The sequence below is a fragment of the Kiloniella laminariae DSM 19542 genome, assembly GCF_000374005.1.
Taxonomy (GTDB): Bacteria; Pseudomonadota; Alphaproteobacteria; order Kiloniellales; family Kiloniellaceae; genus Kiloniella; species Kiloniella laminariae.
In genome coordinates, this window is the sequence record NZ_KB893157.1 from 57,359 (window position 1) to 114,359 (window position 57,001).

Annotated in this window: 55 protein-coding genes (2 of these 55 cut by a window edge); 30 read left to right on the top strand and 25 right to left on the bottom strand. The window is 51.8% G+C overall.

Annotation, left to right across the window (positions count from 1 at the left end):
• The 3 genes from B152_RS0113365 to B152_RS0113375 all read right to left on the bottom strand — a co-directional run.
• Positions 1-1,177, bottom strand: the 5' portion of a protein-coding gene (locus B152_RS0113365; protein ID WP_020592932.1) for a metal ABC transporter permease. It extends 38 nt beyond the left edge of the window; only the first 1,177 of its 1,215 coding nucleotides appear in the window; its start codon is at positions 1,175-1,177; its stop codon lies beyond the left edge, outside the window.
• Between the two features lie 79 nt (positions 1,178-1,256).
• Positions 1,257-2,069, bottom strand: coding sequence for a metal ABC transporter ATP-binding protein (locus B152_RS0113370; protein WP_020592933.1), 813 nt, complete (start codon positions 2,067-2,069; stop codon positions 1,257-1,259).
• 16 nt (positions 2,070-2,085) lie between these two features.
• Positions 2,086-3,066 (bottom strand): metal ABC transporter solute-binding protein, Zn/Mn family, encoded by a 981-nt coding sequence (locus B152_RS0113375; RefSeq protein ID WP_020592934.1) that lies wholly within the window; start codon positions 3,064-3,066, stop codon positions 2,086-2,088.
• 307 nt (positions 3,067-3,373) lie between these two features.
• Here B152_RS0113375 and mntR point away from each other — a divergent pair, with 307 nt between their 5' ends.
• The 3 genes from mntR (at position 3,374) to B152_RS25430 (ending at position 6,578) form a co-directional block, all read left to right on the top strand.
• Positions 3,374-3,811, top strand: coding sequence for a manganese-binding transcriptional regulator MntR (gene mntR / locus B152_RS0113380; protein WP_020592935.1), 438 nt, complete (start codon positions 3,374-3,376; stop codon positions 3,809-3,811).
• Positions 3,812-4,029: 218 nt separating this feature from the next.
• The gene (locus B152_RS0113385) at positions 4,030-4,635 is read left to right on the top strand and encodes a superoxide dismutase (RefSeq protein WP_020592936.1); all 606 of its coding nucleotides are present in this window, start codon (positions 4,030-4,032) and stop codon (positions 4,633-4,635) included.
• Positions 4,636-4,856: 221 nt separating this feature from the next.
• Positions 4,857-6,578, top strand: coding sequence for a hypothetical protein (locus tag B152_RS25430; RefSeq protein ID WP_157231085.1), 1,722 nt, complete (start codon positions 4,857-4,859; stop codon positions 6,576-6,578).
• 70 nt (positions 6,579-6,648) lie between these two features.
• Here the strand turns inward: B152_RS25430 and B152_RS0113395 are convergent, their stop codons facing one another.
• Together B152_RS0113395 and B152_RS0113400 are read right to left on the bottom strand one after the other, a co-directional pair.
• Entirely contained in the window at positions 6,649-7,014 is a 366-nt protein-coding gene (locus B152_RS0113395) for a hypothetical protein (protein ID WP_020592937.1), read from the bottom strand.
• Between the two features lie 41 nt (positions 7,015-7,055).
• The gene (locus B152_RS0113400; RefSeq protein WP_020592938.1) at positions 7,056-7,775 is read right to left on the bottom strand and encodes a GntR family transcriptional regulator; all 720 of its coding nucleotides are present in this window, start codon (positions 7,773-7,775) and stop codon (positions 7,056-7,058) included.
• Positions 7,776-8,212: 437 nt separating this feature from the next.
• Between B152_RS0113400 and dctP the strand changes: the two genes are divergently transcribed.
• The 4 genes from dctP (at position 8,213) to B152_RS0113420 (ending at position 13,076) form a co-directional block, all read left to right on the top strand.
• Positions 8,213-9,361: a TRAP transporter substrate-binding protein DctP gene (gene dctP, locus B152_RS0113405; protein WP_020592939.1), complete on the top strand. Its 1,149-nt coding sequence runs from the start codon at positions 8,213-8,215 to the stop codon at positions 9,359-9,361.
• A 120-nt stretch (positions 9,362-9,481) separates the two neighbouring features.
• The gene (locus B152_RS0113410) at positions 9,482-10,174 is read left to right on the top strand and encodes a TRAP transporter small permease subunit (protein WP_026261549.1); all 693 of its coding nucleotides are present in this window, start codon (positions 9,482-9,484) and stop codon (positions 10,172-10,174) included.
• Between the two features lie 4 nt (positions 10,175-10,178).
• Positions 10,179-11,711: a TRAP transporter large permease gene (locus B152_RS0113415; protein WP_020592941.1), complete on the top strand. Its 1,533-nt coding sequence runs from the start codon at positions 10,179-10,181 to the stop codon at positions 11,709-11,711.
• 162 nt (positions 11,712-11,873) lie between these two features.
• The gene (locus B152_RS0113420; protein WP_020592942.1) at positions 11,874-13,076 is read left to right on the top strand and encodes a phosphoglycerate kinase; all 1,203 of its coding nucleotides are present in this window, start codon (positions 11,874-11,876) and stop codon (positions 13,074-13,076) included.
• A gap of 44 nt (positions 13,077-13,120) precedes the next feature.
• Here B152_RS0113420 and B152_RS0113425 read toward each other — a convergent pair whose 3' ends face one another.
• From B152_RS0113425 to B152_RS0113440, 4 genes are all read right to left on the bottom strand, one after another.
• On the bottom strand, positions 13,121-13,483 hold the full coding sequence (locus B152_RS0113425; protein ID WP_020592943.1) for an AzlD domain-containing protein: 363 nt from the start codon (positions 13,481-13,483) through the stop codon (positions 13,121-13,123).
• Positions 13,480-14,232 (bottom strand): AzlC family ABC transporter permease, encoded by a 753-nt coding sequence (locus tag B152_RS0113430; protein WP_020592944.1) that lies wholly within the window; start codon positions 14,230-14,232, stop codon positions 13,480-13,482. The genes B152_RS0113425 and B152_RS0113430 overlap by 4 nt, the downstream gene beginning before the upstream one ends.
• Before the next feature lie 209 nt (positions 14,233-14,441).
• Positions 14,442-15,989, bottom strand: coding sequence for a PAS domain-containing sensor histidine kinase (locus B152_RS25435; protein WP_169337427.1), 1,548 nt, complete (start codon positions 15,987-15,989; stop codon positions 14,442-14,444).
• 29 nt (positions 15,990-16,018) lie between these two features.
• On the bottom strand, positions 16,019-17,185 hold the full coding sequence (locus B152_RS0113440; RefSeq protein WP_157231086.1) for a DUF2336 domain-containing protein: 1,167 nt from the start codon (positions 17,183-17,185) through the stop codon (positions 16,019-16,021).
• Between the two features lie 465 nt (positions 17,186-17,650).
• Between B152_RS0113440 and B152_RS0113445 the strand changes: the two genes are divergently transcribed.
• Positions 17,651-17,920, top strand: a complete 270-nt coding sequence (locus B152_RS0113445) for a hypothetical protein (protein ID WP_020592947.1) — start codon at positions 17,651-17,653, stop codon at positions 17,918-17,920.
• A 150-nt stretch (positions 17,921-18,070) separates the two neighbouring features.
• Here B152_RS0113445 and B152_RS0113450 read toward each other — a convergent pair whose 3' ends face one another.
• The gene (locus B152_RS0113450) at positions 18,071-18,514 is read right to left on the bottom strand and encodes an Lrp/AsnC family transcriptional regulator (protein WP_020592948.1); all 444 of its coding nucleotides are present in this window, start codon (positions 18,512-18,514) and stop codon (positions 18,071-18,073) included.
• A 189-nt stretch (positions 18,515-18,703) separates the two neighbouring features.
• Between B152_RS0113450 and B152_RS0113455 the strand changes: the two genes are divergently transcribed.
• The 3 genes from B152_RS0113455 (at position 18,704) to B152_RS26300 (ending at position 23,365) form a co-directional block, all read left to right on the top strand.
• A complete protein-coding gene (locus B152_RS0113455) occupies positions 18,704-19,819 on the top strand; it encodes an ornithine cyclodeaminase (RefSeq protein ID WP_033406453.1) in 1,116 nt (371 codons plus the stop codon).
• Between the two features lie 215 nt (positions 19,820-20,034).
• Positions 20,035-20,961: a citrulline utilization hydrolase CtlX gene (ctlX, locus tag B152_RS0113460; RefSeq protein ID WP_020592950.1), complete on the top strand. Its 927-nt coding sequence runs from the start codon at positions 20,035-20,037 to the stop codon at positions 20,959-20,961.
• A gap of 295 nt (positions 20,962-21,256) precedes the next feature.
• Positions 21,257-23,365: a methyl-accepting chemotaxis protein gene (locus tag B152_RS26300; protein WP_020592951.1), complete on the top strand. Its 2,109-nt coding sequence runs from the start codon at positions 21,257-21,259 to the stop codon at positions 23,363-23,365.
• Positions 23,366-23,392: 27 nt separating this feature from the next.
• On the opposite strand, the gene B152_RS0113470 is transcribed toward B152_RS26300, so the two are convergent.
• Positions 23,393-24,295 carry a LysR family transcriptional regulator gene (locus tag B152_RS0113470; protein WP_020592952.1) on the bottom strand — a complete coding sequence of 301 codons (903 nt, stop codon included), beginning with the start codon at positions 24,293-24,295 and terminating at the stop codon, positions 23,393-23,395.
• 131 nt (positions 24,296-24,426) lie between these two features.
• Here B152_RS0113470 and speB point away from each other — a divergent pair, with 131 nt between their 5' ends.
• Complete coding sequence (speB, locus tag B152_RS0113475) at positions 24,427-25,392, top strand: agmatinase (RefSeq protein ID WP_020592953.1); 966 nt, start codon at positions 24,427-24,429, stop codon at positions 25,390-25,392.
• Between the two features lie 31 nt (positions 25,393-25,423).
• Here speB and B152_RS0113480 read toward each other — a convergent pair whose 3' ends face one another.
• The 6 genes from B152_RS0113480 to B152_RS0113505 form a co-directional block, all read right to left on the bottom strand.
• A complete protein-coding gene (locus B152_RS0113480; protein WP_020592954.1) occupies positions 25,424-26,173 on the bottom strand; it encodes a hypothetical protein in 750 nt (249 codons plus the stop codon).
• Between the two features lie 19 nt (positions 26,174-26,192).
• Positions 26,193-27,134 carry a signal recognition particle-docking protein FtsY gene (ftsY, locus tag B152_RS0113485; RefSeq protein WP_020592955.1) on the bottom strand — a complete coding sequence of 314 codons (942 nt, stop codon included), beginning with the start codon at positions 27,132-27,134 and terminating at the stop codon, positions 26,193-26,195.
• Positions 27,135-27,172: 38 nt separating this feature from the next.
• Positions 27,173-28,480, bottom strand: coding sequence for a tRNA (N(6)-L-threonylcarbamoyladenosine(37)-C(2))-methylthiotransferase MtaB (mtaB, locus tag B152_RS0113490; RefSeq protein ID WP_051083057.1), 1,308 nt, complete (start codon positions 28,478-28,480; stop codon positions 27,173-27,175).
• 106 nt (positions 28,481-28,586) lie between these two features.
• The gene (locus B152_RS0113495) at positions 28,587-29,447 is read right to left on the bottom strand and encodes an alpha/beta hydrolase (RefSeq protein WP_020592957.1); all 861 of its coding nucleotides are present in this window, start codon (positions 29,445-29,447) and stop codon (positions 28,587-28,589) included.
• Between the two features lie 48 nt (positions 29,448-29,495).
• Complete coding sequence (gene dapF, locus B152_RS0113500) at positions 29,496-30,335, bottom strand: diaminopimelate epimerase (protein ID WP_020592958.1); 840 nt, start codon at positions 30,333-30,335, stop codon at positions 29,496-29,498.
• Between the two features lie 116 nt (positions 30,336-30,451).
• Positions 30,452-30,907, bottom strand: coding sequence for a PAS domain-containing protein (locus tag B152_RS0113505; protein WP_020592959.1), 456 nt, complete (start codon positions 30,905-30,907; stop codon positions 30,452-30,454).
• A 566-nt stretch (positions 30,908-31,473) separates the two neighbouring features.
• Here B152_RS0113505 and ffh point away from each other — a divergent pair.
• The 5 genes from ffh to rplS all read left to right on the top strand — a co-directional run bounded on the left by ffh (position 31,474) and on the right by rplS (position 35,123).
• Entirely contained in the window at positions 31,474-32,847 is a 1,374-nt protein-coding gene (gene ffh, locus B152_RS0113515; protein WP_020592961.1) for a signal recognition particle protein, read from the top strand.
• A gap of 70 nt (positions 32,848-32,917) precedes the next feature.
• Positions 32,918-33,307, top strand: a complete 390-nt coding sequence (rpsP, locus tag B152_RS0113520; RefSeq protein ID WP_020592962.1) for a 30S ribosomal protein S16 — start codon at positions 32,918-32,920, stop codon at positions 33,305-33,307.
• 20 nt (positions 33,308-33,327) lie between these two features.
• On the top strand, positions 33,328-33,852 hold the full coding sequence (gene rimM, locus B152_RS0113525; protein ID WP_020592963.1) for a ribosome maturation factor RimM: 525 nt from the start codon (positions 33,328-33,330) through the stop codon (positions 33,850-33,852).
• A gap of 54 nt (positions 33,853-33,906) precedes the next feature.
• Complete coding sequence (gene trmD, locus B152_RS0113530) at positions 33,907-34,638, top strand: tRNA (guanosine(37)-N1)-methyltransferase TrmD (protein ID WP_020592964.1); 732 nt, start codon at positions 33,907-33,909, stop codon at positions 34,636-34,638.
• Positions 34,639-34,694: 56 nt separating this feature from the next.
• On the top strand, positions 34,695-35,123 hold the full coding sequence (gene rplS, locus B152_RS0113535; protein WP_020592965.1) for a 50S ribosomal protein L19: 429 nt from the start codon (positions 34,695-34,697) through the stop codon (positions 35,121-35,123).
• Positions 35,124-35,221: 98 nt separating this feature from the next.
• Here the strand turns inward: rplS and B152_RS0113540 are convergent, their stop codons facing one another.
• Positions 35,222-36,103 carry a DUF547 domain-containing protein gene (locus B152_RS0113540; protein ID WP_020592966.1) on the bottom strand — a complete coding sequence of 294 codons (882 nt, stop codon included), beginning with the start codon at positions 36,101-36,103 and terminating at the stop codon, positions 35,222-35,224.
• A 486-nt stretch (positions 36,104-36,589) separates the two neighbouring features.
• Here B152_RS0113540 and leuC point away from each other — a divergent pair, with 486 nt between their 5' ends.
• The 6 genes from leuC (at position 36,590) to B152_RS0113570 (ending at position 43,811) form a co-directional block, all read left to right on the top strand.
• Positions 36,590-37,996: a 3-isopropylmalate dehydratase large subunit gene (leuC, locus tag B152_RS0113545; protein WP_020592967.1), complete on the top strand. Its 1,407-nt coding sequence runs from the start codon at positions 36,590-36,592 to the stop codon at positions 37,994-37,996.
• A gap of 27 nt (positions 37,997-38,023) precedes the next feature.
• A complete protein-coding gene (leuD, locus tag B152_RS0113550; protein WP_020592968.1) occupies positions 38,024-38,626 on the top strand; it encodes a 3-isopropylmalate dehydratase small subunit in 603 nt (200 codons plus the stop codon).
• 172 nt (positions 38,627-38,798) lie between these two features.
• Complete coding sequence (gene leuB, locus B152_RS0113555) at positions 38,799-39,911, top strand: 3-isopropylmalate dehydrogenase (protein WP_020592969.1); 1,113 nt, start codon at positions 38,799-38,801, stop codon at positions 39,909-39,911.
• A 218-nt stretch (positions 39,912-40,129) separates the two neighbouring features.
• Positions 40,130-42,328, top strand: a complete 2,199-nt coding sequence (locus tag B152_RS25440; RefSeq protein ID WP_020592970.1) for an inverse autotransporter beta domain-containing protein — start codon at positions 40,130-40,132, stop codon at positions 42,326-42,328.
• 145 nt (positions 42,329-42,473) lie between these two features.
• Positions 42,474-42,641, top strand: a complete 168-nt coding sequence (locus B152_RS26040; RefSeq protein WP_157231087.1) for a hypothetical protein — start codon at positions 42,474-42,476, stop codon at positions 42,639-42,641.
• A 153-nt stretch (positions 42,642-42,794) separates the two neighbouring features.
• The gene (locus B152_RS0113570; RefSeq protein WP_020592972.1) at positions 42,795-43,811 is read left to right on the top strand and encodes an aspartate-semialdehyde dehydrogenase; all 1,017 of its coding nucleotides are present in this window, start codon (positions 42,795-42,797) and stop codon (positions 43,809-43,811) included.
• A gap of 162 nt (positions 43,812-43,973) precedes the next feature.
• Here B152_RS0113570 and B152_RS0113575 read toward each other — a convergent pair whose 3' ends face one another.
• On the bottom strand, positions 43,974-44,945 hold the full coding sequence (locus tag B152_RS0113575) for a GlxA family transcriptional regulator (protein ID WP_020592973.1): 972 nt from the start codon (positions 44,943-44,945) through the stop codon (positions 43,974-43,976).
• Positions 44,946-45,067: 122 nt separating this feature from the next.
• Between B152_RS0113575 and B152_RS0113580 the strand changes: the two genes are divergently transcribed.
• Positions 45,068-46,273 (top strand): MFS transporter, encoded by a 1,206-nt coding sequence (locus B152_RS0113580; RefSeq protein WP_020592974.1) that lies wholly within the window; start codon positions 45,068-45,070, stop codon positions 46,271-46,273.
• Between the two features lie 3 nt (positions 46,274-46,276).
• Here the strand turns inward: B152_RS0113580 and B152_RS0113585 are convergent, their stop codons facing one another.
• Positions 46,277-47,044, bottom strand: a complete 768-nt coding sequence (locus B152_RS0113585; protein ID WP_020592975.1) for a hypothetical protein — start codon at positions 47,042-47,044, stop codon at positions 46,277-46,279.
• A 90-nt stretch (positions 47,045-47,134) separates the two neighbouring features.
• Here B152_RS0113585 and B152_RS23750 point away from each other — a divergent pair, with 90 nt between their 5' ends.
• Entirely contained in the window at positions 47,135-47,623 is a 489-nt protein-coding gene (locus B152_RS23750; RefSeq protein ID WP_020592976.1) for a MaoC family dehydratase, read from the top strand.
• A gap of 18 nt (positions 47,624-47,641) precedes the next feature.
• Here the strand turns inward: B152_RS23750 and maiA are convergent, their stop codons facing one another.
• The 5 genes from maiA to B152_RS0113615 all read right to left on the bottom strand — a co-directional run bounded on the left by maiA (position 47,642) and on the right by B152_RS0113615 (position 51,839).
• Entirely contained in the window at positions 47,642-48,298 is a 657-nt protein-coding gene (gene maiA / locus B152_RS0113595; protein ID WP_020592977.1) for a maleylacetoacetate isomerase, read from the bottom strand.
• A 19-nt stretch (positions 48,299-48,317) separates the two neighbouring features.
• Positions 48,318-48,803: a MarR family winged helix-turn-helix transcriptional regulator gene (locus B152_RS23755; RefSeq protein ID WP_020592978.1), complete on the bottom strand. Its 486-nt coding sequence runs from the start codon at positions 48,801-48,803 to the stop codon at positions 48,318-48,320.
• A 69-nt stretch (positions 48,804-48,872) separates the two neighbouring features.
• Positions 48,873-50,177: a TRAP transporter large permease gene (locus B152_RS0113605; RefSeq protein ID WP_020592979.1), complete on the bottom strand. Its 1,305-nt coding sequence runs from the start codon at positions 50,175-50,177 to the stop codon at positions 48,873-48,875.
• A 12-nt stretch (positions 50,178-50,189) separates the two neighbouring features.
• On the bottom strand, positions 50,190-50,708 hold the full coding sequence (locus B152_RS0113610; RefSeq protein WP_020592980.1) for a TRAP transporter small permease: 519 nt from the start codon (positions 50,706-50,708) through the stop codon (positions 50,190-50,192).
• 93 nt (positions 50,709-50,801) lie between these two features.
• A complete protein-coding gene (locus B152_RS0113615; RefSeq protein WP_020592981.1) occupies positions 50,802-51,839 on the bottom strand; it encodes a TRAP transporter substrate-binding protein in 1,038 nt (345 codons plus the stop codon).
• 450 nt (positions 51,840-52,289) lie between these two features.
• On the opposite strand from B152_RS0113615, the gene B152_RS0113620 reads away from it, so the two are divergent.
• From B152_RS0113620 to sdhC, 5 genes are all read left to right on the top strand, one after another.
• Positions 52,290-52,826 (top strand): VOC family protein, encoded by a 537-nt coding sequence (locus B152_RS0113620; protein ID WP_020592982.1) that lies wholly within the window; start codon positions 52,290-52,292, stop codon positions 52,824-52,826.
• A 16-nt stretch (positions 52,827-52,842) separates the two neighbouring features.
• The gene (locus B152_RS0113625) at positions 52,843-53,868 is read left to right on the top strand and encodes a fumarylacetoacetate hydrolase family protein (RefSeq protein WP_020592983.1); all 1,026 of its coding nucleotides are present in this window, start codon (positions 52,843-52,845) and stop codon (positions 53,866-53,868) included.
• Positions 53,869-54,132: 264 nt separating this feature from the next.
• On the top strand, positions 54,133-55,020 hold the full coding sequence (locus tag B152_RS0113630; RefSeq protein WP_026261552.1) for an HpcH/HpaI aldolase/citrate lyase family protein: 888 nt from the start codon (positions 54,133-54,135) through the stop codon (positions 55,018-55,020).
• A 106-nt stretch (positions 55,021-55,126) separates the two neighbouring features.
• Entirely contained in the window at positions 55,127-56,248 is a 1,122-nt protein-coding gene (locus B152_RS0113635; RefSeq protein ID WP_020592985.1) for a MaoC family dehydratase, read from the top strand.
• A 414-nt stretch (positions 56,249-56,662) separates the two neighbouring features.
• Positions 56,663-57,001, top strand: partial view of a succinate dehydrogenase, cytochrome b556 subunit gene (sdhC, locus tag B152_RS0113640; protein ID WP_033406473.1) — the 5' portion only. Its footprint extends 54 nt past the window's final position; the window shows 339 of its 393 coding nt (coding positions 1-339); the start codon lies at positions 56,663-56,665; its stop codon lies off the right edge, out of view.

Below are 57,001 nucleotides of genomic sequence, written 5' to 3' on the forward strand. Positions count from 1 at the left end.
CCAGCTCGTGAATAAGGTCTGGAGGGAGTACATCAGTGATCATGGAAAGGGACCAGTTTTTCTGGGCAAAAGCTTCTTCAGGGTAGTCGCTGAGATACTGGTTCCAGAGATCCTGATCCCGGGACATCTGTCTTATTTTCTGCTGGCCCAGCTTTGTAACCTGCCCGTTTTTATCAAGAGTGCCTTCATGCTTTAGCAGTAAAATAAACAGGGAGGAAAGCACGGGTTGTCCCTGACCCAAACTGAGCAGAGCGCGTCGGCGGCTAATACGATAACGAAAGAAAATCTGGCGGAGTCCGGTGGCAAGAACACCCCGTCGGGGAGCGAGAAATAAAGACAGCAGGAAAAGTGTTGTTGCTGTCAGGACAATGGTGGCGCCAGAAGGAAAATCGGGAGTCAAGGCAGAGAGCCCGGCCCCAAGAAAGCAGCTGATTCCACCTGAGAAGGCTGAAATGCCAACCATCAACCCAAGGCGGTCCGTCCAGAAGCGGGCTGTGACGGGGGGGATAATGACCAGGGCAATGATCAGAATAAGGCCAACAGTCTTCAGGCCGATCACGACGACGGCCAGAAGCAGGGCCATCATCAGGAGGTCGATTTTGCTGACAGACCAGCCTCTGGACGCGGCATAGTCAGGATCAAAGCAGATCAGGCCAAATTCCTTGAGGAAGATGGCGGCGGTCAGAGTGATGAGCAGCGCGAAAACGGCGATCATTTCTGCCTCGCTTTGCAGCATGCTGGCGGTTGAACCTAACAGATAGCTTTCCAGTCCGGCCTGACTTCCGTCTCTCAGTGTCTGGATGTAACTCATCAGTACGACGCCAAGCCCAAAGAACGAACTGAGAACCGTGCCGATCGCAGAGTCTTCCGGCAAGCGGGTATTGTCCTTGATCCACTGAACAAGCAAAACCCCGAGGATGCCGCTGATGGTCGCCCCGGTCATGAGGAAAGGCAGGCTTTTCCCGGTACCTGTCAGGGCAAGAGCAACGAGAAAGCCAAGGGTGATTCCAGGCAGGGTGGCGTGGCTGATGGCGTCACTTATCAGAGCTCTTTTGCGCAACAGGGAAAAGACACCGATAACACCGCCAGCCATGCCAAGAAGTGCCGAGCCAAGCAAAACGACGCTGGTGTTGTATCCGCCCTGAAAACTCAGGATATCAAGAAGCTCTGTTAACAAGGGGTCGCCTTTATGTCCGTTTTGATGGTGATGTCAGAGAAGTTTAATCCGAGAGTAACTGTGTCCAATCCCTGCCGGTTTATTGCCCGGCGAGGGGGATAAGTCCTGAAAGTTCTGAGGGAGCCAGGCGTCCACCATAGGCGTGCTGAAGGTTCTCGGCGGTAAAAGCCTCTGCCATGGGGCCACTTGCAACAGGCCGGATATTCAAAATCAGGGCATGGTCGAAATAATCTGGTGCAGATTGAAGGTCATGATGAACACAGATGACTGTTTTTCCCTGATCTTTCAGGTCTTTCAGCACGTTGACAATCGCGCGCTCGGTCGCAGCATCGACGCCGACAAAGGGTTCGTCCATAAAATAGAGGGCCGCATCCTGTGCCAGGGCGCGGGCAAGAAAGACCCGCTGTTGCTGGCCCCCGGAAAGCTGTCCGATTTGACGATCGGCAAAGTCTGCCATGCCGACCTGTTCCAGATACCCCAGGGCAGCTGCGCGGTGAGCCTTGCGTACAGGGCGCAGCCATCCAATCTTGCCGTAGAGACCCATTGTGACAACATCCAGCGCTGAGGCAGGGAAGTCCCAGTCAACGCTGCCGCGCTGAGGGACGTAGCCGATAAGATGGCGCTGGCTGGCAACCGATTTCCCGTAGACGGTTATTTCGCCGGAAAGTTTCGGGATTAAACCTAATGCAGCCTTGATAAAAGTTGACTTTCCCGCCCCATTGGGACCGACGACCGCAACAAGTCCCTGCGCAGGTGCGATGAAGGAGAGGTCCCAAACCACGGGCTTGTGATGGTAGGCAACCGAAAGTCCCTGGATTGCAAGGGGGGCGGATTTTGCCGCTTCGCTTGTCAGGGGCTGGTGAGGTTGAAGCCGGAGGAGTTTGGCAATCATTAATAAATCTTCCCGGCTAGTTGGGGGTATTTTGGCTGAGGGTCAGCAATTGTTGCATGCCGCTGGTCGTGGCATCTCCTCCGAGTGCTCGACTGATAACCGTGGCGTTGTGGTCCAGCATGCCGATATAGGTGCCTTCGTAACTGCCAAATGGCCCCATGGCATCAGAGAAGAGCGTGCCACCGATCTGGACGGTGTGTCCTCTGGCTGCGGCCCCTTCGATCAGAGCGCGAACGTTTCTGTCAGCAACCGAGCTTTCAACAAAGACGGCCTTGATTTTCCGCTCGACAATAAGCGCGACCAGCTCTTCAATTTTTTTCAATCCGGCCTCGCTGGCAGTGCTCAACCCCTGAATGCCAATAACCTCAAAATCGTAAGCCTGCCCAAAATAATTAAAGGCATCATGGGCCGAGATTACCACGCGCTCGTTCTCGGGCACTGATGCCAGGACACGGGACACATAGCCGTTGAGCCGTTCGAGCTGTTCAAGGTAGCTTGTGGCATTTTCTGTATAGAATGTCTGATTGTCAGGATCAAAAGCGATGATGACTTCAAGCGCCTTACGGGTAACCGCCATCCATTTTTGCACATCCATCCAGACGTGGGGGTCATGTTTGTTTTCGTAACTCTGGCTGGAAAGCAACAGGGTTTGATCAATGGCTTCGGCAAGAGGGACGACAGGTTTGTTCAGGGCCATGCGCTCCAGCGCGTCTTCCATCTGGGCTTCGAGATAGAGGCCGTTGTAGAGAATGATGTCAGCCCGGGTGAGGGCCGCGATGTCCTTGCGGTTCATCCGGTAGGTATGGGGATCAACCCCTTCGCCCATCAGGCTGGAGACTTCCATTTTATCCCCTGTGATATGGCTGACAACATCAGCTATCTGGGCAATGGTTGTCACAACAACTGGCTTCTCGGCCCGCGCGGTGGTGCTGAGAGCCAAAAGGAGCAGAACGATGCTTGCAATGGATAGTCGTGCTTTTAGGGTGAAGCCGTTCATACCTTGGTTCCTGATTTAATGTTGTGTTATCTTGGTTATGTGGCCGACGTCTGAATTTGTAGCCGTGGCTACATTTCTTGTCAATGGCAATTAACGCAAGGAAATGAATTATAAAGAGAGTCATTTTTTCGGCCCGGATCAGCCCGATCGGCAACATTATTGCTGCGGGAGAGGGTGTTTTGCGGAAGACGGCGGGAGCCCTGGAAATATCGGTCTGGAGCCGTAAGGCTTGATCTCTTCTTGTACTTGCGGTTTTCTTTCGGGTAGTAAGGGACTTCAAGCTGATTGTGAAAGGTTTCAAGAGTCAATGACATCGAGTTCTGAACTGGAAAATGCAGCGCTGCAAGCAGCCAAGTTCGAACGAGTCCGCGAGGCTCATAAAACCGAAGTTGCCGAGGACTATGTTGAACTGATTGATGATCTGATCAACGTCAATGGCGAAGCCCGGGTTGTTGAACTGGCCGAACGCATGGGGGTCAGCCATGCAACTGTCAACAAGATCGTCGGACGGTTGCAACGGGAGGGGCTGGTGATTTCCCGGCCCTATCGTTCGATCTTTTTGACGGATGAAGGCCGGGAGATGGCAGTCGAAGCCCGCCGCCGCCACGAGATTGTTGTCAAGTTTCTGAAAGCAGCAGGGGTGAGCCCGGAAACAGCAGAGATTGACGCCGAGGGAATCGAACACCATGTCAGTGACGAGACACTTGATTGTCTCTCCGCACTCACGGGCAAGATTGAAATCTGATATCGGATTCAAAAATGCTTTAAAAACCTCTGCAAAAGTGGGCTGTTAGCTCTCAGAAGCAGGGCGGTACAACCTGCGGCTTGCTCCCGGGTTCAGGAGATTGAAAATGAAAATCATCTTATCGGGATTTTCGCTTTTGTACCGGGGGTGAAAAGCGCTAAAGTGCCGCAGAAATTTGAATAAACATTAATTGAATTAGACAAACTGGGGAATGACCAATGGCTCTTGAATTACCAGCTCTTCCATATGCATACGACTCTCTTGGCCCGTATATGTCAGCCGAGACACTCGAGTTCCATCACGACAAACATCACAATGCCTATGTCGTGAACGGGAACAAGCTTTTGGCCGGAACAGATCTGGAAGGAAAGTCGCTTGAAGAAATCGTCAAGGGCTCCTTTGGTGATGCGTCAAAAGCAGGCATTTTCAATAATGCTGCCCAACACTGGAATCACATTGAATTCTGGAACATGATGAAGCCGAATGGCGGCGGTGCCATCCCCGGTGAGCTGGAAAAGAAAATTGTCGAGGATTTCGGCAGTGTTGACCAGTTCAAGGCAGACTTCATCAATGCCGGTGTGACCCAGTTCGGTTCCGGCTGGTGCTGGCTGGTCCTGAACAGCAACGGCAAGCTGGCTGTGACCAAAACGGCCAATGGCGAGAACCCGTTGGTAACCGGCGGCCATGCGCTGCTTGGCTGTGATGTCTGGGAACATTCCTACTACATCGATTATCGCAATGCCCGTCCGGATTATGTTAAGGCGTTTGTCGATAATCTGGTGAACTGGGAATATGTTGCACAGCGTTTCGCTGCGGCATCCTGATTTAAATGGCCTGATGCTGGTTTTTCGTCTGAGGATTCAGGCCTGAGATCAGTGTGAGGATCAGCTAAAGAGAGCGGCCAGGATTTTCCGGCCGCTCTTTGGTTTTTTGACAGAGGGAATGTATCATCGATGTTTCCTTTCCTGAGGCTTCCTGTTATTTTGCCTAGGAATTTTTCAGGCTTCCTGTGAGGAGCTTCTGGTTGGTACGGAGAAAGAAGAGTATGAGAGCATTGCGACGGATCGCAGGGATCGTGGTAGCCTTTGTATCTGGCGTCGGCTCATTGTCTGGGCAAACTCTGGCGCAGCAGGCCATACAGGACCCTGCTGCAAATCAGGTTCTGGCATTTGATGGTGCGGATTACAGCGGTGCCGGAAAGCTTTTTAACCTGCCGGATGGCCAGCTCTACTCGTTTATTCCCTCGCTGGAAGATTTTTCCGGCAAGATCTCCTCGATCAAGCTCGGGGAGCAGGTTGGGGTTATTCTTTTCCGGGAAGAGCTGTTCCAGACAACAGACAATTCCTGTGCCCCGATTATCGGCACGCATGAAGAGCCGCACCTGCTGTGGAAAGGGGCAACAGCAGATCTGTTGCCGCCCCGGCCAAGTTCGAATATCCCGCTTGCCCTGCCTGCACCCCAGGACAATGCCTATGCCTCGATGATTATCTATCGCAGGGACGTAGGGCCGCCCCCTGGAGTTTTGATGCTACAGCGTCTCAACAGCTATAGCAGGGGATGTGGCAATGTGCTCGACCAGCTTAACTATCGCCGGGTGTTTATTCCGGCCTGGGATAATGGGAAAACCGGCTACTGCCAAAACCTTGTCGGCCCTGCCAGCTATGCCGGTGCCAGAGGCACCTTCCGCTTTAATGACAGTGACCAGCTGGTTTTCATGCATCCGGAATCAATGGATCAGGCGTACCAGACGGTAAAACACCGGGTTCGTTCGACCCTTTATGATTTTCCTGATTGCCAGGGGAACCATGTGACTTTCCCCTTCAAGGCGGAAAGTATCCACAAGTTCAACCTTGCTGACTACGGCTATAAAGGACGGGCGCGCTCGATAAAGGTCGAGTATGTCTCCGGCCCTGCTGCGGGCATTTCGTCTCTGGCGGTTGCAGCTGCGCCTGTCGCGACACAAGCTGTTGCGCCATCAGCCCAGCAAGCTGCAGCGCCCTCTGTTTCACCCTCCGCTTCTGCTGCGGTGCAAAATCCTGCCCTGCCTAAAGCCGCCGTACAGCCTCAACCGACGGCTGTTCCTGCTGCCCCTGCGTCAGTTGCTGTGCCACAGCCAGCAGTGAGCAGCCCTGCGCCTGCAGCCGCAGCGCCGACGGCACAAACCACGCTGCCGGTTGCTCAGCCGTCTGTTGCAGCAACACCGGTTGCTCCGTCTCCGGCTACTCCGGCTGCCTATCCGGATGCCAGTGGTGATCTTGCCGCAGCAGGGATTACAGCGGCGAGAGATGACGCACTGGTTCCTGTACCGACAACGGCCCCAGAAGCGGGGGTTCCCCAGCGGCAGACGATTGTGACTGAACCGGAAAACTCTCTCTTCACGCCGTCGTATCAGTTGTTTGAAGGCCAGCCGAACACACCTGTGGCCAGTGAGCCTCTGGGGACTGCCGGAACACCTGCCGGGACTTCAGGTCAGGGGAGCTTGCCAACAGAAGCTGCGGAACAGGTTGCGATCCGTCCTGCAGGAGGAACGCCTTTTGAATTTCCGGTTTTTGATGCCTATCGCCTGAACTATTGTCTGACGCCGGGGACAAACTGTGGGGAAGCCGCTGCAACAGAATGGTGCAGCAAGAAAGGTTTTACCAAAGCCCTGGCCTGGGTTCGTGACAATAACATTGGCTCGCTCTATCCAACCATGAATATGGGCTCGAAAACAATCTGTTCCAATTATAACTGTGATGGTTTCAAGGAGCTGACCTGCGGGAACTGATTGGTCCCTCCATACAGGACGAGCAGAGTAAAACTTTAAACGGCAGGATTGTTGACAGTCCTGCCGTTTTTTATGGGTGTGGCAGTGCTTTTTTATAAGCCTGTGCCACCAGTATCTGGTGGTGTGTTCTTGCGTCTTCTCCTTGATCGCTGCCGTGATAGGATCCCAGCTCTTGCAACAGCAGAAAGAAGCCTACTCTGGGAATGGCAGGCTCTCCCCGGCTGACAGCCAGGGGGGCGAGTGATACCTCTCCCTTTGCGTGGTCCTGCCGGAGAATATTTTCCAGTATTCGGGTCAGGCGATGGATCACCTGGGGCCCCGGGATTTCGGCCTCGAGAGCCAGTTGGCGGTAGCTGATCGTTGTTTGCTGCCTTGCCATTGTTTCAAGGGTATGCCGCACCCGTTGTTCCATTTCGGCAGTGATGTTCTGATTCACAAGAAAGGTCCTGTTGCTGGAAATGGAGGGGCTTAACAAACCTAACTTTGAAAAATAGTCTCATAATTTCTGAAGCTGTAGTCTTTTCTGCGGGATCTGCCCTTGGGCCACTTTTGATTGGCGTGGGTCATTTTTGTTCGGTCGATATGTTTTGCCAGCAGCTTCTCTGCTGCGGCGACGCGTCCAGCTTTTAACAGGGCCAGAATTTCGCCATGGTCGGCATAGGATTTGTTTTTCTCGGCCTGGGTGCGCAAAAAGCGAAACATCAGGGCGGTGACAAGCGGAGCAAGGCTGTCGTAGCTTCTACTGAGAAAATCATTCCCGGCATAGCCAAACAGGCAGCGATGAAAAGCAGCATCTTTTATCTGACATTCTTTCCAGTCGTGGCGTTTGAAAGCATCAACCATCTGTTTGAGCAGGAAAGAAAGATTTTCTATCAATTGTTCGGGATTGTTTTCCATGGCGAGTACAAGCGCGCGTGTCTCGAGAAGGGATCTGAACTCCAGCAGCTGTTCTACACTCTCGTTGCTCGGATTAACGACATAACAGCCTGATTGTGGAATGATTTCGACCAGTCCTTTTATCCTTAATTCTGACAAGGCTGTTCTGATTGGTGCGCGGCTGATTTTCAACGCCTGGGCCAGCCCGTTTTCAGAAATAGGTTCGCCAAAATCCAGCTTGGCATGAATTATTGCCGTCTCGATTTGGGCGTAGGCATAATCAGACAGGTTTCCGGAGGATTTGTTGGTGCTGTTGTTCATTCTTGTTCCGAATGGTTGAAGAGCTTTGCCGCAGATTTAGCTGTGCGAGTACGGGATTGATGCTGATTTTTCAGTATGGTTCAGATTGTTGACCGCAGTTCTCTGTAATGCAATCCCGCCTGGCCCAATTTTATCTGCTCCCGGTATAATACCTGTGTTTTCTACAGGAGAAGATACTGTAAAGATAACGGTTTTTGCGAACGAACTTGTCTACCTAATTTTTTTATTTTGATGGAGAGTGGCCATCTGGATAACTGAGAAAATATCATATTTTGTGCGTTTAATTTCAGATTATGACAATATTGTCCTAATAACTAGTATTTCAGTTTAAGGTATATTAAGCTGGCGCATCAATTGTGCAGTCATCATAAAATGCAAGAATGACAAAATAAGATGGATGACTGTTTGGGAAGCAACTCTATGGGAGGGCTGGCATAATGTCAGATGCTACAAAACGTGATCTGTCGGATAAAAATATCGTAATTTCCTCACGACGTTCTTTTATGAAACTGGCCGGAACATCCGCTGCTCTGGCAGGTGGCGCTGCATTGTCTGCGCCCTTTATTAGCGATGCGAAAGCCGCAGCAGGCAGTAAATGGAAAGTACAGTCTACCTGGGATGCGGGGACAACAGGCTATACACTTTTTGAGGCCTGGTGTAACAGCTTCGAAGAACGTTCCGGAGGTGAGCTGTCAATTCAGCCCTTTGCTGCAAAGTCTGTCGCGGCGGACAACAATGCCCTGTTTGATGCGGTTCGCAACGGCGTATTACAGGGAATGAATCCTTTTACGCTTTATTGGGCAGGGAAAATTCCANCTTCGGTTTTCCTCTCGTCCTATCCTGTAGGTCCCGATCAGCCAGCCCAGTGGGACACCATGTTTTATGGACTGGGCATGTTGGAAAAAGCACGTGAAATATACGCCAAGTTTGGTCTGGTTTATGTCGGTCCGATTCAACACGATGCAAACATTATTCATTCCAAGGTGCCCGTTTCAAGCGTTGATGACTTCAAGGGACTGAAGTTGAGGGTGCCAGGGGGCATGGTTTCAGAAGTTTTCCAGTCGTTTGGGGCCAGTACCGTCAGCCTGCCGGGGTCTGACATTTTCCCCGCGCTTGAAAAGGGAACGATTGATGCGGCTGATTATGTTGGTCCTGCGGTAAACTGGGACCTTGGCTTTGGTCAGGTGACCAAGCACATTCTTTTTGGCCCTCCCGGGTTAATGTCAGTATACCAGCCGGTCGATTTGATGGATCTGACCGTTAACAAACGTGCCTGGGATGGTTTGTCTCCTGCCATGCAGAAATTTGTTGAAGATCAGGTGAAGATCTATTCACTGGATCATTATGTTTCGATTCAAAAGCGCAACGTAGAAGCCCTGCAAAAATTCATTGATAGCGGGAGCACGGTCTCACGTATGGGGCAAAACGATCTGGACAAATTTCGTCAGGCAGCTATTCCGATCTGGTATAACTGGGCTAAAAAAGATGCTGATGCGTCAGCTGTCTTCAAGATCCAGCTCGACTATATGATGAACGGCATCATGGGCTATGTCAGCGCCTCTGATATCAAGGGGCAAAGCCTTTAACATCCAGCGTTATTTTCTCTAAACTTGATGACTTCCGGGGCGAGACGATTTTTTGCACAAGCAATTGATAATTGTCTCGCCCTGTTCTGTGGTGTTTCAAAAGAGTTTGTGGAGTTTCTGATGACGGATGGGCCCGATTTTGGATTTGTGTTGCCCCATTGGCTGTACTGGACGTGGCTGGTTGTGATGCCTCTTGTTCTGATCTACTGGGCAAATCATCAAAAGAATCAAAAAGAGCAAGCAGGAAACCATGCTGACAGTGCCGCGCTGCTGCAGGGTGATGAGGCAGGTACGGCGCTGGTTTATAAAGAGAATACCTTTACGCGTCTGATCGACAAAATCAGTGTTGCATCCGGTTATTTATGCGCTTTCTGGACTGTAAATGCGGTGGGCGCTTACTTTTATGAAGTGATCATGCGCTATCTGTTCAATATGCCAACAATCTGGGTTCATGAAGCCAGTTTTCTTCTATTCGGAATGCAGTATCTGATCTCCGGGGCCTTTACCCTGAAGGAGGAAGGGCATGTTCGCGTCGATGTTCTCTACATCAAGCTTCCGCCGCGCGGACGCATCGGGATGGATATTTTTACATCGGTTTTTTTCTTTGTTTTTGTTCTCGCGCTGGTTGGTACAAGCAGCACATTTTTTGAACAGTCCTACCAGATGAATGAAACGACAGTAGAGACCTGGGGCATCCAGTACTGGCCGGTTAAGGCCATGATGGTTCTGGGCGGGATATTAATTTTTTTCGCCGGGATTTCGAAGTTAACCAAAGATATCATGACCTTTCGCGCGATGAAGCAGGGAGCCTAGAGCGATGACAGATATGAATGTTTCATCCTCGCCCAATCCACTTGGACGTCTGGGCACTCTTGTTATGGTAATGGCCAGCTGTGCAGCTTTTTTTGTTCTGGCAGTTGAACTGGTGAACATTGCCTTCTACGACCCCTACGGGGATCAGTATTTTCTTTTCAGGACAGCCGGGGTCCTGCAGGACACAGATATCAGCACGCTTACCTATATTATGTTTGGCAGCCTGTTTCTGCTTCTGATGCTGGGGCTGCCTCTGGCGTTTGTTACCGGGGGCCTCGGGGTGGTCTTTGTTTATCTGGTCGGCGATCAGATAATGCTCAACATTATTCCTTCACGTATTTTCCCGATGATGACCAATTCTGATCTGGCAGCAATCCCGCTGTTTATCTTTATGGCATCAATGCTGGAGCGGGCTGGCCTGATCGAAGAAATGTTTGATGTGGTCTATAAATGGATGGGAGGGCTGAACGGAGGATTGGCTGCTGCGACCATTTTGGCTTCGACCATCCTTGCGGCCATGGTCGGGGTGATCGGTGCGGCCGTGGTCACGATGGGGATTATTGCCCTTCCTGCGATGTTAAAGCGGAAATATGACCCGGAAATTGCTCTGGGTTCGATTATGGCCGGGGGAACACTCGGTATCCTGATCCCGCCCTCTATTCTTGCAATTCTTTATGCTGTGGTTGCCCAGCAATCGGTAGGGGAGCTTTATCTTGGGGCTTTGGCACCGGGGTTGTTGCTGTCGGCGCTTTATATGGGTTACGTGTTGATACGCTCTTATCTCAATCCTGATCTGGGACGTGCAATTCCAGTCGAAGAGCGGTTGAGCTTTGGGGAAAAGTGCAGGTTGTTGGTCAAGCTTATCGCGCCTCTGTCGTTAATCGTGCTTGTGCTGGGTCTGCTCTTTGCTGGAATTGCGACGCCAGTCGAGGCCGCAGGTATTGGCTCTTTCGGGGCGATTATCGTGGCTTTGATGCATGGTCGCTTTGACATTGTCGCCTTGAGAGAAGCCTCAGTGACGACCGTAAAAGCATCGGCGATGGTTCTCTGGATTATCTTTGGGGCCTCGATTTTTGTCGGGTTCTATATTTTACAGGGAGGGCAGGCCTTTATTAATGATGCCATTCTCGGGTCTGGTCTTTCTTCTTACGGCATCCTTTTTGTAATGATGGTGCTGCTGGTTATTCTGGGAATGTTTCTGGACTGGGTAGGGATCCTGCTTCTGGCAGTGCCGATATTTGTCCCCATTATTAAAAACCTGACATTTGATGGGTTACTGGGACTTCCTCCCGTTGATTCGGACAAGGTGGCTCTTTGGTTCGGGGTTCTTTATCTGATCAATATGCAGATGTCGTTCTTAAGCCCTCCTTTTGGATATGCTCTTTTTTATATCAAGGGAGTGGCTCCAAAAGAAATTACAATGGCGATGATTTTCAGGTCGGCTCTTGCGTTTTTGGCACTGCAGGTGCTCGGCTTGGTGCTTTGCATTCTTTTCCCGGCAATAGTGACCTGGTTACCCGAGCTGGTATATGGGTAGCCACAGAAGACAGAATTTTCGATTAGTTTGGGGCAAGCCTGATGCGAGGCGGTTTGTGTAACCATTTCCTTCTTGAACTTGGCGGGGGGACTCTGTACCACTTTGGCTAATTAAAAAGCTGCCTGGACGACAGATTTCGTACAAGAATCACAGGAAGTAATGATGAGCCAGTTTAAAACGATCGACAATTTCGACCTGAACGGTAAACGGGTTTTGGTTCGGGTAGATTTTAACGTCCCCGTCGTGGATGGAAAAATTTCTGACAACAGCCGGATTGTCCGGGTTATTCCAACCCTGAAAGATCTGAAAGCCCGGGGTGCCAAAATTATCCTGATGGCTCACTTCGGGCGCCCCAAAGGCAAAGCCGTTCCCGAGATGAGTCTTTTGCCCGTTGTTGCCGGACTTTCAGAAGCACTGGGAGGTGAGAAAATCTCCTTTGCTTCAGACTGCATTGGTGCCGAGGCTGCCGCAAAGGTCGGCGCTTTGGGCGAAGGCGAGATCCTGTTGCTTGAAAATCTGCGGTTTCACGCCGGGGAAGAGGCCAATGACTCCGTTTTTGCTGCTGAGCTGGCCAAACTGGGAGATGTTTATATCAACGACGCTTTTTCAGCTGCGCACCGTGCCCATGCCTCGACAGAAGCCCTTGCCCGGCTTTTGCCAGCAGCGGCAGGCCGCTTGATGCAGATGGAGCTGGAGCATCTGGAACAGGCACTTGGCCAACCGAAACGTCCAGTGGCGGCACTGGTTGGCGGGGCCAAGGTTTCGACCAAACTCGATCTGCTTGGCAATCTGGTTGGCAAGGTCGATGTGCTGGTGATTGGTGGAGGAATGGCCAATACTTTCCTCAACGCCCAGGGGATTCCTGTCGGACGCTCGCTTTGTGAACACGAAATGGCAGATACGGCACGCACCATTCTCAAGGAAGCAGAGCAGAGGGGCTGCAAGGTCATTCTGCCTTCTGATGTGGTTGTTGCTGCTGGTTTGAGCGCAGGTGTTGCCACTTCTGTGGTGGCGGCAACAGCAGTTCCCGAAAACGAGATGATTCTTGATGCGGGTCCTGCTTCTGCGCAGGAGATTGCGGAAGAACTCAAAAGCTGCAAGACACTGGTCTGGAACGGCCCCTTGGGTTGTTTTGAAACGGAGCCTTTTGATCAGGCCACCAATCAGGTTGCCCGGGCTGCGGCTGCTTTGACCAAATCTGGTTCTTTGCTGACAGTTGCCGGGGGTGGGGATACGGTTTCAGCCTTGATCCACGCGGGTGTAGAGCAAGATTTTTCCTACATCTCGACGGCAGGTGGTGCTTTTCTTGAATGGCTGGAAGGCAAGACTCTGCCAGGTGTTCAGGTGCTGCAGGACGTCGCCTGAGATTAGAGCTGTTCATATATAGTTAAATAAAAACTGGGGCCTTTCTAGAGAGGTCCCAGTTTTGCCATCAGCACCAGAGCAATTGCGCCGGAGGCAACGCCGATAAGCAGGTTCTTGCGGGTGAGGAAAAATACCGCGAGCGAGATCACTGTTGCTCCGGCACGCTGCTCGATCGACAGGTCAGCCAGTGGGCCGATGGGAAGCAGGATCATGCGGGAGATCAATCCGGCAAGCAGGGCATAGGCGACACAGGTCACCCAGCGGAACAGGGCGCTGTCCTTGTCGACCTTTCCGGAAACAGCGACCCCAAGCGCCCGCCAGAAATAGGTGACTGCTGCTGCTGCTGCCAATGCGGCAAGGGGGGCAAGGAATTCTGGTGCCAGAAAATTTGAAGATATTTCGATCATTCCGTTTCGACTTTCCGGATCTTTCCTCTGGTCTGTCGCTCGGCGATATAAAAAGCAATGGTGCCTCCGATCAGGCCAGTAATCAGCAGATTCCAGTCAGGAGTTAAAAGGAAAGTCAGGGGACCCAGAATAGCGCCGAGGATCAGCGCTGTCGGGCGGCCAGGCTGGGTGAAGTCAGCGACAAAGACCAGCATGAAATAGACCGGATTGAGGAAAACCAGTCCCATGGTGATTTCTCCGGGCAGTATTCCTGGCAGGTAATAGCCGATGGCTGTGGACAGCATACAGATGCTCCACAGGGGAATAACAAAGCCGGTAAAATAGGGAAAACGCTGTTCTTCGGGTAACAAAGGACATTGCCGCATGGCGGCAGCCCACCCTGTCACCGCAATAAAATTACACATAAAATAATAAGCAATTTTAGGGGTGGTTTTATTCCTGATATGGGGCATGAGAACGATGGTCATGGGCAGCAAGCGGCAATTGATCAGGGCAACAGCTGCAGCAATGGCAAAAAGCGAGGCGTCGACGGCATAGAGCTCCATCGTAGCGATTTGGCCAGGTATAGCCCAGTTTATGCCAGAGGATAGCAAGGCATGCCAGATTTCGAGCCCGGTTTCACTCACCAGAGCGCCAAAACCCATATAGGTACTGCCGAGGATAATGGCAGGAATTCCAAAGGCATCCTTGCAGCCATTGATATAGGCAAGACGCCGCGAGCCAAAATCCCGGGGAGGGGAGCTTTTCATGTCCGGGAGAGACTCCGGGAATAGTTTCAGGGAGATAAAGGCTATCACAGCATAGAGTGTAGGGGGTATTTTCTTGCTGCTATGCGGCAAAAAATATTGCGATGCAATACCGGCAGGCAGATTTTAATGCGGCTAAGGTTTGAATTTTTGAGGCTGGAATGTCTTGAGGTCTGATTTACTCAGGTCTGATTTACTCAGGTTTGATTTACTCAGGTTTGATTTCCGGCGTCAGTCATAATTCGTGATGCAGGTAACATGCAGGTTACTGTTGTCCCTTTTTCAGGCTGGCTTGTCATGGAGAGGTCGCCCCCATGCAGGCGTACGAGGCCAAGCGCAAGGGGCAAGCCGAGCCCTGTGCCGTCAAATTGTCGACTGAGTGTGCTATCGATCTGTGAAAAAGGCTCGAAAGCTTTGGGAATATCCGCCTCGGCGATACCAATTCCTGAATCAGTGACAATAAATTCAAAATCCCCCTTGTCATTGATGCCGCCCGAGAGTTCGACAACACCTCCAGATGGTGTGAATTTAACCGCGTTGGCAAGAATGTTGATCAGCACCTGCTTCAGCTTGCGTTGATCGGCATAGAGCATGGGCAATTTCGACGGCAATGACAGTTTAAGCTTAAGTCCGGCGTTTTCTGCGCGTTCAATCATCAACCGCTGAACCGAGACGGCAAGCTTCAGGGGATCCATTGTGTCTTCGAGCAGTTCAAGTTTGCCTGCTTCAATCTTTGCCACATCCAGGATGTCGTTGATCACACTGAGAAGGTGGCGGGCCGAGAAGTGGATATCGTGGGAATACTCATGGTACTGCTTGTTGCCCAGAGGGCCGAGCAGTTGGGAAGACATCATTTCGGAAAAACCGATAATGGCATTCAGAGGCGTGCGCAATTCATGGCTCATGTTTGCCAGAAACTCTGACTTGGCCCGGTTGGCAACTTCCGCTGTTTCCTTGGCAACCTGCAGGGCACTTTGCTGATGCTGCTGTTCGGTGATATCCCGTGCACTGCCCCTATATCCTGCGTACTCCCCGCCGTTGCGGGTGTAAAACGGGAGGCCACTAAGCAGAAACAGCCGTTCGTCCTTGTTCCGGGTTGCGATTTTGAGCTGCTCATCGCGGAAAGGGTTATGGATGCCTCTGCCTCTTGGGTCATCAAAGACCCTTGTTGCGGTCAGGGAGAGTTCCTTGATATTTTTGCCCAGGAGTTCACTGGGGTGATAGCCGAGGATTTTTTGAACCTGGGGAGACACATACGTCAGGTTGAGTTTGCTGTCCGTTTCCCAGGTCCAGTCTGAAACCAGACGCGCCATGTCGTTCAAACGGTCGGTAACGGTTGCGAGGGCCTGCTTTATCTGGATGATTTCATCATTTGGCCGGAGCACGACCGCCGTTGCGCCAGCAGTATTGGCGGTATGATCGAGGTGATGGTAGGACGCGAGATAGTGTGCAGGTTTGCCATTCTGCAGGATGATGTATTCGTCAGGATCCTGGCCACCCGCCAGTTTTATAGCTTCGATTTCCCCTGCAGTGTAGGGAGGGGAAAGAGCATTTTCGAGCAGGCTGGTACGGGCAATCTCGTCGGCAATCGCTTCATAAGCAGCATTGGCAAAGATGATCTGGCCATCACTGTTGATCACACAGGTTGGTGGCCCGTTGTGAACGATGTCGTTTTTCAATGCTGAAATAGCTTCAAATGCCCCGCTCAGATTGTGCGGCAGGCCGTTCCCTTTTTTTATTTGGTCACGGTCTTTCGGCATCTTGACAATGCGACCCCTGCTTCCTCGTGTCATGATGTTGCTTGTGCCCCACCTGTAATTTTCTGTACGTCAGGTGGGGAAGACAGCTTGGACACGGCATTCTGATAAGAAGGATCCATGCGCCAGCTATCGGCGATCAGCTTTGCATCATCGACACTAACCTTATCATATATCAGCATGGCACGGGATAGATCTCTTGGATCCGTCGTCTGGCCTTCCGGATGCCCCTTGCGGCTGAGAAGAAAGATTGTAGCAAACATCTGTTTGGGAATACCCATGGCAAGGCAAAGAATAGCAACCCCTTCGCCTTTGGTTTTATAGAGTGCCTTGCGAAGTCCGTCGAGACGAAAGCCACTCATCTCACAGAACATGGCTTCAAACAGCTCAATTTCTCCCTGCCGCAGGGACTGGACCAGAGCGGCGGTGGTCAGCTTCTTGTCCTTGTTGAGTTTCCGGGCCAGAGCCGTTGCGGGCTTTTCCTGCGGGGCTGTCAGGCGGTCCCGATCAATAAGTTTGTGGACACCGGATTGAATCCGGTTGTCGAGGTCCTGGATGTCGACGGGGAAGTTTCTGAGAATATGGGACCGTAGCGCTGCGGAAACCCACCAGTACATTCTCTCTGCCAGATAAAGCGGAAGATCCCGGCGATTGATCAGGGGCTCCTGGAAATCATCGATCCGCCGCGACTGCTCACTAAGATATTCGAGCGTCAGCGTTGTTATCTCTGCAGAATGATTTTCAAGCAATGTCTTGATGACATCCTTGTGCCCTGTATTGATCAACGCGTCTGAAACCTCTGAACTGATATCATTGCGCATCGCGATCGAGAGCTGGTGCTGATGTGTTCTGGTTTTGATAATATCGACCAGATCCTCGTCTTCAATAATCGGGCTGTCCATCAGAATGGGGCGGGCGACTTCAATTTCGTCATTGGCGAGCATCAGGATAAGTTCGTGCGGGACCGTATTGGCCGAGGAGAGTTCATCGCTCAAAGCCTTGCGGACGAGGATCTCGACATCACTGATCAGCTTGCCCAGGATGTCGGTCATAAGGGCTCTTTCCAGTTCAGAAAGGGCTTTTTCTTCGTTTGAAAAGAGGCTGCCGATTGTGCGCGCAAGGGTCTCCCGACCCTTGACCGAACGGTCCAGAGCCATAGCGAGCAGTTTTTGCAGGTTTTGGTCTTGGTTCTCTGGCAAAGGAACCCCCGCTTTCTTTATCTAACCCCGATTGCGCTACTTGCGCGATTTATGCCTCATCTTAAGGCACTATTTTTATCTGTTATCTGAGAGAACAGGCCTAATGGCGCGATCTCGCAGTAAAAAAATAATTACACCGAAATTAATAAAGAGAGTCTTAATTTTTTATGACAGGTCCAAGTATGGCAGAAATGATTTCTTCGACCTACTAAATATAGAGTTGAAGTTGTCTTCTTGTCACTATTTAGATGTCCCTGGTGATCTTGAGAGGCTTTGTTTAGAAGGATTCAAGTCAAATAATTGAAGTGAGAATCGGGCGTAATTTTCCTTTTTTGGTGTGAATACTGATGATTTTCCCTAATTAAGGGTGGACTTTTACTGATCGCGAGTTCTGTTGACTTGGAGGGTGGTTCTGGTAGAGGAGGCGTTAAGCATATTTTTACTCCCGGAAGGCACACTACATCTATGAAAATTTCCAATCGTTCCGATATCAGCACGACACCTGGTGCACCAGTGGTTAATCTCCGGGAGAATGCTGGAAAACTCTCTGGTGTAGATGGCACTGTCCATCAGCCTGCGCGTTTGCGATCCCTAAAGACACTGAAACCTTTTAGCGGGGATCTCCGAGCAGGGGGGATCGGCGAGATTCTACGGGAGCTTTTCGAGGCGGCCCGGATGGCAGCTGAGTCCGGGCGGATTATGCCGCGGGGCTCATTCCTGAACATTGTTGTGTAATTCTAACGTTATTTCCTTTTGATCGAAATAGAACAAAAGAGAAGGAAACGCGACAAGCCAAATAGCTAAAGCACTTTTGCCCTTTCTGATTAAGCAAAAATGTTGTGGCATTTTTTCAAACAATCCTGTGGTTTGAGTTCTGTGTTTTGCCTAGACGGAACTGAGAAGAATGCTTGTTTCGCTGTTCAGGATGCCTTCAATCATTCTGACTTCCCGTAAAATCCGGTCAAAATCATGCAGGTTCTCTGCTCTGATTTCAGCGATGAGATCCCAGCTGCCATTTGTTGTGTGCAGGGTGTGAAGCTCGGGAAGTCCTCTGAGTTTTCGGATAACCTGGGTTGTTGAGCGCCCGGCAACTTCGATGGTCATAATCGCCTTGATCAAACCGGGTTCACTGTCTTCCCGGGCGCGGATTGTGAAACCGAGGAGAGCACCCGTTTCCAGAAGTCTGTCTATCCGGTTTTGTACCGTGCCTCTGGAGACTTTCAGGATCTGTGCGAGTTTTGAAATGGAGGCCCGGCCATCCCTGCGTAGTACCGTGATCAGTTCTCTGTCCAGATCGTCAAACTTGTACAGGGGGTCTTTTGTATGCATGAGGGGTTTCTTGAATTACTGGTCAGGGTGACATAATGATAATATCAACTGTCATTATGTCAAATTTTCTGAATAAATTTGTACTTTTCTGGCATTTTAGGCAGCAGCCTGCCCGAATACTCTGGGTGTCATGATCAGGAAAGGATGCAGCAGGCATCCAGGTTTCACTCAAAAAAGCAGGCACTGAAAATGAAAAAGCGATCCCCGCAGTTCTCCCCGCAGCTCTCCCCGCAGTTCTCTCAGGGGCAACAAAATCAGGTTCCCTTTGTCAGTGTGGAGCATATGACAAAGATTATTCTTGCTCAGGGGATCGAAACATTCTTGTCAGAACTGACCGGCTATATCGAAGACGATTACAAACGCTGGATGCTTTTTGACAAGACGCCCCGGGTTGCCTCTCATTCGCAAGAAGGGGTGGTGGAGTTGATGCCGACCAGCGACGGAGAAATCTATAGCTTCAAGTATGTTAACGGGCATCCCAAGAACAGCAAAAAAGGGCTGCAGACTGTCACGGCCTTTGGCGCGCTTTCGGATGTTGGCAGTGGCTATCCTGTGCTTTTGTCAGAAATGACAATTCTGACAGCTCTGAGAACAGCGGCAACCTCTGCCCTTGCGGCAAAACATCTGGTGCTGGGGGGCGAAGAAAAAACGGGATCCTCACTGACAATGGCGATTATCGGGAATGGCGCACAGTCCGAGTTTCAGGCGCTGGGGTTCAGGGCGGTTCTCGGGATTGAGAAACTGCGGCTTTACGATATTGACGGGACGGCAACAGACAAATGTGCAGACAACCTTGAAAAACTGGGGTTCCAGATTGTCCGTTGTAATTCTGTGGAGGACGTGGTTCTCGGTGCAGATATCATCACAACTGTGACTGCAGACAAACAGAACGCAACAATCCTGACGGATAACATGGTTGGTGCCGGTGTCTATATAAATGCAGTTGGGGGAGACTGCCCGGGCAAGACGGAACTGCATCGGGATATCCTGCTGCGGGCGGATATCTTTGCCGAGTACCTGCCGCAAACCCGTATAGAAGGGGAAATCCAGCAACTGGATGCAGACCATCCGGTCACCGAACTGTGGGAAATTATCCAGGGAAAGTCGGACTGGAAAAAAGGCCGCAAAAATGTGGTTCTCTTTGATAGTGTCGGCTTTGCCATCGAAGATTTTTCAGCCCTGCGTTATGTTAAGGATCTGTTGCTCAAGACGGACCACTTTCAATTGCTGGACATGATTGCCGAGCCAGAAGACCCCAGAAATCTTTATGGTCTGTTGCAGCGTTCTCACCAGTCTGCAGCCTGATTTTCTGACGTTTTATGCTGCCCCTATACCAGTGTCCGGAATCTGAAATTCGCTACATTTCGCAATAGTCTCCGCACGAATTTCGGATCCGGTCAGGACACTGGTAATTATATGATTCCAGTGTGGTTTAGGGATTTGTACTTCGCCAGCGGAGTAGCTGAATACTAGGTAGCGAAGTTCAAATCCACCACACCAGGGATAATCCGAGGTTCAAGATGAAAAGTCACAGTGTGCAGGCTCCTTCAGCCGTGGTGCTGATCCGTCCCCATCATTTTTTCCCAAACCCGCAAACTGCTGCTGATAACAGCTTTCAGGCGGATAACATTGACGGCAGTCCCGATGCGGTTGCCAAAGCGGCCTTCCGGGAGGCAAGTGAAGTGATTGCGACCTTGGAGGGGCGGGGTGTTCGTGTCCATGTTTTTGAAGATGAAACCGACCAGACACCTGATTCTGTCTTCCCCAACAACTGGTTCTCGACTCATCCTGGCGGGCATATGGCAATCTATCCGATGTTTGCTGCAAACCGGCGAAAAGAACGCCGACATGATGTCGTGGATATGCTCAAGCAGAAATACAGGGTCCAGGAAGTTATCGACTATTCTGGGCTTGAACCGGATGGCCTCTTTCTTGAAGGGACAGGGGCAATGGTGCTGGATCATATTGAAAGAATTGCCTATGCAATCCGGTCCAACCGGACTGATCCGGTATTGCTCGAGCGATTCTGTACGCAGTTCAATTATGAACCGATGGTCTTTGAGGCGCGGGATCGCAAGGGTGTTGCCGTTTACCACACCAATGTCCTGATGTGTATCGCGACAGACTTTGCCGCGATTTCACTGTCCATGGTGGCGGAAGCCAAACGCAGAGCCGAAATTGTTCGTCGCCTGGAGGAATCCGGTCGTGAAATTATTGATCTCTCGGAAGAACAGATTGCCCGTTTTGCGGGGAACATGATGGAGGTTAGGGGGAAAGACGGGAGAATCCTGGCTTTATCCCAGACGGCTTATGAGGCGTTGGGCAGAAGTCAGATTGAAACCATCGAAAGCTATATCCCTCTGGTTCCCCTGAACATTCCGACGATTGAAAAAGCCGGGGGCTCTGTGCGTTGCATGTTGGCCGGGATACATCTTTCATCCCGGTGAGGGTCCGGGAAAGGCAACTTCTAAATTCACAGGATTTATAAAGGACCGTACAGCAGGGGACTTTTTCTGATCGGAATAGAGGGCGAAGCGGCAAATTATAGATTGAAGTGATATCTTCTATCGGTTTAGGCGATAATATGTCGGTTTTGTCGCTTATATGTAACATTCACAGCTTGGAATTTTTACTTTTCTCTCTTTTTGTCTGATTTCTGTGGCAAATATTAGTGTAATGTTAAAGGATCGTGCCTAGCGTTCATATTGTCCGGAAGATGATATCCATTCAGGGAGTTACCCGATGCTGTCCAGAGCCCTTACAATTCGTAACAGTCTTTATGCTGTCGCCTTGATTTTGACGGGTCTTGTTATCTATCAGGCCGCAACGTCAGCATTACGGGACTGGCAAGATTATCAGGGGGCTCAGGCAACACTCGAATCAAACCGGGTCGAGGGGCATCTGATAACTGCGGCAAAGTACTGGGCTGAGGAAAGATCGTTGTCCAATGTCGCAATCGCCGACAGTCAGGTGGTTTCCGAAGCGGGAAAAGCAGCACTGGCTGCCGCACGTGAAAAAGCGGATGGAAACTATCTTCTGGCGATAGAATGGCTGGATGCCCAGGGGGACTTTGCCAATAAGAAAGCCGTGCTCGAGGAAACTCAGAGCGCCTTTGCCGCCTTGCAGGAGCTCCGCCCGGGGGTCGATACCTATATTTCGGTGCCAAAATTTCAACGGGATCGTAAAGTCGGCGATGCGGCTGAGCCTACAATTACCACGATGATCATGGCATCAAAAATTTTGCGTGACCGCAGTGCCTTTCGCCCGATCGAGTCAGGGGCAGAGTTCAACAGCATACAGCAGTTGAAGAACAGTGCCTGGGTGATGAGCGAATATGCCAGCCGGGAGAAAGCCGGTATCGCCTATGCTATTTCCAAAAAGGTCAAGTTGAGGGGAACACGCCTCAAGAACTTTTTTACGGACCGCGGTCGTCTGGAAGTCGCCTGGAGCGAATTTGTTGCTTATGGACATCAGCCTGATGCCCTGCCGGCTATTACGGGGGTAATTGTTGAAATGGAGAACTCCTTTTTCAGCGAGAAAGGATTCGAGGGGCTGCGGGAGGATGTTTATAAAAAGGGTATCGACGGGGATGATTACCCCGTTGATGAAGCCACCTGGTCAAAACAGTCAGAAGCTGCGATCAGCCACATCTGGGATCTGGTTGACCTGACCAACGCAAAGTCAGTGGAACTCGCGAATATTGCTGCGGCTGAAAGCTGGAGCCGCCTGGTTATGCGGGCGATTATCCTGTCGATTGGTGTCGCGGCTGGTCTGGTTTCATTCTGGATTGTTGCTGTGCGGGTGATCCTTCCTCTCAAATCGATTACAAAGTCGATGCAGGAACTTGTCGATGGCAATCTGGATGTCGAGATCTCCGGGGCCGAGCGGCAGGATGAAGTGGCAGACATGGCCCGGGCAGTGCTTGTTTTCCGAGACAATGCCCTGGAGGTTAAGCGTCTCGGGCTAGAGCGCGAAGAAACTGAACGGCGCGCTGAAATAGAAAAGCGGCAGGCGATGGTCGAGCTTGCGGATCGTTTTGAAAACGAGGTCAAGGGGATCGTCCAGACCGTTTCCGCTGCAGCAACCGAAATGCGCAGTACAGCCGAGAGTATGCAGGTTACGGCAGGAAACACCTCGCAACAGGCGGTGGCAGTGACTTCAGCATCTGAACATGCCTCGGGTAACGTCCAGACTGTTGCGGCAGCGGCAGAGGAGCTTTCCAGCTCTATCAACGAGATCAGTCGTCAGGTCAGCCAGTCGACAACGATTGCCGGGGATGCGGTCGATCGGGCTGATGATGCAAACCAGCAGGTTACAGGCCTCTTGGCGGCTTCAACCAAAATCGGGGAGGTGATCAAGCTGATCTCTGATATTGCCGAGCAAACCAATTTGCTTGCCCTGAATGCTACCATTGAAGCGGCAAGAGCGGGGGATGCCGGTAAGGGCTTTGCTGTGGTCGCCAGCGAGGTCAAAAGCCTTGCGACACAAACGGCAAAAGCTACAGAAGAAATTTCACTGCAGATTACCGGAATTCAGGGGGCGACGGATACTGCTGCGGATGCTATCGGGAAAATTACGGGAACGATCAAGCAGATCAACGAAATTACGGCATCCGTCGCTGCAGCTGTTGAAGAACAAGGCGCGGCGACACAGGAGATTTCCCGTAATGTCCAGGAAGCCGCAGCAGCAACTGGCGAGGTAACGTCAACCATTTCAGACGTTACCGGTGGCGTGGAAGAGACGGGACGTTCGGCACAGGATGTGCTGGCTGCTGCGTCTGAACTTTCGCAGCAAGCCGAGATGCTGAATGTTCAGGTCGACAACTTCATTCATGAAATCAGGAGTGCCTGATCTGATCGGCCAGGAGTTTTCGTGGTCTCAGGATTGTCCCGAGGAAATTTGCAGTTCCTGGATGAAGCCTCTGACGACTGGTGACAGATGGGTTCCTGCACGGGTGCCCAGTTCAAAGGCTGATGTATAGCCGAAACGATCGGGGTGGAGGCAGCGGAGCTGGCCCGTCTCGACCCAGCGCCGGGCATAATGGTCTGGCAGATGACCGAGAAAATGCCCGGTCATGATCAGATAGACCAGCCCTTCCATATGGTATGATGTTGCGTTAAAAGCCCCGCTGCCCAGATTTGAGGGATGGGGGCGCCCGGCTGTGTAGCCGCGCTGTGCCTGTCGGTGAACTGTGATGTCAACTTCAGCAATCTCCTGTTCTTCCGCCTCGAACAGCGGGTGGCCTTTCCCGCAGTAGAGATTTTGGTGTTCCTCAAACAAGGTGCTGTAGTTAATGCCCGGCAGGTGTCTGGGAAAAGCGCCGATGATGACGTCCAGCCGCTGTTCAAGGAGTTCCCGTTCCAGCTGGTTGGGTGATAAAACGGTCAGAACAATCTCGATATCTGTTTTTGGTTCCAGAAAATTCTGCAGGGCTTTTGTCATTGGCGCTGAGGGATGGGTTATCAGATTATCTGCAAATCCCAGAGACAGCCTGCCGCTGAGTTCTTGTTTCAGATCCGAGACCACACTTTTGAAGCCGCTGATCTGATGAAACAGGGTTCGGGCGGCCTTGTAGATATTCTCTCCTTCACTTGTCAGCGAAAAACCTGTGCGCCCTCTCTGGCAAAGACGTAATCCCAGCCGGGTTTCCAGATCAGATATCTGGGAGCTGATGGTGGAGACGCTGGTATTCAGCTCGGCCTGGGCAGCAGAGAAGCCCCGACAGTCAGCCACAGTAATGAAAACTCTGAGAAGCCGGAGATCGATAGTATCAAACTGCATAATAGTTAGATTTTTATCAAAGTTAATTTTGTTATTTGGTAATTTATCTAACTATTGGCGGGAGCGATACTCTTTTCAGATTTTCTTGAAACCAAGTCAGACCAGACCCGGACCAGATGAGGATAAATTTGATGAGCGATGTAACACAGTTGCCCCCTGATGGATTGGATATGCCAAGGTTTAGTGGCATTGCCACCTTTATGCGCCTGCCGCATGTGAGCGATTTTTCCGGTTACGACATCGGGATTATCGGTATCCCTTGGGATGCGGGAGTGACCAATCGTCCTGGAACGCGCCATGGACCCCGGCAGTTACGTGACATGTCCAGCCTGATCCGGCGGTATAACGGGGCAACCTGGGTTGCACCTTTTGACGACTGCCGAATTGCTGACTTCGGCGATGTGAAGATTAATCCGGTGGATATGGCTGTGACGATGGAGCGGGTGAGCGATTTTATTTCGTCTGTACGTCAGGCAGGGGTCATGCCGATGGTGGCCGGGGGAGATCATATGATTAGCCTGCCAGTCTTGCGCGGGCTGGTTTCCGGGCGAGGGCCTGTCGGAATGGTACACTTTGATGCCCATATGGATGTGAATGACAGCTATTTTGGTGGCAGCAAACTGACGCACGGCACGCCGTTCCGCCGGGCGATTGAGGAGGGTTTGCTCGATCCAAAAAGGGTGGTCCAGATCGGTATTCGTGGGTCACGGTATGATCGTTCTGATGAGGAATATGCCAGGGAGGTGGGCATCAGGGTTATCACGATTGAGGAATACTATGATCTGGGGATCAAACAGGTTATTGCCGAAATACACCGGGTCACGGGACAGGGAGAAACCTATGTGACCTTTGATATCGATGCACTTGATCCCTGTTATGCACCGGGAACGGGGACACCGGAGGTCGGTGGCTATACTCCCTTTGATGCACAGGTCATGATCCGCAGCCTGGGAGACCTGAACCTGATCGGGGCTGATCTGGTGGAGGTTTCTCCCCCTTTTGACCAGTCGGGTAATACCGCAATTGTCGGGGTTAACCTGATGTTCGAGCTGATCTGTGTGCTGTCGCAGGCGCGTTGCAGGCAACAGAACCGGTAAGTTTTTGAGAAGGGTGTGTTTGCAGAAAGCGTTATTTTGCTTCAAAGGAAAGCTGAAATTGAGACATGATCATCCGGGTCAGTTGCCAACCTTGAAGACTGATCCGGCGGGTATCTTCATTGCAGCTGGATAGCGGGTTTGATTCGGCGCTTGTAAAGGCATTGTCCAGAGCTGCCGGATCGGCCTTGTCCATGTATCGGTCCAGATAGGTTTGGCGCAAGGCTTTATAGCCCACAGAAAGCTGTTCTGCATATTCTGGCAGGAGGTGCTGGCAGAGAGCATTTGTGCCTGCGGCATCTGCGACGACCTGTAATCTGTCCTGGTTAAACGCCAGATCGCTTATCCCGGGGGCATAGGTTTGTCCGGTGAGATCATGAGTTAACTCACCCGCCCTGAGCAGGGAAAAGTTGATAAAATCTTCAGATTTCTGATCACAGGTGAACTTGTCTCCCTGTGCGACCTGGAGAGCACTGTTTCGGATCATTGGCAGGATGGGTGTGTTGGTAAAAACCTGATTAAGGGTGATATCCAGCTGATACTGTTGCCAGTAATATTCCTGACGATACTGGGGGGCAAGCAGATTGCAGCGTTCTTCCAGCGCAAGACCCGCGGCGATTTTCCCGTAACGCTCTATGACTTCATTCTGATTGAATTGTTTCGGTTCTTCGGCGTGTGAAAGTACTGTTGTTCCGATGGCAAAAGAGAGCAGGCCTGCCAGTGTCAAGCAGGCGTGCCCGAGCCAGGCAAAAAGAGGATTCCGAGGCGCATAACGAGAGATCATCTGCTTGTCCTGTTCTGGCTCAGCTGTTGCCCAGTCCCATGAGGGAGCGGGAAAAATCACGGGCTGTAAAGGGGCGAAGATCTTCGGCTGTTTCACCAACCCCGATGGCGTGAACCGGGAGACTGTACTTTTCGGCAAGGGCAACCAGAATCCCCCCCCGGGCTGAACCGTCAAGCTTTGTGACAACCAGACCCGTAATATCAATCAGTTCCTTGAAGGTGCCGATCTGGGACAGGGCATTTTGCCCTGTGGTTGCATCAAGAACCAGAACAATGTCATGCGGCGCTGTGGCATCCAGTTTGCGGATAACCCGGAGAACCTTTTGCAGTTCTGCCATAAGATCTGACTTGTTGTGCAGACGCCCGGCAGTATCGATTAACAGGACATCGGCCTTTTCCGAACGGGCGCGTTCGATTGCTTCGTAAGCCAATCCGGCGGCGTCTGAGCCAGTTTCTTTTGCCACGACTGGACAACCGGTTCTTTCGCCCCAGATCTGCAGCTGTTCAATCGCTGCAGCGCGGAAGGTGTCGCCAGCTGCCATCATAACCTTCAGGCCCCGGGCTTTATAGTGGCTGGCGAGCTTGCCAATAGTCGTGGTTTTCCCGCTGCCGTTAACGCCAACCATCAAGATAATGTGTGGTGCTTTTGTGCCATCAGGTTCAAGGGGAAGGGCGACCGGCTCGAGTATCTTTTCAATTTCAGCCGCGAGGCTCTCCCGGACCTCAAGCGGATCAACATCCTTGTCGAAGCGTGTCTTTGCCAGATTGGCAGCCAGTCGTGCCGAGGTGGCAACACCGAGGTCTGAAGTGATCAGAAGTTCTTCGAGTTCCTCGATGCTTTCATCATCGAGTTTTCTCTTGGTGAAAATGCTGCCGATACCATCGCCCAGCTTGGACGATGAACGGCTCAGGCCAGCTTTGAGGCGGGAAAACCAGCCGGATTTTTTGTTTTCGTCACTCATACCTGGGCCATCACTGTTTGTTCTTATTGTGTTGATTTTTATTGGGCGGCGATCACGTTCCGGGCAGCTTCTGCTGCGGGGCTGCCGAGCGGATAGGCAAGAAGCCTGTTGTTCTTAATTCCGGCAATATAAACTGGAACGATTTCTCCTGTGCTGTCGCCTTCCAGCTCTTCAATCTGAATCGGCGCATAATGTTCGCAGCGGCCAAAGCCGTTCTTTTCAACCAGCACCTGGGCCGTCTGCCCGACCCTGCTGCGCAAAAAGCGCTGTTCCGCGATCTCGCCAGCGGAGCGCAGGCGCGCTGCACGTTCCTTGCGCAGATTTCCGGGTACCTGGGGCATTTTTGCGGCAGGTGTCCCAGGTCTTTCCGAATAGGGAAAAACATGGAGATAGGTGAGGTCAAGTTCATCAACCAGAGCAAAGGTGTTTTCAAACATCTCGTCGCTTTCCGTCGGGAAACCGGCAATGATATCAGCACCAAAAACCACATCCGGGCGCAGGTCGCGGGCCCGTCGGACCATCTTGATCACATCCTGACGCAGGTGGCGGCGTTTCATACGCTTGAGCACCATGTCGTCACCTGCCTGTAATGAGATGTGCAGGTGTGGCATAAGTCGGGGTTCTTCGGCAATCAGGCGGTAGGTGTCCTCGTCTATTTCGACTGGATCAAGAGAGGAAAGACGCAAGCGCTTCAGCCCGGGAACAAGAGCAAGCAGTCGACGGGTCATCTGACCCAGCGTGGGCTTTCCAGGCAGGTCCAGCCCGTAGTCGGTGATGTCTACGCCTGTGAGAACAACTTCTTTTACACCGTTATCAACCAGAGTTCTGACCTGTTCTGTGATGGCGCCGATGGGGACCGAACGGTTATTGCCCCGGCCAAAAGGGATGATACAGAAAGTGCAGCGGTGATTACAGCCTTGCTGAATCTGGACAAAGGCGCGGGTGTGTTCTTCAAAGCCGTGAACCAGGTGGGCCGCGGTTTCTTCTGCTTCCATAATGTCATTGACGGCGACACGGGCACTGCCTTCAAGATCAAAGCTCTCCCGCTTCAGCTTTTCTTCGTTGCCGAGAACGTGATCGACTTCCTTCATTGAGGCATAGGCCTCGGGATTGATCTGGGCTGCGCAGCCTGTAACGATGATCTTGGCATCGGGGTTGTCGCGCCGGGCTTTGCGAATGCTCTGGCGCGCCTGTCTTTCCGCTTCGGTCGTGACAGCACAGGTATTGAAGATAATGGTGTCAGACAGGCCAGCCTCGCGCGCATGCTGACGCATCACCTCGGACTCGTAAGTATTGAGGCGGCAACCAAAAGTAACGATCTTAGGGTCTGTCTGCTGCTTAGTCATGCGGCTGTTATGACCTATCGGATTGTTCTTGTCCAGAAGCTGCTGTGCAAGCCTGCTATGAGGTTTAATAAGGGGTTTCCCTGAAGCAAGCTGTTAGCTGTAGGACTTATTGGGCATAAACAGCCTGTTGGCTTTCTTCTGTTAGCTGTTGCTGAATATAGTTCCAGATTTTTGGTGTCTCTTCCGTCCTGAAGCAGCGGCTCCAGGGATACGCGTGGAAGTCTGAGATACCACAGGATTTTGGGGATTGGATAATAAGCTGTAGGTTTGACATCCCCGTCATGAAGTACAGATCTGTGGGAGGGGCAAAGGTGTCGCCAGTAAAGGCATAGACCAGTCCAGGCTTGCCCCTGGCTTTTTCGACGGCTGCTTTCCATGTGTTGTAATGGGGGGCGAGTTCTTTTGTTTCTCTGCTCTTGCCTGTATGGGCAAAACCGTATCCGGGAGCGGTGACAATAAAACCATTAAAAGCATCGGGGATGTCGGCTGCAGCGACAAGGGTTGTTGAGGCGCCTCCTGAGTGTCCAAGCAGGAAGGTGCGATCTGCAGAGACGCCGTGGGCTCTAAATAGTCCCAAAATTCTTGAGATTTCTGTGCTGCGGCGAAAATAACGCTGTTGCTTCGGGTCCCCGCCGCTGCTGACACCAATTTCCTGGGAACAGAGATAATATAGAACCGTCTGGGGATGTTGGCGGACGATTGCCCGGGCATAGGAAGGGATTTGATCCGGGTAACACTCCTGCCCGATACCGCTGTTTTCTGTGCCGTGATTATAGATAAAAAGCACGGTCTCTTCCGGATTTGGGATGTAGCGCCCCAGGTCCGAGGCAAATTTGTCCCGCTGTACGTAATTGAAGTTGTCGCCAATGGCGAAGGCCCCATGGGGATTTTTTATCTCGGCCTGCTTTACTGTCTGGCAAGCGCTCAGGACCAGTACTGTGATGAGAAGGGAAAAGACTTTGTGCATTACTCTCACAAATCCGCAGGTTTGTCTGGAGGCTTTTTTGCAGTCACTTCAGCTCACGTTCAGCAATTCGGGAGCAATTTCACCTCTGAAGGCAATTGATACCGGGCCGGTCATAAGGACCTGGCCATTCTCCAGCCAGTTTATCTGTAAACTGCCGCCGTCAAGATCGACCTGGACCTCCCGGTCAGTGAGGCCGCGGCGGGCCGCAGCAACAGCCGCAGCGCAGGCCCCGGTGCCGCAGGCAGAGGTAATGCCCACGCCCCGCTCAAAAACCCGGAGGCGCAAATGGTTTTTACCTATAAGCGCTGCGACGCCAATGTTGGCGCGTTCGGGAAAGAGCGGGTGATGTTCCAATCTTGAGCCAAGAGCATCAAGCTCAATGGCCTCGGCATCTTCCACAAAAAAGACGGCGTGGGGATTGCCCATATTAACGCCGACGGGGTTTTTCAGTGGAGGGAGCTTGATACCGATATTGAGCGTGTCTCTTTCTTCTGTCAGCGGGATCTCCTGCCACTCAAGCCGGGCAGGGCCCATATCCACCGTGACCAGATTTTTATGGGACTGTTTGGCGTGAAGGAGGCCTGCGAGAGTTTCGATTGTAACGTGCTCGCTCTCGGCTTCTTGCATGATAAGGGAGGCGATGCAGCGTGTGGCGTTACCACAGGCACCAACCTCACCGCCGTCAGCATTTCGGATACGCATAAAGATATCAGCGTCCTGGTGAACCGGGGGCTCGATAATAATGAACTGGTCGCAACCAATCCCGAATCTGCGATCGGCAATCAGTCGGGATTGCTTTTCTGTTGGGTTGAACGGCTCTTGACGGGCGTCAATGACGACAAAATCGTTGCCGAGACCGTGCATTTTGATAAAGGCTCTGCCGTTCATTTATGGGTGCTCATCTGTCGAAAGTTACTTGAATGCTTTTGCCTGCTGACCGCTGCGACTTGTGTCTTAGAATTTATAAAGGGCGAGTGGGGGAGGAGTCCATTAAATTTGAAGATCTAGAGGAGCTTGGACTTCTTGGTGTAGGCCAGAATGATAAAGAGCATGTCAACATTTTTCCCATCCAGGGCAAGGGGCATGATGAGGTCTTCTACATCAAGAACATCCTTCTTCGGGCCGACATAAGGCGTATAGGCATAAATAGGTTTGCTTGTTTCAACCGCTGCGCGGCAGTTGGTCCAGACAGTACTCGGTGATTTCTGGTTGGGAATGTTGCTGATCCATTCCGAGGTGTAGTCCCTGTGCAGAAGCGGGACGACTTTTGTACCGACCAGCCTGTAGCGAAAATCCAGGGGATTGTGCTGTACATCAAGCAGGATAATGTGCGGAAGAAAAGCGACCATTTCCAGAGGATCAATATGGGGTCGGCCAGGGATCAGGCCAACAGGGCATTTGCTCAGCCAGTACTGATAGGCCAGCTTGACGGTTCTGGTTCTGAAAGTAACATCAAGCATTCCCCGTCTCAGTGTCCTCTGTTGTTGATGTTAGAGAAACCTGTATGGGAGTTGCTCCTGAACAAAGAGTGCTGCCCTATTTGCGATATTCAAGCCTTTCCTTAATCTGGCCGTGGTTAAGGCGGTCTGATTTTGATATTTAGAGTATACAGGTTTTCTCTGGAGAGCAGAGGGTTGTTGCAAGGGCCTGTCGGGTGAAGAAATTCCGGGGCTGATGTTCTGCAACGTAACATCTTGATGTAAGAAGTTTTCCTGTTCGATGATGAGGCAAGAGTTACTCTTGCAGGCACCCCGCCTGAAAGGGAGGTCTGATCGCCTTGAAGAGGGCGAATCCGGTTGATCCGGGGCTTGGAATCCTCTGAATTCCGAAAGGGCTTGACCTGGGAGCCTGCTTTTAATAGGTTCCACACAATTATCAGTCATGGATCAGTGTATCCGGCTCCAAGGAGCTCCGCCAGTCCGCGAGTATCGCGCACTGGCGACAATTGCATTTGGTCTGTGTTTTACTGATTTTTGTCAGAGGATTTTCCTCTGGCCAGAGCAGTAAAAGAGAGTAAGAGAAACATATGTTTGATAGCCTTCAGGAACGTCTTGGTTCCGTCTTTGACAAGCTGAAACGCCGCGGTGCGCTGAGCGAAGCTGATGTAACAGCTGCGCTGCGTGAGGTCCGTGTTGCCCTGCTTGAAGCTGACGTGGCCCTTCCTGTGGTTAAAGATTTTGTCGAGAAGGTCAAGGTTGAGGCCGTTGGACAGAATGTTCTGAAGTCGGTTACGCCGGGCCAGATGGTGATCAAGATCGTTAATGATCAACTGTCTGCCATGCTTGGTGCGGATCATGTTGGTTTGAACCTGCAGGTGACACCGCCAGCCGTGATCATGATGGTCGGTTTGCAGGGCTCGGGTAAAACCACCTCGACAGCCAAGATCTCCAAGCGCCTGACCGAAAAAGAACGCAAGAAAGTTCTGATGGCTTCTCTGGACGTTCGCCGTCCGGCTGCGCAGGAGCAGTTGCGGGTTCTGGGGGAGCAGATTGCTGTCCGGACCCTGAATATCGTTCCCGGCGAACAGCCTGTTGCCATCGCCAAGCGCGCGGTCCAGACCGCTGCGCTGGAAGGTTTTGATGTCGTCATGCTCGATACCGCCGGTCGCCTGGCGATTGACGAAGAACTGATGGCCGAAGTTGCAGCTGTTCGGGATGCGGCAAAACCAGCAGAAACGCTGTTGGTCGCCGATGCCATGACCGGGCAGGATGCGGTAAATGTTGCGGATACCTTTAATCAGAAGGTTGGTCTGACCGGGATTGTGATGACCCGGATGGATGGTGATGCACGCGGTGGTGCGACCCTGTCCATGCGTGCGGTGACCGGTTGTCCGATCAAGCTGATGGGTGTGGGTGAGAAGCTGGACGAGCTGGAGGATTTCCATCCTTCCCGTGTGGCCTCGCGTATTCTCGGCATGGGCGATATCGTGTCGCTGGTCGAGAAGGCATCCGAGAATTTTGAGCTGGAGGAAGCTGAAAAGCTCGCCGCCAAGATCCAGAAGGGCAAATTTGATCTGAACGATCTGGGAAGCCAGCTCAAGCAAATGCAGAAGATGGGCGGACTGTCCAGTCTGATGAACATGTTGCCGGGCATGAATGCCGGGCAGATGAAGAAACTGAAAGATGCCAAGCTCGATGACAGTATCATCAAGCGTCAATTGGCAATTCTTTCATCAATGACCCCTCTGGAACGGGAAAAGCCGGAAGTCATCAAAGCAAAGCGGCGTACCCGCATTGCCGGTGGTTCCGGGACTTCGGTCCAGGAGGTAAACAAGCTTCTGAAGCAACACCAGGAAGCGGCCCGCATGATGAAGAAAGTCCAGAAGATGGGCAAAAAGGGCATGATGCGGGGCGGGTTGCAAAACCTTATGCCTCCTGGAATGGGGGGCTTCCCTAAATAAGGGAGCGACCCGAACAGAATACTTCTGAAAATCTAGAGTACCAAGTTTAGTTATAACAAGAGGAACTGAAATGGCTGTTAAAATTCGCCTCGCCCGCGGCGGCGCCAAGAAGCGTCCATACTACTCGATCGTAGTAGCGGATGCTCGTGCTCCACGTGACGGTCGCTTTATCGAAAAGATCGGCGCTTACAATCCAATGGTGCCAAAGGATCATCCTGAGCGTCTTGTTCTGCGCGAAGAACGTGCAAAACATTGGCTCTCTACCGGTGCTCAGCCAACGGATCGTGTTGCACGTTTCCTTGGTGATCTCGGCCTGGTCGAGAAACGCTCTATTCCTGAGCAGACCAAGAAAAGCCAGATGAAGGCGAAAGCCAAAGAGCGTCTGGAAGAGAAACGCCAGGCTGCTGAAGCCGCTGCTGAAGCTGCCGCTGCTGCTTCTGAAGAATCTGCAGCCGAGTAATTTTGAGGATACCTTGTCCCATGGCTTTGGACCGTGACAACTGGATTTGTGTAGGTGTGATCGCTGGTGCGCACGGTGTGCGTGGCCAGGTGAAGATCAAAAGCTATACGGAAAATCCGGTTGATGTGGCGTCTTATGGCCCGGTGAGTGATGATTTCGGAAACTCTTTCGATATCAAGATTACCGGACAGGCCAAGGGTACTGTTCTGACGCAGCTCAAGGGGGTGACCGATCGTGATCGCGCCCAGGAGATGCGGGGAACAAAATTGTATGTGAACCGTGATCTTCTGCCCAAGCTGAATGAGGATGGCGAATATTACTACTCTGATCTTGTTGGCCTGCAGGTCGAGAACCCCCAAGGTGAGGTTCTGGGCACTGTAAAAGGTGTTTTCAATTTTGGAGCGGGAGATATTCTCGAATTCACCAGCGCAGGCGGACGGCCGGAAATGGTCAGCTTTACAGAAAGCACCGTTCCGGTTGTGGACCTCGAAGGGCGTCGCATTGTTGTTGCGTTGCCTGAAGTTGTCCTGGGTCGGGAAGGCTGAGTAACAGGCTGAAAGGTCTGGAAGTCAGTTTTTCAAACCGGGTTGCTAGACAGGATGTTGGATAAAGTGGCAGCAAGCTGGAAAGCAACAGTTCTAACGCTTCACCCGGATATGTTTCCGGGTTCGCTGGGGTTGTCCCTGGCAGGACGGGCGCTTGAAAAAGGCACGTGGGAGCTGGAAAAGGTGGACATTCGCGATTTTGCGGATGATAAACACCGGACTGTTGATGCTATCCCTTTCGGGGGTGGTGCCGGGTTGGTGATGCGTCCAGATGTTGTCGATGCAGCGCTAAATTCCGTGGCCGACAATGGCGGTCCGGTAATCTATCTCTCGCCGCGCGGACGGCTGCTCGATCAGGATCTGGTCAAGGAGCTGGCGGCAGGACCCGGGGTAACTCTCCTTTGCGGGCGTTACGAAGGGATTGATCAGCGGGTCCTCGAGGCTCGCGAGGTGATAGAGGTTTCGGTTGGAGATTACATCCTTTCCGGTGGCGAACCGGCGGCGCTGATCCTGATGGATGCCGTTATTCGTTTGTTGCCGGGGGTTATGGGTAACAGGGAATCCGCAGACGAGGAATCGTTTGAACTTGGGTTGCTGGAATATCCGCTCTACACGCGTCCTGCAGAATGGCAGGGGCGTCAGGTGCCAGAGGTTCTGACCTCGGGTCACCACGAGAAGATAAAACAGTGGCGCCAGGAACAGGCGGAAGAAATCACCAGGGAAAGACGCCCGGATTTATGGGCCGAGTACCTGGTCAAACGTAACGATACCAAGCTGGGCCGTTAGGTCCGTTTTAACCTATACGGGTCTGTGGCCCCGAAAGAATGGTAGAGGATAGAAACATGAACGTAATCGAGAAGCTGGAAGCTGATCAGGTTGCCAAACTTGTCGAAGGCAAGAGCAACCCAGAGTTCTCCGCTGGTGACACCATCCGTGTGAATGTTAAAGTTGTTGAAGGTACCCGTGAGCGTATCCAGGCCTTTGAAGGTGTCTGTATCGCCCGCAAGAACGCTGGCCTGAACTCTTCTTTCACAGTCCGTAAAATCTCCTACGGTGAAGGCGTCGAGCGTATTTTCCCGCTTTACAGCCCGCGTCTGGACTCCATTGAGCTGGTTCGCCGCGGTGATGTGCGTCGCGCCAAGCTTTACTACCTGCGTGGCCGTCGTGGTAAGTCTGCACGTATCGCAGAAAAAACCACCGGTGCTGCTGGTAAAGCTGCTGCAACTGATCGCGCTGAAAAAGCCGCTATCAAGGCAGCTGCCAAGGCTTAATTCCCTTCGCGGGAAAAGCGGTCTGAATCAAAAAGGGTGCCTTTTCGGGCGCCCTTTTTGTGTTTGCAGCCTGTGTCCCTCTTATTCGGACAGTTTAATCAGGAGTCTGTTGAGGCGGTTGTGACCACGGGGACACTGTTGAGCTTCCAGTCATAGCGGTGATCTGTCAGGTCGCGTACCTTCATCAACTGATCACGTTTTTCGTCAGAAGCATAGTTGCGCAGATGTTCGAGAATGGCGGCATCACTCTGACCAAAATCTTCTTTAAACCAGACATAAATACTGGAAATAACCGCGTCATTGTCTTTGGAGATGCTAACGGCGCGGGGATGGTCGATGAACTGCCGGGCGGCCAGGTTCAGCTGTTCGTCCAGATCTGTGCTGCTTTCCAGTGCCTTTGCCGGAATATCAGGGCAACCCAGTGATGCGCAGTTGAGCACATAGTGGATGCGAGGGTCCTTCCAGATCGGGCGCAGGATTCCATGTTCAATGTCATTGAGAGACAGCTTTTCGCCTTCAATGCGCAGCAGTTTCTTTTCCCAGGGGCCGGAAGAAAAAATACCGGGAGAGATGTTGATTTCCTTGATGCTCTCGACAGGCTGGTGCTGGAGTATCAGCTGAACGGTCACGGCGTTGTAGAGATTGACCCAGAAAGCAAACTGTTCATCCCGGTTTAGGGTGCTGACGGGCATTGCCTGAAGTTTGCTAATGTAACTTGCCAGTTTCTGTTGATCATCGCCGGTGACACGATGATAGGCCAGGCGGGCAATCCCATCATAATGGCTTTCCCGATATTTTTCGAGAAAGCCTGTCCAGCTTTTGTGGGAGATGGTTTCATCGTTCTCGGCATCGACTGCAGTCCAGTGGGGCAGAAGTTCGGCACCAGGCGCCAGCAGGGCTTCAAAAGAAGAGATTCCGGCAACAAGAAAGCCTGCAGCTATGACGAGGATAAGAGAGGCTCGACGGAAAGGGCGAGTCATGGGGGCTCCTTGAAAATATCTTGTAGCGAAAATATCTTGTAGCTGCGCCAAGTGAGTATTTAGGTCTTGATCATGTATGGCGGATGTTTTTAGCGATACTATGCGCAGAACAGGGCGATTTTGTGAGTGATCGTCTGGTAACAATCCTGTGGCTAAAATGGGATATTCTGTGATTGCTTCACTATCATTTTGATTCTGTTTCGTTTCTGAACAGAAATCTTGTGCCTTCATCGCAGGTTCTCAGATGTCATTCGAGGATGATTGCGCAGGAATAAAAATGTGATGACCGGACTCGGCGTAATTTTCTTGTCGTCAGAGTGCGAAAAATGGAATTATTCGTTCTAAAAGGCTTTTCGCCGCAATGCGGAAGCGCTATGCTCCGCGCGAACTTGTAGTATGGTAGTTGGCCGCTGTTTGAGGTTGCTGCATCTGGCAGAACCGAAGAGGTGGGGAACAGCCGCTGAAAAAAACGAGGATTGAGTTAGGATGAGTAACCCGCGCACCCTTTTCGACAAGATCTGGGATAATCATGTTGTCCACCGTCAGGATGACGGTACCTGCCTGTTGTATATTGACCGCCATCTGGTCCACGAAGTGACCAGTCCCCAGGCGTTTGAAGGACTCCGGATGACCGGACGCAAAGTGCGTCGCCCGGAAAACACCCTCGCGGTTCCTGATCATAACGTTCCGACCTCCGGCCGGGCCCAGGGCATTGCCGACGAGGAAAGTCGTATCCAGGTTGAAACACTTTCTCGCAACTGCGAAGAATTCGGTGTTCAGCTGTTCGGCATGAACGACATTCGTCAGGGCGTGGTGCACATCATCGGCCCCGAGCAGGGCTTTACTCTGCCGGGTATGACAATTGTTTGTGGTGACAGTCATACAGCTACGCATGGCGCTTTTGGCTCACTGGCTTTTGGTATCGGAACATCCGAGGTTGAGCACGTACTCGCGACCCAGACCCTGATCCAGAAACCCGCCAAGAACATGCGGATTACTGTTGAGGGCGATCTGTTGCCGGGTGTGACGGCAAAAGACATGATCCTGCATATCATTGGTGTGATCGGAACTGCTGGTGGAACCGGCTATGTTATCGAGTATGCCGGGGAAGCCATGCGCAAGCTTTCCATGGAAGGCCGGATGACCATCTGTAACATGTCAATCGAAGCGGGTGCACGTGCCGGACTGATTGCACCGGACGAGACAACCTTTGAGTACATCAAGGGTCGCCCTCTGGCGCCGAAAGCCGGAAACTGGGAACAGGCTGTTGCCTACTGGAAAACCTTGCCGTCTGATGCTGGCGCGAAATATGACAAGGAAATCATAGTCAAGGCTGCCGATATCGAACCCCAGGTAACTTGGGGCACTTCACCGGAAGATGTGGTTGGTATTTCCGCTTTTGTTCCTGCACCGTCAGACGGACGTGACGCGAACAAGAAGTCTGCGATCGAACGGTCGCTTGACTATATGGGGCTAAAAGCCGGGCAGCGGGTTCAGGATATCACTATCGACAAGGTCTTTATCGGCTCCTGTACCAATGGCCGGATTGAAGATCTGCGTGAAGTCGCGCGGATTGCCAAGGGTCGCAAGGTTGCCGAGAGTGTCTATGCGATGATCGTTCCGGGATCCGGACTGGTCAAGCTGCAGGCGGAGGAAGAAGGTCTGGACGAGATCTTTACTGCTGCCGGGTTTGACTGGCGCGAGCCTGGTTGTTCCATGTGTCTGGCGATGAACGCCGACCGCCTGTCTCCGGGCGAACGCTGTGCTTCTACCTCCAACCGTAACTTCGAAGGCCGTCAGGGTCGCGGGGGGCGTACGCACCTCCTGAGCCCGGCCATGGCTGCTGCAGCAGCAATTGCAGGACATCTTGTTGATGTCCGTGATTACGAATAAGCGCTGAAGCGAAGGGAAGACAGAGATATGGAAAAGTTTACCTCACTCACTTCTGTGGCAGCGCCGCTGCCGCTGGTGAATATCGACACGGATATGATTATCCCGAAACAGTTCCTCAAGACCGTAAAACGTACCGGTCTGAAAGCAGGCCTGTTTTATGAACTGCGCACGGACGAGCAGGGCAATCCGAAAGATTTTGTTCTGGATGAACCAGCCTACAAGGATGCCAAAATTCTTGTGACCGGGGATAATTTCGGCTGTGGTTCATCACGTGAGCACGCACCCTGGGCACTGCTGGATCAGGGCATTCGTTGTGTTATCGCACCAAGCTTTGCCGATATCTTCTACAACAACTGCTTCAAGAACGGCATTCTGCCGATTGCCTTGCCGCAGGAACAGGTCGACATGCTGATGGACGATGCCCGTCGTGGCTCCAATGCTGTTGTCTCGGTTGATCTGGAAAGCCAGGAAATCAAAGGCCCGGATGGCGGAACGATCACGTTCGAAGTGGATGCGCATCGCAAACACTGTCTGCTAAACGGTCTGGATGACATTGGCCTGACGTTCGAAAAAGCTGAACACATTGATCAGTTCGAAGCCAAGCGCAAGGCGACCCAGCCCTGGCTGTAATAGCAGTCATGTTGTTGACAATATGAAGAGGGCCTGCAGGTCCTCTTCGCTTTTTGGTCCCTGTTGAGTGATTATGGATAGCGGGACCGTGGCACGAAACTAAGATGGTATTAATTTGAGAGCGGAGACTGATTCGCTCTTGTTTGTGGAATAGTTCGGAAGAAGACGAGATATGGCATCTAACAAAAATTTGTTGATTCTCCCCGGTGACGGGATCGGCCCTGAAGTCATGGGTGAAGTCCGTCGTGTTGTCGACTGGATGGACAAACGTCGGGCGGTCAGTTTCGACGTGACGGAAGATCTCGTTGGTGGGGCTGCCATCGACAAGCACGGCGTACCGCTGGCGGATGAGACAATGGATCAGGCACAGGAAGCTGATGCCGTTCTGCTTGGTGCCGTGGGTGGTCCAAAATGGGACAACCTCGATTTTTCGATCAAACCAGAACGAGGTCTCTTGCGTCTGCGCAAGGAAATGGAACTGTTTGCCAACCTGCGTCCGGCTCTTTGTTTCGACGCGCTGGTTGCAGCTTCTTCCCTCAAGCCGGAACTGATTGCTGGCCTGGATATCATGATCGTCCGCGAGTTGACCGGAGGTGTCTATTTCGGTGAGCCCCGGGGCATTGAAACTCTGCCAAACGGCGAACGTCGCGGAATCAATACCCAGGTCTATACAACGTCGGAAATCCGTCGTGTAACCGAAGTTGCCTTTGATCTGGCACGCAAGCGGGGCAGCCGGGTTTGTTCAGTGGAAAAAGCTAACGTGATGGAATCAGGCCTGTTGTGGCGCGAGGAAGTGACCAAGATGCACGGCGAAGGCTTTGATGATATCGAGCTTTCGCACATGTATGCGGATAACTGTTCCATGCAGCTGGTCCGGGCACCGAAGCAGTTCGATGTGATTCTGACCGACAACCTGTTCGGGGATATGCTGTCTGATACAGCGGCGATGTTGACCGGATCTCTGGGCATGCTGCCATCAGCCTCCCTCGGGGCGACGGATGTAACAGGCCGCCGCAAGGCAATGTATGAGCCGGTCCACGGTTCTGCCCCTGACATTTCAGGACAGAACAAGGCCAACCCTTTGGCGACGTTGCTGTCGTTTGCCATGGCGCTGCGCTATTCCTTTGATATGGGCGACGAAGCTGACCTGATTGAAAAGGGTGTGGACAAGGTTCTCGCTTCGGGCAAGCGTACCGGGGATATTATGGCGGCAGGCTGTGAAGCGGTTTCAACCAAAGGCATGGGCGATGCCCTGCTGCGGGCCCTGGACGAACAGGCCGCCTGAGGGTAACTGCAGAGACTTTCCTGGTTTTTTACAAAAGAGGGGCGGCAATTAATTTTGCCGCCCCTCTTTTGTATCTGAAAAATGATGATGTTCTTTGTAAATATAATCTTTTCAAATAATTAACGGCTTCTCTCTGGCATTTTACATTTTTGATCAGTATAACATTTTAATGATAATGAGAATCATTATCGAATAATCATCAAAAAAGAGTTTGTAAAATGCCTGCTAAACATCTGTTACAAAGAGGGGCCTCTCATGTTGCCCTGTTTCTGGGGATTACCGCGTCTTTACCTTTCACAACAATTTCTTTGTCAGCTGAAGAAGTGAAAAAGGAACAAAATGTGACCACCGATAAATGGGGGGCACACATAGAAGTGGAAGGGAAGTACGGAACTGACCGGCATATCGGGGAAAGTACTTTATTTGTGCCTCTGTTTCAGGACGAGGACAGTATGGTGTTCCTCGACCTAAGAGGGAAGCTTGATAATAACCAGTCCCGAGAAGCAAATGTGGGCTTGGGCTATCGACGAATAGTCAATGAAGACTGGCTTGTTGGTGGGTATGGCTTCTATGACCGACGACATTCACCCGAAGGAAACGACTTTAACCAGATGACCTTTGGGGCAGAAGCTCTAACCGAAAACCTCGACTTGCGGGTGAACGGTTATTTGCCATTTGGGGATACAATCAAAAGTTCAAGCAAGTTCGACAGTGTTCAGCTCAATGGCAGCTCGATCACAGTGCAAGAGGGGCAGGAAAGAGCTTTGAAGGGCTTTGACGGTGAGGTTGGCCATACCCTGCCTGTATTATCCCTGATGCCGGATAAATCGGATGAAATGCGTGTCTACCTTGGTGGATACCATTTTTGGGAAGAGGGGGTGGATAATGTCACCGGGCCTCGTTTCAGGGCAGAGTATCGAATGAATGATATTTTTATTGAAGGAAGCAGAATCAGTTTGAATGCGGAGATGCAACACGATACCCCCCGCGGACGCCAAGGCTTTGTTGGTCTGAAATTCCGTATTCCTCTTCAGCCGGATATTGCCCGTGGCCAATCCAGGCTTTCGCGGTTAGAGAAAAGAATGACCGAAACAGTTGTCCGGGATGTTGATGTCGTTGCGCAGGCAGGGTCCTTTGGCGAGGAGATGCCCGCGATTGATATGGAAACGGGGCAGGCTTTGGTTAATCTGAATGTTATTGAAGGTCAAACCGGAAGTGAGCTGAAAGCGGGAATCGAAACGGCTGAAGCGGCAAAAGTGACTTTTGTTAACGGTAAGGGGCAAGTTCTTAACATCGATGATACGATTAACTTACAAGCAGGACAGAGAGTCAGGGGCAATTTCAGGGTAAAGCATCCGACGACCGGGCGGGTGATGAATTTTGGTAATACAAGTGTTCATGGAACGGATGCAACGAAGCATGTATTTGCTATGAATGATAATTCATCCCTGTCAGGAATGGCAATTTCCGGAGGCTCCCACGGGGTTCACTCCAGTGGTAAAAGCAACGTAACCCTTAGTGATATTCAGATTAGTGCCACGCGTGAAGCTGGTGTCAATTTTGAAGACGGTGCCAATTTGAAAATTTCCAGGCTGGATGTTTCAAATCTGGATTTTGACAACGCGGATGGTTTTTCCAATGCCAATCCCAACAATACTGTAATCGGTGTAGGGTTGCGGATTATCAGCTCTACTGGCGTTGAGGTGGAGGGGTATCACGCTGACTATCTTGGAACCGGAATACTGTCTAATAATGTTCGGGATCTGAAGGTTACGAACTCGACAATCTCGCGGACGAGAAAAGAAGGTATGGTGCATCATTATCTCCACGATGCATCTTTTGATAACGTAGATATTGATAAAACGGGTGCTGATGGCGCAGCTTTTATTGTTTCAGCTGATGTTTCCTACCACAATTCCGCTCTCACCAATCTTGGTGCGATGAACAAGCTTGGTAATTATAGTGGCGTAAATATAAGCGGCTTTTCCAGTGATGGAACGATCATTGTCGGTTCGACAGAAAACAAAAACTATACCTTTGATAACCTGAAGATAACTAATGCATCAAACAGCGGTATGATGCTTCAGGAAATCAGGGATTCAAGTTTTAACAATATTGAAATCAGCAATGTTGATATCATAGGTATCCAGTTGATGCGGATGATGCGTGATGTTGAAAATATCGAATTTGATAATGTTCAGATCAGCAATGCACAAAATGCCGGTTTCTGGATTATGGGTGATGTCAGTGATATCCAGGCTGATATCAGGACGACGGATACGGCGACTGCCTGTGGTCGTTCAAAATGGATGGCGGCAAACCTCACTCAAAGTGGGGCTCAGGAACTTCGTATCAATGGGACAGTTCTTGCGCCTGCAGATGTGAGCACAGCCTGTCAGGAGGTGTCAAATTTCTGAGGAACCCGGATTTCCAGAGAAAGACTTGTCCCGATACAATTGGATAGTTCTGGGCGAATCCGTAGAAAGGCTTATTTCGCGGTTGACCCTCTGAAAAAAGCTGATTAGGGTAGCCTCCGAATTAACCCCGAGTGGAACAGGTTGTATGTCTAATTCCGGTTCATATCTGGCCCCGCGCGCCGCAAACACAGCGAAATCTCTTCGCCGTGCGTTTGCTGCTGCGCGTCCAGTTGTAACCGTGACAACCACCTGGACCACCATTACCACCACCCCTGTCACCACCATGAAGGTGAAGATGGGCGGCTGCAGGTAGATCCTCTCGGGAATAAAGGCTGATTTAAGGGCCGTCCCATTGAGGGGCGGCCCTTTTTCTTTAGGGCTTCGCAACCACCATCCGGTGGTTAGGGATATGAAATTTAAACGCTCCCGAAAGGGGGCCAGCAACTGAAAGAGTATAGGTTAGGCAATGGGTCACAAGATTGCAGTTATGGGCGCAACAGGCGCCGTCGGTCGTGAAATCCTGACAACGCTTTCCGAGCGTGGCTTTGATATCAAGGACATCACCGTTCTGGCATCCAGCCGTTCTACTGGCACCAAGGTGTCTTACGGCGAAGTAGGGGAACTGACAGTACAGAATCTGGCGACCTTTGACTTCAAGGGCATCGACATTGTGCTCTCCTCACCAGGAGGCTCGGTTTCAGCCGAGTACTCTCCCAAGGCAGCCGCGGCAGGTGCTGTGGTTATCGACAATACATCCCATTTCCGCATGGATCCGGATGTGCCGTTGATCGTACCGGAAGTAAACCCTGAAGCACTGGCGGGTTACAAGAAGCGCAATATCATTGCCAACCCGAACTGCTCGACCATCCAGATGGTACATGTGCTCAAGCCCCTGCATGAACTGGGTGTGGTCAAGCGTGTGGTGGTATCAACCTATCAGGCGGTTTCCGGTGCGGGTAAAGACGCGATGGACGAGCTGTTCAACCAGACACGGGGCATCTTCGTAAATGATCCGATCAAGAAAGAATGTTTTACCAAGCAGATTGCTTTCAACGTGATCCCGCACATCGATGTCTTCATGGATGATGGTTATACCAAGGAAGAATGGAAGATGATGGTCGAGACCAAGAAAATTCTCGATCCGAAAATCAAGGTCACAGCAACCTGTGTCCGCGTACCTGTTTTCATTGGTCATGCTGAAGCTGTTTCGATCGAGTTCGAAAAGGAAGTGACGGTTGAGCAGGCGCGCAAGGCCCTGAAAGACACACCGGGCATTACGGTCATTGATCACCGCCAGGACGAGGGCTATGTCACACCGCAGGAAGCTGCGGGTGAAGATGCCACCTTCGTCAGCCGTATTCGTGCCGATCCTACTGTTGATAATGGTTTATGTTTGTGGGTTGTCGCGGACAACCTGCGTAAGGGCGCGGCCCTTAATGCGGTTCAGATTGCTGAACTGCTGATAAAGGATCACCTCAAGTAAGCTGCTTTAGCTGAAAGAGACCCTTTATCTTCCCTGTCGCACTTGCCGGGCGTGGAGTTTTCTCCACGCCCTTTTTTTGATCAACCCTTGCCGTGGAGTTTTCTCCACGCCCTTTTTTTGATCAATCCTTGCCGTGGAGTATTCTCCACGCCCTTTTTTTGATCATATCGGGCCGAAGTGCTGCAGGTACTCGGTCGTTGTAACGCCCATATGGCGTGAAAAACAGCGGCGCATTTTCTGGAGGTCACCAAAACCGCAGAGGTTGGCGACCTGTTTCAGCGAAACGCCCCGGGCGAGCAGGGTTCTGGCCTGATCGAGCCGGGTCAGTTCAACAAACTGGACGGGAGAAACGCCGAGGGACCGGTTGAATTTGCGATCCATGGTGCGGGGAGACATTTTTGCTTCCCTTGCCAGTTCAGCCAGTGTCCAGTTGTGGGCCGGATTGTTTGAGATCTTGTCCAGCAGCTTCATCAGCGGCGGTTCGATCTGAATCTGTGCCTGTAGCAGGTGCGAGAACTGCTGTTGTCCACCATTGCGTCGAAGATAGACCACCAGTTCCTGGGCCACGCCGAGCGAGAGACCCGTGCCGTGATCTTCCTCAATGATCGAGAGGGCCAGATCAATACCGGTTGAGACACCAGCAGAAGTGTAGATCTGCCCCGATTTTGTATAGATGGTGTCGAGCTCCCATAACACATCGGGATAGCGGTCTTTTACCATCCGGGCGCGGGACCAGTGGGTTGTTGCACGTTTGCCGTCAAGGACACCAGCTTCGGCCAGCAGCAGGGCGCCGGAGCAGACAGAGATCAGGCGCTGGTCACTTTGTTGCAAGGTGAAATTCTGAAGGCAGTCACATAGATCCCTGTTCTCAAGGAGGGCGTCAATGCCTTCTCCTCCCGGGATCAGAAGGTCGGCAGGTTTGGGTTGTTTTTTTAGTGATCCGCTTGCAACAATTTCCAGACCACAGGATGTTTGTACATTTTTGCCATCGGGGCTGATAAAGCGGTGGTTGTAGGCATTGCCAGTTGATGAAACCGCGCTGTGAAAGGCCTGCACCGGGCCGCTGATATCAAGCAGGTTGACCTGGTCAAAAACCAGAACATCGATCTGTCGTTGTCGGGGAGGTTTTGTCATATAAAAATTCACTGCGTTATATGGGGTATCGATTTGGCAATATTTGATGTCAAAATTACATTTTTGCCAAGTACCAATTTGACTAGAGTAGCCAGAAGATAATTTTTTCCAAAGGCAACGTGATGACAGCTTCAATTGGCAACCGTCAGCAAAAGATAAATTTTTCTTTGATTCTATTGGGTAATGCGGTGCTGGGGGCACCGATGCCCATGCTGATCATTCTGGGCGGACTTGCCGGGGTGATGCTGGCGCCGAGAGCTGAACTGGCGATCCTGCCCGTTTCGTTACAGCTGTTGGCGGGGATGCTTTCGGCGATGCCCCTGTCGATATTCATGGGGAAACACGGTCGGAAAAAAGGCTTTGTGTTGGGGGCTGTTATGGCTGGCCTTGGCGGCATATTGGGTCTTTACAGCCTGTTTTATACAAGTTTCTCTCTGCTCTGTCTGGCCCATGGGCTGTTAGGGGCGGCGCTGAGCTGTTTTGGTTTCTTTCGCTTTGCCGCAGCCGAGGTGGTTGCCGAACAGTGGCGGCCAACGGCAATTTCCTTCACGCTGGGCTCAGGTTTGATTGCGGCCATCATTGGCCCGGAAATTTTTGTTTTCAGTAAAGACTATTTTGATCCCATTCCCTTTGCCGGTGCTTACGGGGCAATCTCGCTGATCTCTCTGGTCGGTTGTTTGCCTGTTCTGGCTCTTGTGATCCCGACGTCAGCGACGGCAAAGACTGATTTCGTTCAGGAAAAAATAGCAGCAAGTTCGATTTTGCGCCGCCAGCCTGTCTATACGGCAATTTTCTGTGCGGCGATTTCATTTGGTGTCATGGTTCTCTTGATGGCACCAACCCCGCTGGCCATGACACTTTGCGGCTTTAGCGAAACACAGGCAAGCGACGTGATCCGCTGGCATGTGGTTGCCATGTTTGCGCCCAGTTTTTTTACGGGAAGTCTTGTTTCGCGCTTTGGTTCGTCACGGGTGGTTTTCCTCGGTCTTGTTCTGCTGGCCGTTTCAGGAGCAATTGCCCTGGCCGGGATCGAACTGGAGCATTTTTATCTCTCCCTGATTTTACTCGGCCTGGGATGGAATTTCGGCTTTATCGGAGCAACAAACATGTTGTCAGAGAACCTCGCACCAGAAGAGAGGTCGGTTGTCCAGGGGCTTAATGATACCTTGGTCGCCCTTGTGGCCACGCTGGCTTCTTTTGGCTCTGGTGTTCTCATTTCTACTTTTGACTGGGCTGCGGTGGTTGTTGCAGCTTTCCCGATGATATTTCTGGCAGGACTGATGCTTTATATCCTCAGGAAAAGCGTGGTGCTGCTGAAGCCTGTTTAAGGTTCAGGTCACGAAGGACAGGGCCTGTTCAGTTTTTCTGTGCGTCGCGGCAAGCGCGGGAGGCGATCCGGCGGCCCTGATTTCTTCCAGGATGTTGTGGCGTGACATGTAGAGGACATAAAGGCGCAGGTCCACGGGAACTTCCTGGCGATACCTGAAGTCAAGATGAAGCCATTTTTCGATATGGGCAAAGCCGTAGTGCCGGTTTTGCCCTTTTTCGTGCAGGATATGATTCATCACTCCGAAGTGATAATCCACATCAAAACGGCTGAGGATCAGGCTGCGGGTCAGGTGTGGCAGTATCCGGCTGAGGCCCTTGCGGCGCCAGTCCGGTCGGGTATAGAGGCGTCCGCTGTAGGACAATTTTCCGCGGACAGCCCTTTCCGGATCAACCGAGAGTTCCCGGATGGCTGTCCCGTCGGGGATTTTTCCCTGTTCATACCAGAAACGCAGGTTCTCGAGGGACTCGCGCAAGCTGGTATAGGGCAGCAGCTTGGCCGAGATATAGCTGACACAGTTATCCGGCTGCTGAAGATAGACATTGATCCAGAAGCAGCGTTCGGGCGTCAGTGTATTCAGGGCCGGATCAAAGGCCGGATTGACATATTTGGTATCGGGCATGGCATTGGAGATGTCCTGGTAGTGGTCAAAATCCGTAGATATTTCCACGGAGAGGCCCAGGGCTTTGATTTCGTTTTCCAGTGCAACAAGTCTGCTTTTAAAAAATGCCCGGCTGTAGTGGGGGCAGATTGGCCAGTCTATAAGCTGCATAGCATCCTCCATAAATATGAATTGCAACTAATGCGTGTATATATTAATAATATAAAACCGTAATAATTGTCAATCAGGAGAATGGTTATTATGAAATTTGTAACAGGCATGGAGATTCGCCACCGCTTTACCAAAACCGTCAATGAAGGGGATCACAGTCTCTTTTGCTCTTTAACCTGGAACCCTCAGCCGCTGCATATCAATGTAGAGAAGGCTCGGGAAAGTGGTTTCTCCGGTGTGCTGGTCAACGGCATGTATACTTTGAGCCTGACGCTGGGTGTCTCGGTCTACGATCTGACAATGGAAGGTTTGATTGGAAATCTTTCAATCGACGATGTGCACTATCATGCACCGGTAGAGATCGGAGACACTTTGAGTTTTATGACCCGTATCCTTCATGTCAGGTCATCGCGCAGTCGTCCGGACCGGGAGATCGTCACCTTTCAGCACTTCTGTTTTCGCAAGAGAGATGAACTGGTGCTGGATTGCCACCGGACAACCCTGATGCAGTCTGAATCCGGGCAGCTGGAGGAAGAGGCAGGATCAAAGCCGGAAGCTGTCACCCTGCCTGTTTTGTAAAAAAGAGAGGGGCCTCAATTAACAGACAGCTTCAGCATCCGGCTGGTTTTCCGGACGGGCCTTGTCAAAGGCTGTCAGCGCCAGACAGTTTTTCTCGATGCGGCAGAGGGTCGGGTAATTCTCGAGCGGAATGGAGAAACGCCGGGCGTTATAGATCTGGGGGACGAGGCAGCAATCTGCCAGACCTGGAGTGTCGCCATGGCAGAAGTTTCCAGAAGAAGAGCTTTGGGACAGAGTTGCTTCAAGGGCAACGAAGCCTTCATCAATCCAGTGACGATACCACTGAGTCTGCTGTTCCTGCGAAAAGCCACAAGGTCCTGTGAGGTATTTTATGACCCGCAGATTGTTCAGAGGGTGGATGTCACAGGCAATATTCTGAGCCAGAGCGCGGACATGGGCGCGCTCAAGGGCTGTGGCAGGCAAAAGGGCGGGATCGGGGTAGAGTTCTTCCAGATACTCGATAATTGCCAGAGACTGGGTCAGGATTTCTCCTGTTTCAAGACGCAGGGCAGGAACCAGCTTTTGCGGATTGATCTGTTGATAATCTGCCGCCAACTGTTGCCCGCCATCCCTCACAAGATGAAGCGGTGTGCTCTGGTAAGGGAGGTTTTTGAGGTTGAAGGCAATACGTACCCTGTAGGCAGCTGTCGAGCGCCAGTAGGTATAGAGGTCCATGGTCAGACTTTCCGGACTTTCAAAGGGAGGTAAAAGGTTCTGTGCTCAGGCAGTCTTCGGCATTTTTACGAACCCGTGCCATCAGGGATCGCAAGAGACGTTCTTCTTCGGGGGAGAGCCCGGCCAGAATTTCCTGCTCCCTGGCTCTGACTTGGGGGATCAGTTCACTCAACACCTGCCGCCCTTCCCGGGTCAGGAAAAGATTAACCCGGCGTTTGTCTGCGCTGCTGACGCCCCGTTCCAGGTATCCGGCCTTGAGCAACCCCTTGATCGCCCGGCTGACCTGTACCTTGTCCAGACTGGAGTGATCGACGACTTCGCTGGCGGAAAGCGGGGGATAGTTTCCCAGAACGACCATGACCCGCCACTGGTAGACGGTCAACCCGTAGGCGCGGGTGTAGATCGTGGCCACAGACTGACTGATGGCCCGGTAAAAGATCCGGACTTCGTAGGGGAAGAAGTCCTTGAGATTGAGGCTCTCGATCTCGTGGTTACTCGGGGTCATATGTTACAGGCCTGTTGTTGGTGTCGTTGATCTTGGTCTTGTGTTCGAATTGTCCTGTCTGCATCCGGCTTAATCCATAAGCAGGGATGGCAGCCAGAGTGAGAGCGCCGGAAAGAGGATGAGCAGGGCGAGGCGGGCGACATCGGCAAAAAGAAAAGCCACGACGCCCCGGCTGATTGTCTGCAGGGTCAGGCCGGGCGTACCCGCCATGATGATAAAGAGGTTCATACCTACGGGCGGTGTGATCAGGCCAACTTCAACCACGGACACCATAATCACCCCAAACCAGATTGGATCGAAGCCGAGCGAAGTGATCAGGGGATAGATGAACGGCAGGGTGAGGAGGATCATGGAAAGTGCATCCATGAAACAACCGAGAATTATGTAAAAGATAACCAGCAGAATCAGGACCAGATAGCGGTCCCAGCCCAGTTCCGTGACAAAAGATACCAGCGCCTGGGGCAGGCCTGTGGTTTCAATGAAATAGTTGAACACTGCCGTGCCGACGAGAATGAGAAAAATCATCCCTGTGGTGTTCGCCGTTTCGTTCAGGCTTTCCCAGAAGCTGCGCAGATTGAGCTGGCGCTTGGCAAGAGCAAGAAGAAAAGCACCGATAGCGCCGATAGCAGCTGCCTCTGTTGGAGAAAACCAGCCTGCATAGATCCCACCGATGACAACGCCGAACAGGAGAATCACGGGCCAGACACTGAAGAGAGCCGAGAAACGTTCGGGCCATTCCACGCGGGTGTCAGCCGGGCCGAGTTCGGGATTTCTGGCGGTCTTGATCCAGATGGCGAGCATGTAGAGAGCTGTGGCCAGGAGGCCGGGGATCAGGGCGGCAGCAAAAAGTCGCCCGATCGACTGTTCGGTCAGAATGGCATAGATAATCATGATAACACTGGGGGGAATCAGCACTCCCAGTGTGCCGCCAGCAGCAATGGTGGCGCTGGCGAGGCCATCGTCATAGTTGCGGCGGCGCATTTCCGGCATAGCAACCCGGCACATGGTCGCGGCTGTTGCCAGGGATGATCCACAGATGGCCCCGAAGGCTGCGCAGGCACCGACGGTTGCCATGGCAAGCCCGCCCCGGTAGTGGCCGATAAAAGCGTGAACACCGTCATAGAGCGCGCGGGACAAGCCGGCCCTGGCCGAAAAAGCCCCCATCAGAATAAACAATGGAATGACAGAAAGCGAATAGGGGAAGACAGACTCAAAAGGGATCGAGCCCATGATAAAGGCAACGGAATCATAGCCATTGATGATCAACCCGCCAACGGCACCAACCATTCCCATGGCAATGGCAATCGGAATGCGAAAAGCAATAAGGCCGAGCAAAACAGCAAAGGAGAGAAGGCCGATTATTTCCGGAGACATGGTTCTAGGCCCCTATTGTTTGTACCGGGACAGGACATCCCGTCGGGTGATGAGGCTATAGAAGCTGGTAATGCCCAGATGAAGTGCGACCAGAACTGAAAGAGCTGATCCGATGACAAGGGGGACCCAGTAATAGATCATGGGAAGGCCCAGGGTCATGGAGATGTCACCGTATTCATGTTGCATTTTTGCCTGGGCAAAGGAAAAAATCACGATGGCAAACATAAAGCAGCAACTGAGCAGAGCGCCGATCAACTGGAACAGGGCGGCAGGACGCTGAGACAGGCGGTCGGTGATGATCGAGACCGCCACATGGCTCCCGCTCATAAAAGTCTGGGGAATAGAGAGATAGGCGGCTGAAAGAACCATCAGCTGGATCAGATCAATCGTGCCATAGATTCCGGCCCCGTCAAGCTTGCGCAAAATGACATCCGCTGTGGTGACCAACATTGCTCCAAGCAGGAAAAGCATGGCAAGTCCGGCGGTGTACTTTGTCACGCAGCCAAGAATTTTGTGAGACTGTTCGATCATGCTTTGCCTGTTGTTCTGGTCTGTTGCTCTGGCCTGTTAATTTATAGAAGAACCCGGTTGATCGTGACGACGACAATCAACCGGGGAACTGGGTCATTCATACTTGGCGATGGTTTTTACGGCGGCATCATAGATCTCACGGGCGTTTGCCACACCGGACTCTTCGATGTCTTTGAGGTATTTGTCCGTCGTCGGTTGAAGAGCTGTACGCCATTCAGCACGTTCGCTGTCAGAAAGAGCCAAAACGGGATTTCCTTTGGCCTTCACGTCTGCAATGCCGGGCTCATCCCATTTGTTCCACCAAGGGCCGAACTTCGCGACCAGAGTGTCGCCGCTGATGGCATCGATGGCAGCGCGAATGTCTTCAGGCAGGGCCTCATATTTCTTTTCATTCATGACGAAGTAGAAGCTCGTGGTATAGGCCTTGGCATCGAGATGGTAGTCGAGAACTTCGGCAAGCTTGAAGCCGTGTACACCGTCATAAGGAAAGAGGTTTCCGTCGATAACACCCTTTTGCAGGTTCTCATAAACCTGGGTCGGAGGCAGGCCGACAGGCGTGGCATTGAGCTGTTCGAGCATCATGGAAGTCGCCAGGCTTGGAGTACGCAAGCGCAGGCCTTCCAGGTCGGCCATGGTCTTAATCTGTTTGCCGCGGCTGTGGATCAGGCCGGGATTGTGGGCGTGGAGTGCTAGAACCTTGAGGCCGACGTATTCCTCGGCCAGATATTCAGGATAGAGGTCCCACAATGCACGGGAAGCTGCATCTGCTGACTTTGTCAGGAAAGGCAGATCCATAATCAGGGTGCGCGGCAGACGACCGCGGGGGAAACCGGTAAGGCCGTGGGAAATATCAACGACACCGGCCCGAACCTGGTCATATTGCTTGGCTACATGACCAAAGGCAGATCCGGCGGGGAAGATTGTGACCTGCACCTGTCCGTTGGTTTGCTCTTCCAGCTCCCTGGCCCAGGGTTCCAGAAAATCTGTATGGGTCGGGTGTGATGCAGGAAGAAAGTGGCTGAGCTTGAGCTCGATGGTTTCTGCAAGGGCCGGGGTTAATGTGGCTGTTGCCAAAGATGTTACGAGAGATGTTGCCAGTGTTGCGGCGGCGGCGAGTAGAAAACGTTTCATGGATTAATAGCCTTCCTGTGCGGCGGTGGCCTGTTTGTACTGTTTTGTTTGTACTGGCCAATTCTGCGTGTGAGCATCGCTCTTTATCAGGCCAGTGGATTTTGTCTGCTGTAATCCATAGTTGGCCGTTTAATCATAATAGTTTCATATGAAACAAATTGGCAAATAAATTTTCCGGTAATTTTTTATCTTCATTATCTTGCTGATTAATAAGAATAAAATTTAAATATAGAGAAGGTATTATTATTTTACAGGATTAATTTTTATAAAATTTCTTGAATTAGTTTCATTTGCAACTAATCTTGAATGTCTTAACTGCGGGTTTGTGCAGTTCGCCAGAGTCGTTCTGGACTGGCCACCCTAGTCTGGTCGCTCTGGCCTGATTGTATTGATACACTACAAATCGGTTGTACGGGATCTCCGTATGGCCTCATGCTTATGAGGTTGAAGATGAAAATCGAACAGATACATCACGTTGCTTATCGCTGTAAGGATGCCAAGGAAACGGTCGAGTGGTACGGAAAGTACCTGAATATGGATTTCATTCTTGCTATTGCTGAAGACGAGGTTCCCTCGACCAAGGCAAAAGACCCCTATATGCATATCTTCCTTGATGCGGGAAAAGGCAGCATTCTTGCGTTCTTTGAAATTCCCAATTCCCCCCCGATGGGCCGTGATCCCAACACCCCGGAATGGGTGCAGCATCTGGCGCTGAGTGTTGCGACGATGGACGAGATGATGTCCGTAAAAGCCAAGCTGGAAGCGGACGGAATCAATGTTCTGGGACCGACAGATCACACCCTGTTCAAGTCGATCTATTTCTTTGATCCCAGCGGGCATCGCATCGAACTGGCCGTGAACATCGGGACGCCCGAGATGAACAAGAAGCTTGATGCCGTGAAATGGGAAATGCTGGAAGAGTGGTCCAAAACCAAACGTGCACCAAAGCATGCGGACTGGATGCATGAAAAAGCACGCAGCTCTTGAGACAGGTACTTTATAGATGAAACTCGCGACATATAAAAACGGCACCCGCGACGGTCAGCTGGTTGTTGTCAGCCGTGACCTTGAACTCTGTGTTCCTGTTAGTGAAATAGCAGAGACACTTCAATCCGCGCTGGATGACTGGGGCCAAACTGCCCCAAAGCTGGATCTGGTGTATCAGGATCTGAACCGCAAAGGAGCCGAATTCGCGGGTGCAGCTGCGTTTGAACAGGCCTCCTGCGCATCTCCTTTGCCACGTTCCTATCAATGGGCGGACGGCTCGGCCTATGTCAATCACGTCGAGCTGGTTCGCAAGGCGCGTGGGGCCGAGTTGCCCGAGAGCTTCTGGAGCGATCCCCTGATGTATCAGGGCGGATCGGACAGCTTTATCGGGCCAAGAGATGATATTCCGCTGGCTTCAGAGAGCTGGGGAATCGACTTTGAAGCCGAGATTGCTGTGATCACCGACGATACCCCGATGGGTGTCGATGCGGCTGATGCCGCTGGTCACATCAAGCTGTTGATGCTGGTCAACGATGTGTCCCTGAGAGGGCTGATCCCTGCGGAACTGGCCAAGGGGTTTGGTTTTTTTCAATCCAAACCTTCCAGTGCTTTTTCGCCGGTTGCCGTCACACCGGATGAGCTGGGAACATTCTGGCAGGATGGCAAGGTGCATCTGCCGCTGCAGTCCTGGTTAAACGGAGAGCTGTTTGGCAAGCCGGAAGCCGGGGTGGACATGACTTTCAGCTTCCCGGAAATTGTCGCGCATGCCGCAAAAACCCGCCCGCTGGGGGCGGGAGCTATTGTTGGTTCGGGGACCGTTTCAAACAAGCAGGATGGCGGGCCGGGTAAACCTGTTTCCATGGGGGGGCTGGGTTATTCCTGTCTTGCCGAAATCCGAATGATTGAGACCATTGCTCAAGGGGCGCCTGTTACGTCCTTCATGAAGTTTGGTGACCGGATAGCCATTGAAATGCAGGACAGGGATGGTCATTCAATTTTTGGTCGAATTGATCAGCAGGTTGTTCAATATCAGGCAGAATGACCTGCCCTTAAAATTCAGAATTTTCCGGTAAAGCTTGTTGAAAGCCTGCTTCTTTTTTGGAAGCAGGCTTTCATTTTATTGTTATCTGTTATTATTTCATGGACTTTTTTCTTAACGGTTTATTTTCCATTATGGCACAGGTGCTATTTCTGTTTGGCAATAGTGTCATTGGTAAAAAAGCAATATGCTGCACTGCAGTAAAACGATAATCGTCTGATTAAAATGGCGGAAAAACAGCAGGCTTTTGAACTTCAGGAGACTTCCATGACCGAATCTCACCGGCCCCGCCGATCAGTGCTTTATATGCCGGGGTCAAACCCTCGAGCACTGGAGAAGGGGAGGTCTGTAGCTGCGGATGCCCTGATCCTGGATCTGGAAGATGCTGTTGCTGGCGATAAAAAGCCGGAAGCCCGGGGGGAGGTCGTGCGGGCGATCAAAAAAGGGGGCTATGGGAGCCGGGAAATTATTGTCAGAATCAACCCGCTGGATACCGAATGGGGGATGGAAGATGTCCGAACCATTGCAAAAACCAAAGCGGACGCCATTCTCCTGCCCAAGGTCGAGACCGCAGAACAGGTAATCGCACTTGAAGCCATGATGGTTGGCGCGGGGGCGCCGCCTGAAATGTCGATCATGTGTATGATGGAAACGCCAATGGGGATGCTTTGCGCAAAACAGATCGCCGGGGCCTCAAAGCGGATTTCCTGTTTGGTGATGGGGACATCGGATCTGGTCAAGGATCTGCAGGCCCAGCACACAGGCATGCGTTTGCCGGTCCTGACCTCGCTTGGCCTATGCCTGCTGGCGGCTAGGGCCTACAAGCTGGCCATCCTTGACGGGGTTTATCTGGATCTGAAAGACGATGAAGGCCTGCTGGAGTCCTGCCGACAGGGGCGTGAATTGGGCTTTGATGGCAAGACCCTGATACACCCCAAAACTGTCGATGTGGCGAATAAAGTCTTCGGTCCCTCTGAAGAGGCGATAGAATGGGCCCAGGCCGTTGTCGTTGCTTATAACGCTGCGCTGAAAGAAGGTAAGGGCGTTGCCATTCTCGATGGTAAACTGATTGAAAACCTCCATGCCGTCGAGGCAAAGCGTATTCTGGCGACAGCCGAGGCAATCAGAGAACTTGAAGCTTATTGGGGGGCCTGATTGGTCCTGCATAATCGGGGTGATGATGTGGTGTTGTGCCGACTTGATAAAGAGTTGCCGACACCATCCGGGGTGACTGTCCGGAATAACCATAAGGGGTAAGGCAATGTCTTCGGAAAAAGAAAACCTTGGGAGCAACAAGACCAACAAGGGAAACTTCTTTGAGGATTTTCATGTTGGCATGTCCTTGAAACATGCGACACCCCGAACAGCAATGTCCGGCGATCAGGCACTTTATCAGGCTCTCTATGGGTCAAGGTTTGCGCTTGCGTCTTCTGATGAGTTCTCCCGCTCACTTGGTTTGGCGCAGGCACCGCTGGACGATTTTCTGGCTTTTCATCTTGTTTTTGGCAAAACCGTTCCGGACATTTCCCTGAATGCGGTTGCAAATCTCGGCTATGCAGAGGGGCGCTTTGGCGTGCCCTTGTTTCCGGGAGACACGGTGACGACGACCAGTGAAGTGATCGGGACCAGGGAAAATTCCAACGGTAAGACCGGTGTTGTCTATGTGCGTTCAACAGGTCGGAACCAATATGGGGAAATGGTTCTGGAATATGTGCGCTGGGTCATGGTGCGAAAATCTGCTGTAACCCAGTCCCAGAAGAAAGAATCGTCACAGGCAGCTGAAGTGCCGGATTTACTCCCCTGTGTCAGGACTTCTGATCTTGCTATTCCTGAAGAAATGACCTTTGCCGGGTTTGATAGCGCTTTGTCCGGTTCGTCCTATCTTTGGGGTGATTATGCGGTGGGAGAACGGATTGCCCATGTCGATGGCATGACCATCGAAGAAGCCGAGCACCAGATGGCAACCAGGCTCTATCAGAATACGGCCAAGGTGCATTTTAACCAGCATAGCGAAGGTCAGGGACGTTTTGGTCGCCGTTTGATTTATGGCGGCCATATTATCTCGCTTGCCCGTTCTCTGTCATTCAATGGTATGGAAAATGCGGTAAAGGTGGTTGCCCTGAACGGAGGGACGCATGTCGCGCCTACCTTTGCCGGAGATACAATCTATGCCTGGAGCGAAGTGCTTGAGAAGATTGAATTGCCAGGACGCAGTGATGTCGGGGCGCTTCGGGTACGTCTGATTGCGGCCAAGAATAATGACTGTGGTGATTTCCCCTTGCATGATGCCCAGGGGGGCTATCATCCTGATGTTGTACTTGATCTGGATTATACGGTTTTGATGCCAAAGGGAGTCCTGGATAAAGGGACGGGGCAGGAATGATGAGAGCATGCCTGGAAGGAGGGCTGCCTCTGGAAAGTAATAAATTCCTGTAATTCGGCTGTTTATTGAATAGAAAATTGTTTTTGCTGTAACCGGGACGCGCAGGGTTTGAATAAAAGGAGCTGTTGAAAAAATCTCTGGATAAACAGATTGTGACGCCTGTGATTTGATAAATTGTTGCGCCGCAGCAGGGTGCATTTATTTGAGAATTAATGAAGGATATAAAGTAAAAAAATCTTGCCGGGCGAGACTGGTTTTACTTTTTAGTTCGTGTCGTTTCTGAAGTGGTTTTTGTCGCCTTGCATTGACTAATGCTGCGATGCGGTTTAACGTCGATTGATCTTTGGGTTCTGCAAAATATAATGCGCGCGAAGCACAAATGTGGAACCGGCGCGCGATATCGGGAAAGAAAATATGACCAGGGGTAACAGACCTCTTTCGCCTCACCTGCAGGTATATCGTCCTCAACTTACTTCCTCCCTCTCCATCCTCTTTCGCATCATGGGCGTGGCCACCTCTGTTGGTTCGCTGGTGCTGATCTGGTGGCTGGTTGCCGCGGCAAGCGGCGCTGAATACTTTGAAATCGTTCAGTCCTTCCTTGGCTCCTGGTTCGGTCGTCTTATGCTTTTTGGCTGGACGCTTGCGCTGGTTTACCACCTCTGTAATGGCGTGCGACATCTTTACTGGGATGCCGGCAAGGGAATGGACCTGCCAAGTGTTCATGCTTCGGGAAAAGCCGTTGTTGTTGTTAGT

Bases quoted from the DNA above. Each gene is read 5' to 3' on its own strand.
- B152_RS0113370 (WP_020592933.1), bottom strand. From the start codon at position 2,069: ATGATTGCCAAACTCCTCCGGCTTCAACCTCACCAGCCCCTGACAAGC.
- B152_RS0113375 (WP_020592934.1), bottom strand. From the start codon at position 3,066: ATGAACGGCTTCACCCTAAAAGCACGACTATCCATTGCAAGCATCGTT.
- mntR (WP_020592935.1), top strand. From the start codon at position 3,374: ATGACATCGAGTTCTGAACTGGAAAATGCAGCGCTGCAAGCAGCCAAG.
- B152_RS0113385 (WP_020592936.1), top strand. From the start codon at position 4,030: ATGGCTCTTGAATTACCAGCTCTTCCATATGCATACGACTCTCTTGGC.
- B152_RS25430 (WP_157231085.1), top strand. From the start codon at position 4,857: ATGAGAGCATTGCGACGGATCGCAGGGATCGTGGTAGCCTTTGTATCT.
- B152_RS0113400 (WP_020592938.1), bottom strand. From the start codon at position 7,775: ATGAACAACAGCACCAACAAATCCTCCGGAAACCTGTCTGATTATGCC.
- B152_RS0113410 (WP_026261549.1), top strand. From the start codon at position 9,482: ATGACGGATGGGCCCGATTTTGGATTTGTGTTGCCCCATTGGCTGTAC.
- B152_RS0113415 (WP_020592941.1), top strand. From the start codon at position 10,179: ATGACAGATATGAATGTTTCATCCTCGCCCAATCCACTTGGACGTCTG.
- B152_RS0113420 (WP_020592942.1), top strand. From the start codon at position 11,874: ATGAGCCAGTTTAAAACGATCGACAATTTCGACCTGAACGGTAAACGG.
- B152_RS0113425 (WP_020592943.1), bottom strand. From the start codon at position 13,483: ATGATCGAAATATCTTCAAATTTTCTGGCACCAGAATTCCTTGCCCCC.
- B152_RS0113430 (WP_020592944.1), bottom strand. From the start codon at position 14,232: ATGAAAAGCTCCCCTCCCCGGGATTTTGGCTCGCGGCGTCTTGCCTAT.
- B152_RS25435 (WP_169337427.1), bottom strand. From the start codon at position 15,989: ATGCCGAAAGACCGTGACCAAATAAAAAAAGGGAACGGCCTGCCGCAC.
- B152_RS0113445 (WP_020592947.1), top strand. From the start codon at position 17,651: ATGAAAATTTCCAATCGTTCCGATATCAGCACGACACCTGGTGCACCA.
- B152_RS0113450 (WP_020592948.1), bottom strand. From the start codon at position 18,514: ATGCATACAAAAGACCCCCTGTACAAGTTTGACGATCTGGACAGAGAA.
- B152_RS0113455 (WP_033406453.1), top strand. From the start codon at position 18,704: ATGAAAAAGCGATCCCCGCAGTTCTCCCCGCAGCTCTCCCCGCAGTTC.
- ctlX (WP_020592950.1), top strand. From the start codon at position 20,035: ATGAAAAGTCACAGTGTGCAGGCTCCTTCAGCCGTGGTGCTGATCCGT.
- B152_RS26300 (WP_020592951.1), top strand. From the start codon at position 21,257: ATGCTGTCCAGAGCCCTTACAATTCGTAACAGTCTTTATGCTGTCGCC.
- B152_RS0113470 (WP_020592952.1), bottom strand. From the start codon at position 24,295: ATGCAGTTTGATACTATCGATCTCCGGCTTCTCAGAGTTTTCATTACT.
- speB (WP_020592953.1), top strand. From the start codon at position 24,427: ATGAGCGATGTAACACAGTTGCCCCCTGATGGATTGGATATGCCAAGG.
- B152_RS0113480 (WP_020592954.1), bottom strand. From the start codon at position 26,173: ATGATCTCTCGTTATGCGCCTCGGAATCCTCTTTTTGCCTGGCTCGGG.
- ftsY (WP_020592955.1), bottom strand. From the start codon at position 27,134: ATGAGTGACGAAAACAAAAAATCCGGCTGGTTTTCCCGCCTCAAAGCT.
- mtaB (WP_051083057.1), bottom strand. From the start codon at position 28,480: ATGACTAAGCAGCAGACAGACCCTAAGATCGTTACTTTTGGTTGCCGC.
- B152_RS0113495 (WP_020592957.1), bottom strand. From the start codon at position 29,447: ATGCACAAAGTCTTTTCCCTTCTCATCACAGTACTGGTCCTGAGCGCT.
- dapF (WP_020592958.1), bottom strand. From the start codon at position 30,335: ATGAACGGCAGAGCCTTTATCAAAATGCACGGTCTCGGCAACGATTTT.
- B152_RS0113505 (WP_020592959.1), bottom strand. From the start codon at position 30,907: ATGCTTGATGTTACTTTCAGAACCAGAACCGTCAAGCTGGCCTATCAG.
- ffh (WP_020592961.1), top strand. From the start codon at position 31,474: ATGTTTGATAGCCTTCAGGAACGTCTTGGTTCCGTCTTTGACAAGCTG.
- rpsP (WP_020592962.1), top strand. From the start codon at position 32,918: ATGGCTGTTAAAATTCGCCTCGCCCGCGGCGGCGCCAAGAAGCGTCCA.
- rimM (WP_020592963.1), top strand. From the start codon at position 33,328: ATGGCTTTGGACCGTGACAACTGGATTTGTGTAGGTGTGATCGCTGGT.
- trmD (WP_020592964.1), top strand. From the start codon at position 33,907: ATGTTGGATAAAGTGGCAGCAAGCTGGAAAGCAACAGTTCTAACGCTT.
- rplS (WP_020592965.1), top strand. From the start codon at position 34,695: ATGAACGTAATCGAGAAGCTGGAAGCTGATCAGGTTGCCAAACTTGTC.
- B152_RS0113540 (WP_020592966.1), bottom strand. From the start codon at position 36,103: ATGACTCGCCCTTTCCGTCGAGCCTCTCTTATCCTCGTCATAGCTGCA.
- leuC (WP_020592967.1), top strand. From the start codon at position 36,590: ATGAGTAACCCGCGCACCCTTTTCGACAAGATCTGGGATAATCATGTT.
- leuD (WP_020592968.1), top strand. From the start codon at position 38,024: ATGGAAAAGTTTACCTCACTCACTTCTGTGGCAGCGCCGCTGCCGCTG.
- leuB (WP_020592969.1), top strand. From the start codon at position 38,799: ATGGCATCTAACAAAAATTTGTTGATTCTCCCCGGTGACGGGATCGGC.
- B152_RS25440 (WP_020592970.1), top strand. From the start codon at position 40,130: ATGCCTGCTAAACATCTGTTACAAAGAGGGGCCTCTCATGTTGCCCTG.
- B152_RS26040 (WP_157231087.1), top strand. From the start codon at position 42,474: ATGTCTAATTCCGGTTCATATCTGGCCCCGCGCGCCGCAAACACAGCG.
- B152_RS0113570 (WP_020592972.1), top strand. From the start codon at position 42,795: ATGGGTCACAAGATTGCAGTTATGGGCGCAACAGGCGCCGTCGGTCGT.
- B152_RS0113575 (WP_020592973.1), bottom strand. From the start codon at position 44,945: ATGACAAAACCTCCCCGACAACGACAGATCGATGTTCTGGTTTTTGAC.
- B152_RS0113580 (WP_020592974.1), top strand. From the start codon at position 45,068: ATGACAGCTTCAATTGGCAACCGTCAGCAAAAGATAAATTTTTCTTTG.
- B152_RS0113585 (WP_020592975.1), bottom strand. From the start codon at position 47,044: ATGCAGCTTATAGACTGGCCAATCTGCCCCCACTACAGCCGGGCATTT.
- B152_RS23750 (WP_020592976.1), top strand. From the start codon at position 47,135: ATGAAATTTGTAACAGGCATGGAGATTCGCCACCGCTTTACCAAAACC.
- maiA (WP_020592977.1), bottom strand. From the start codon at position 48,298: ATGGACCTCTATACCTACTGGCGCTCGACAGCTGCCTACAGGGTACGT.
- B152_RS23755 (WP_020592978.1), bottom strand. From the start codon at position 48,803: ATGACCCCGAGTAACCACGAGATCGAGAGCCTCAATCTCAAGGACTTC.
- B152_RS0113605 (WP_020592979.1), bottom strand. From the start codon at position 50,177: ATGTCTCCGGAAATAATCGGCCTTCTCTCCTTTGCTGTTTTGCTCGGC.
- B152_RS0113610 (WP_020592980.1), bottom strand. From the start codon at position 50,708: ATGATCGAACAGTCTCACAAAATTCTTGGCTGCGTGACAAAGTACACC.
- B152_RS0113615 (WP_020592981.1), bottom strand. From the start codon at position 51,839: ATGAAACGTTTTCTACTCGCCGCCGCCGCAACACTGGCAACATCTCTC.
- B152_RS0113620 (WP_020592982.1), top strand. From the start codon at position 52,290: ATGAAAATCGAACAGATACATCACGTTGCTTATCGCTGTAAGGATGCC.
- B152_RS0113625 (WP_020592983.1), top strand. From the start codon at position 52,843: ATGAAACTCGCGACATATAAAAACGGCACCCGCGACGGTCAGCTGGTT.
- B152_RS0113630 (WP_026261552.1), top strand. From the start codon at position 54,133: ATGACCGAATCTCACCGGCCCCGCCGATCAGTGCTTTATATGCCGGGG.
- B152_RS0113635 (WP_020592985.1), top strand. From the start codon at position 55,127: ATGTCTTCGGAAAAAGAAAACCTTGGGAGCAACAAGACCAACAAGGGA.